We start from the raw sequence: 56,713 nt of genomic DNA, 5'->3' as shown, positions 1-56,713 counted from the left end.
AGGCGTGGAAGACGGCCTCGTCGCCTGGGGGCGCATCGCCCATTACCGCCAGCGCCGCGACGCGCTGCTCGCCCGTGGCGAAGCTGCCCTGGTGCCGCTCTGCCCGCAGGCGCTGGAAGGTGAAGGCCGGCTGCTGGACGAGTGGCAATCCAAGCAGGCACTGAAAGCCTTTGGCCTGCCGCTGCCGCGCGCAGCGTTGAGCACCCCGGCGCAAGCCCGCGAAGCGGCCGCCGATGTCGGCTTCCCATTGGCGCTGAAAGTGGTCAGCGCGCAACTGCCGCACAAGACCGAAGCCGGCGGCGTGGCGCTCCACCTGCGCAACGAGGCGGCGCTGGAAGCGGCGCTGTTCGACATGCGCGCGAGCATCGCCCGCCACGCGCCCGGCGTGCCCTTCGAACAGGTGCTGCTGGAGCGCATGGCCAACCCGCCGCTGGCCGAGCTGATCGTCGGCATCAAGCGCGAGAACGGCTTCGGCCTGGCGCTGGTGCTGGGGGCCGGCGGCATCCTCGTCGAGCTGCTCAAGGACAGCCTCAGCCTGCTGCTGCCCACCACCGATGCGGCGATCCGCGATGCCTTGCTCAGCCTGCGCAGTGCGCCGCTGCTCACCGGCTTTCGCGGGCGCCCGGCGGTGGACCTGGACGCACTGGTGGAGGCCATCCGCGCGGTGGCCGACTACGCCTGCGAACACGTGGACAGCCTGCTTGAGCTGGACGTGAACCCGCTGCTGGCGGACGCCGAAGGCGCCGTGGCGGTGGATGCACTGATCCGCCTTGCCGAATGACCGTCACGCTTCAGCCCTTGGGGAGACGACCCATGCAACAGACCACACCTCTCACCGGCGGCCAGGCCCTGGTCCGCCTGCTGGCCAACTACGGGGTCGACACCGTGTTCGGCATTCCCGGTGTACACACCCTGGAGCTGTACCGGGGCCTGCCCGGCAGCGGCATCCGCCACGTGCTGACCCGCCACGAGCAGGGTGCCGGCTTCATGGCCGACGGCTATGCGCGGGTCAGTGGCAAGCCGGGCGTGGCCTTCATCATCACCGGGCCGGGGGTGACCAACGCCGCCACCGCCATCGGCCAGGCCTACGCCGACTCGATCCCGCTGCTGGTGATCTCCAGCGTCAACCACACCGCCAGCCTCGGCAAAGGCTGGGGCTGCCTGCACGAGACCCAGGACCAGCGCGCGATGACCGCGCCGATCACCGCGTTTTCCGCCGTCGCCCTGAGTGCCGAGGATTTGCCCGAGCTGATCGCCCGCGCCTACGCCGTGTTCGACAGCGAGCGCCCGCGCCCGGTGCACATCTCCGTCCCGCTGGACGTGCTGGCCAACCCGGTCGCCCGCGACTGGACCCATGAGGTGGTGCGCCGTGCCGGCCGTGGCCAGCCCTGCGCCGCCGCGCTGCGGCAGGCTGTGGATAAACTCCAGGCCGCCCGGCGCCCGATGATCATCGCCGGCGGCGGTGCGCTGCAGGCCGCCGATGCCCTGGCCGCGATGAGCGAGCGCCTGGCCGCGCCGCTGTTCACCAGCGTCGCCGGCAAGGGCCTGCTGGCGCCGGAAGCGCCGCTCGCCGCTGGCGCCACCCTGTGCACCCAGGCCGGTTGGGACATGATCGCCGAGGCCGATGTGGTGCTGGCCATCGGCACCGAGATGGCCGACACCGATTACTGGCGCGAGCGCCTGCCGCTGTCCGGCGAGGTGATCCGCGTCGACGTCGACTCGCGCAAGTTCAACGACTTCTACCCGTGCGCCGTGGCGCTGCTGGGGGATGCGAGGGCCACCGCCGAGGCGTTGCTCGCCGCGCTGCCGGCTGCCGCCCGGGATGCGGCCAGCGCCCGCGCGCGCATCGGCCGGCTGCGTGAGCAACTGGAGGCCAGCCATGCCCCGTTGCAGCGCATCCACCAGGCGATCCTCGAACGCATCGCCCAGGCGCTGCCGGACACCGCCTTCATCGCCAGCGACATGACCCAGCTGGCCTACAGCGGCAACTACCTGTTCCCCAGCCGGGCGCCGCGCAGCTGGCTGCACCCCACCGGCTACGGCACCCTCGGCTACGGCGTACCGGCCGGCATCGGCGCCAAGTTCGGCGCGCCGGAGCGCCCCGGCCTGGTGCTGGTGGGCGACGGCGGCTTCCTCTACACCGCCCAGGAACTGGCCACCGCCACCGAGGAGCTGGACAGCCCGCTGGTGGTGGTGCTGTGGAACAACGATGCGCTGGGGCAGATCCGCGACGACATGCTCGACCTGGACATCGAGCCCATCGGCGTGCTGCCGCGCAACCCGGATTTCGCCCTGCTCGGCCGCGCCTACGGCTGCGAGGTGCGCCAGCCACAGAGCCTGGACGCACTGGAACAGGACCTGCGCGAGGGCTTCCGCCATCCAGGGGTGACCCTGATCGAGCTGAAACACGCCTGCGCCCAACAGGCCCGCTGACCCAAGGAGCTGCCCATGCGCTACTCGAACTTCACCCAACGCATCGCCGGCGACGGTGCCGCCGCCTGGGACATCCACTACCGCGCCCTGGCGCGTATGGAGCAGGGCGACGACATCCTGCTGCTGTCCGTTGGCGATCCGGACTTCGACACGCCGGTGCCCATCGTGCAGTCGGCCATCGACAGCCTGCTGGCCGGCAACACCCATTACGCCGACGTGCGCGGCAAGCGTTCGCTGCGCGAAGCCATCGCCCGTCGTCACAGCCAGCGCAGCGGCCAGGCCGTCACCGGCGATGACGTGGTGGTGCTGGCCGGCGCCCAGTGCGCGCTCTACGCCGTGGCGCAATGCGTGCTCAACCCCGGCGATGAAGTGATCGTCGCCGAGCCGATGTACGTCACCTACGAGGCGGTGTTCGGGGCCTGTGGCGCCACCGTCGTGCCGGTCCCGGTGCGCTCCGAGCACGGCTTCCGCGTGCAGGCCGAGGACGTGGCGGCGCGGATCACCCCGCGTACCCGCGCCCTGGCGATCAACAGCCCGCACAACCCCTCCGGCGCCAGCCTGCCGCGCACCACCTGGGAAGCACTCGCCAAGCTGTGCGTGCAGCACGACCTGTGGATGATCTCCGACGAGGTCTACAGCGAGCTGTTGTTCGAGGGCGAGCACATCAGCCCCGCCAGCCTGCCGGGCATGGCCGAGCGCACGGCGACTCTCAACAGCCTGTCGAAGTCCCACGCCATGACCGGCTGGCGCGTGGGCTGGGTGGTGGGGCCGCGGGCGCTCTGTGGGCACCTGGAGAACCTGGCCCTGTGCATGCTCTACGGCTCGCCGGACTTCATCCAGGACGCCGCCTGCACCGCGCTGGAGGCCCGCTTGCCGGAGCTGGAGGCCATGCGCGAGGCCTACCGCCAGCGCCGCGACCTGGTGCTCGACTGCCTGGCCGATTGCCCCGGCGTGCGTGCCCTGCGGCCCGACGGGGGCATGTTCGTGATGGTGGACATCCGCGCCACCGGGCTCTCCGCCCAGGCCTTCGCCGACCGCCTGCTGGACGGCCACGGGGTCTCGGTGCTGGCCGGCGAAGCCTTCGGCCCCAGTGCGGCCGGGCACATCCGCCTGGGCCTGGTGCTGGGCGCCGAGCCCCTGCGCGAGGCCTGTCGCCGCATCGCACGCTGCGCGGCCGAGGTGCTTGAGCAGGGTGCGTCCTCTTCCAATGACCCTGCGCGACGGGAGTTCGCATGAATGTATTGATCGTCCACGCTCACAACGAACCGCGCTCCTTCTGCGCCGCGCTGTGCCGGCTCGCCGAGCAGACGCTGCGGGAGCAGGGCCACGCGGTGAAGGTGTCGGACCTGTATGGGATGAACTGGAACCCCGTGGCCAGCGAGGCGGACTTCCTCGAACGGCGCAACCCGGACTATCTGGTGTACGCCCTGGAGCAGCGCGAGGCGGTAACGGCCCGGACCCTGGCCGCCGACATCCGCGAGGAGCTGGACAAGCTGCTGTGGGCGGACCTGGTGATCTTCAACTTCCCGGTCTACTGGTTCTCCGTGCCGGCCATCCTCAAGGGCTGGTTCGACCGGGTGCTGGTCTCCGGCATCTGCTACGGCGGCAAGCGCTTCTACGACCAGGGCGGGCTCGCGGGCAAGCGCGCCTTGCTGACCCTGACCCTGGGCGGGCGCGACCACATGTTCGGCCCGGGGGCGATCCACGGCCCGCTGGAGGACATGCTGCGACCGGTCCTGCGCGGCACGCTGGCTTACACCGGCATGACGGTGCTGCCGCCGTTCGTCGCCTGGCACGTGCCCTATGTGAGCGACGACGTGCGGGCCGGCTACCTGCAGGCGTACCAGGCGCGGCTCGCCGGGATCGAGCAGGACGCAGCGCTGGTCTTCCCCCGTCTCGACCAGTTCGACACGCGGCTGTACCCGTTGCCCGCAGAGGGCTGAACGGTCCAGGAACGAAAAAGCCCGGCATGTGCCGGGCTTTTTCATGGGGCCTGTCAGTCGGCCTTGTTGCGCAGGCTGGCTTCCGCCGCCTTGGCCAGGTCCGGGGGGAGGAAGTCCTTGTCCGGGTCGTAGTCCGCCTTGAGGAAGCCGGCCAGGGCTTCCAGGTCGGCCGGGCTGAGGGTGCCGGCGGCCTGCTTCAGGCGCAGGTTGTCGAGGATGTAGTCGTAGCGGGCGTTGTTGTAGTCGCGCACGGAGCTGTAAAGCTGGCGCTGGGCGTCCAGCACGTCGACGATGTTGCGGGTGCCGACCTGGTAGCCGATTTCAGTGGCTTCCAGGGCGCTCTGGTTGGAGATGATCGACTGCTTGCGGGCCTTCACCTGCTCGACGTCAGTGTTCACCGCGCGGTGGTAGTTGCGGGTGTTCTGCACCACCTGGCGGCGCAGGCTTTCGCGCTGCTGCTCGGTCTGGCTCAGACGCTGGTAGGACTCGCGCACCTGGGAGCTGGTCAGGCCGCCGCTGTAGATCGGGATGTTCAGTTGCAGGCCGATGGTGCGCTGCTCGACATCGCTGCCGTAGCGCACGGCGCTGTTGCCGCTGTTGGTGAAGCCGAGGCTGTCGTTGTCACCCTTCTGGTACTGGGCGACGGCATCCAGGGTCGGGGCGTGGCCGGACTTGCGCTGGCGCAGGGTTTCCTCGGCGGCGTCCACGGCGTGGTTGCTGGCCTGCAGGTTGAGGTTCTGCTGGGCGGCGGTGTCGACCCAGGCCTTGGCGTCGTTGGGGCTGGGCACCACCACCGGCAGGGTGTGCTGGATGCCTTCGAGGGCGGCGTATTCGCGGTTGGTCAGGGTGATGAGCGCCTGGAAGGCGTCCTCCACGTTGCGCTCGGCGATCATGCGGTTGGCGCGGGCGGTGTCGTAGCCGGCCTGGGCTTCGAGCACGTCGGTCTTGTCCGAGAGGCCCACGTCGAAGCGCTCGTTGGCCTGGTCGAGCTGGCGCTTGAAGGCGGCTTCCTCGGCCTTGGTGGAGGCGAGGTTGTCCTGGGCGCGGAGCACGGCGAAGTAGCCTTCGGCGGTCTGCAGGATCAGGTTCTGCTGGGTCGCCGAGAACTCCAGGGAGGCCTGCTCGGTGCTGGCTTCGGCAGCCTTGAGCTGGAACCAGCGATCAGCGCGGAAGATCGGCTGGCTGAGGCTGGCCTGGTAGACGATGCCGCTGCGCGAGCTGGTGGCCGAGGGCTCGTCCAGCTTGGTGCGGGTGTCGTTGGCGGTGGCGCCGCCACTGATCTGCGGCAGCAGGCCGGCACGTGCCTGGGGCACGGCCTCGCGCTGGGCTTCGAAGTTGGCGCGGGCGGCGGCGAGGTCGGCGTTGTTGTCGACCGCATCCTTGTACACGGTTACAAGGTCCGTCTTGGCTGACAGCGGGGCGTCGGCTGCCCAGGCGGTTCCGGCGAATGCGGAGGCCACGGCAACAGCCAGTGAGAGTCTGCGCAGCATGATCAATCCTGGATTCAGTGGGGTCGGGCAAGGCTACGGGTGCCATGGTACGCGGTCAAGACAACCGCCAGGCGGGCTGAGTGTAGTTTGCCGGACGTTATGTTGCCTGCCCGGAACAATGATGTTCCCGGCGGACTTCCTGACGCGCGGGTCATTTATTTACCGGCGCGGGCTTGGTTTGTGGCGGCGGGGTTGATTAGACTGCGCGAGTTCTTGTCGGGGTGCCTCGAATCGGAGGCTGAGATCGGAAAGTTCCGGATCCCGTTGAACCTGATCAGGTTAAGGCCTGCGTAGGGAACAAGATGTGCCTCTCCCGCCTTGCACTCCGGAGAGGTCCCTCTCGGCACCGGCCCCGGTGCACTCTGCCTTTCAGGTTCGCTCCGACATCACCCAGGAGCCTGCCGATGACCGCAAAACAACAACGAAACCTGAGCGAGAGCGCCCAGGTCGATCAGCAATCCGTCCAGCCGTTTCCCCGTTCCCACAAGGTCTATGTACAGGGCTCGCGCCCCGATATCCGCGTGCCCATGCGCGAGATCGCCCTGGACGTGACCCCTACCGCCTTCGGTGGCGAGATCAACGCGCCGGTGACCGTCTACGACACCTCCGGCCCCTACACCGATCCGACTGTCGCCATTGACGTGCGCAAGGGCCTTGCGGACATCCGCAGCCCCTGGATCGATGACCGCAACGACACCGAGCGCCTTCCGGGCCTGACCTCCGAGTTCGGCCAGCGCCGTCTGGCGGACGCCGAGCTGTCGGCCATGCGCTTCGCCCACGTGCGCAACCCGCGCCGGGCCAAGGCCGGGCACAACGTCACGCAGATGCACTACGCGAAGAAGGGCATCATCACGCCGGAGATGGAGTTCGTCGCCATCCGCGAGAACATGAAGCTGGCCGAGGCCCGCGAGGCTGGCCTGCTGAAGGAGCAGCACCCGGGGCACAGCTTCGGCGCCGCCATCCCGAAGGAGATCACCCCCGAGTTCGTCCGCGAGGAAGTCGCCCGCGGCCGCGCCATCATCCCCGCCAACATCAACCATGTGGAGCTGGAGCCGATGATCATCGGCCGCAACTTCCTGGTGAAGATCAACGGCAACATCGGCAACTCGGCCCTGGGCTCTTCCATCGAGGAAGAGGTGGCCAAGCTGACCTGGGGCATCCGCTGGGGCTCGGACACGGTGATGGACCTGTCCACCGGCAAGCACATCCACGAGACCCGTGAGTGGATCATCCGCAACTCGCCGGTGCCCATCGGCACCGTGCCGATCTACCAGGCCCTGGAGAAGGTCGGCGGCATCGCCGAGGACCTGACCTGGGAGCTGTTCCGCGACACCCTGATCGAGCAGGCGGAGCAGGGCGTGGACTATTTCACCATCCACGCCGGCGTGCTGCTGCGCTACGTGCCGCTGACCGCCAAGCGCGTCACCGGCATCGTCTCCCGTGGCGGTTCGATCATGGCCAAGTGGTGCCTGGCGCATCATCAGGAGAATTTCCTCTACACCCACTTCGAGGAAATCTGCGAAATCATGAAGGCCTACGACGTCAGCTTCTCGCTGGGCGATGGCCTGCGCCCCGGCTCCATCGCCGACGCCAACGACGCGGCGCAGTTCGGTGAGCTGGAGACCCTCGGCGAGCTGACCAAGGTGGCCTGGAAGCACGACGTGCAGACCATGATCGAGGGCCCCGGCCACGTGCCCATGCACCTGATCAAGGAGAACATGGACAAGCAGCTGGAATGCTGCGACGAGGCGCCGTTCTACACCCTCGGCCCGCTGACCACCGACATCGCCCCCGGCTATGACCACATCACCAGCGGCATCGGCGCCGCGATGATCGGCTGGTTCGGTTGCGCCATGCTTTGCTACGTCACGCCCAAGGAGCACCTGGGCCTGCCGAACAAGGATGACGTGAAGACCGGGATCATCACCTACAAGATCGCCGCCCACGCCGCCGACCTCGCCAAGGGCCATCCCGGTGCGCAGATCCGCGACAACGCGCTGAGCAAGGCACGCTTCGAGTTCCGCTGGGAGGACCAGTTCAACCTCGGCCTGGACCCGGACACCGCCCGTGCCTTCCACGACGAGACGCTGCCCAAGGAGTCGGCCAAGGTGGCGCACTTCTGCTCCATGTGCGGGCCGAAGTTCTGCTCCATGAAGATCACCCAGGAAGTGCGCGACTACGCCAAGGAGAACGGGCTGACCGATGAACAGAAGGCCATCCAGGCCGGGTTCGCCGAGCAGTCCGGGCGGTTCCGTGAAGAAGGCTCGGTGATCTACAAGCAGGTCTGACCGAGCCGGGCCCGGCGTGCCCCAGGCATCGCCGGCGCCCCGATCCCTCCTCTCTCGCAAGCCGGGCCTGATGCCCGGCTTCGCGCTTTGTGGGGTGAGTCTTGCCAACGTTCAACCGGGGCATCCGCCGCGTGAACAGCGCTCTGCGTGCAGTCGCCTTCAGGCGGGTCAGCCTCGGCCGGGGAAATACTCCGGCTTGAGGATGCCGTTGAGCTGCGGGTAGGGAATGGTCAGCTCCGGGTGCCCGCTGGCGTAGGGCGCGATGCTGTAGACGTCGTACTTCAGCAGCATCGCGCCACGGGCCAGGGTCACGTGCTCGGTGCGCTGAAAGGGCCAGGTGCTGGCGAAGTCGGCGTCCTGGTCCAGCTTGTTGGCCGCCAGCCAGCGCTGGTGCGCCGCTTCCGCCAGCTTCCAGAAGGCTTCTTCCTGGCCGGGCAGCAGCATGTCGCGCAGGGTCAGCACCTGCTCGCGCTTGCGGTCGTAGGTGATGAAGCCGCGTCCCGGCATGCCATGGGCGCCGCCGGTGGCCAGGTAGCTGGAGAGCTCGATGATCGTCAGTTGGTCATGCTGCTCGCGTACCTTGGCCTGCAGGTAGCTGGCCCAGCCGGGTTCGGCACGGGCGAGGAAGTCCCGCTCGTAGGAGGCCAGCGAGGCCGGTAGCGGCGTGCCGGGGGCGTCCTGGGTCATCTGCAGCAGGCGGCGGGTGACCAGGCTTTCCAGCGCCGGTGCGTCGGGGAAGTGCACCACGTCGATGTTCACCAGCGGGCAGCTCTCGCCCTGGCAACCAGGCTTGAGGTGTTCCCAGGCCTGGCGTTCGACCTTCAGGCCCGTGTCGGGCGCAAGGCTCTGGCAGGCGCCGAGCTGGAGGGTGAGGGCGATGAGCGCCAGTTTTTTGCGCAGGGAGAGGGAATCGGTCATCGGATCGGCTGTCTGCTGGACGGTGCGGTTTTCGACTGTTCCCGGTGTCATGAGTTCGCGGCGCCGGGCAAGAAGGGGCGCATGATCCCAGCCCATGGCCCGCCTGCAAAGAGGCTGCGCAAAGCTGAAACGGCAGAGTAGGATGCGCGGACGCAGGACCACCCGAAAGAGCGAGATGCAATGACAGACACCTTCAAACCCGGCCCCGATGCGATCGACGTGATTGAGCGCGAGGTGTGTTTCCGCGGCTTCTACCGCCTGGACCGCCTGCGCCTGCGGCATCGGCAGTTCTCCGGGCAGATGGGCCCCGAACTCAAGCGTGAGCTGTTCGTGCGCCATGATGCCGTCTGCGTGCTGCCCTACGATCCGCGCCGCGATGAGGTGGTGCTCATCGAGCAATTCCGTGTCGGCGCCATGGAGAAGAGCGAGAACCCCTGGATGCTCGAACTGGTGGCTGGCCTGATCGACAAGGCCGAGGAGCCGGAGGAAGTGGCCCGGCGCGAAGCCGTCGAGGAGGCTGATCTGACATTGACCTCCCTCTGGCCCATTACTGCCTACTATCCTTCACCCGGCGGCTCCGACGAATTCGTGCATTTGTACGTAGGCCGCTGCACCGCCGAAGGTGCCGGTGGCGTACACGGTCTGGCAGAGGAAGGTGAGGACATCCGTGTCCATGTGCTGTCCTTCGCCGATGCCCTGGCCGCCTTGCGCGAGGGGCGCATCATCAACGCTGCCGCCATCATTGCCCTTCAGTGGCTGGCGCTGAACCGCGACGAAGTACGGGGGATGTGGACGTGAACCTGTTGCGCGACCGCTACCGTGTGGACCTGGCCGGGCTGCAAGCCGCCTGCGAGGCCAACTACGCCCGGCTGATGCGGTTGCTGCCCCAGATGCGCGAGGCCCAGGCCTCGCGCCGCGTGGCCCTGAGCCAGGGCGAGCACCTGCTGGGGGTGCTGGCGCTGGACGTGGTGGAGGCGTGCCCCTACACCACCACGCTGAAGGTACGCCAGGAGCTGCCGCTGCCGTGGCTGCCGTCCCCGCAGCTGGAGGTTCGCGTGTACCACGACGCGCGCATGGCCGAGGTGGTCGCCGCCGAGAACGCACGGCGCCTGCGCAGCTTCTACCCCTACCCCAATGTCGACATGCACCAGCCGGACGAGAAGAGCCAGCTGAACCTCTTCCTGGGCGAGTGGCTGTCCCACTGCCTGGCCTGTGGTCACGAAGTCGAACCCGTCGTCCTGTAGGAAACTTCTTTCCGCCCATCTCCCGGGGCGCGCTAACTGTGAACCATTCCCGGTTCTCGGGTTTACCACGTCACGCCTGTGCCACCATAATTCGTGGCATTCACCCCCAGGAGACTGTCTTGTCCAGCGCGAACCGCCACGCCGCTGCTCCTTCGGTCCTGCTCGTGCAGTTGTCCGACAGCCACCTCTTCGCCGAAGAAGAAGGACGGCTGCTGGGCATGAATACGCACGACAGCCTGAGCCGCGTCATCGACCAGGTGCTGGAGGAGCAGCCCGCCATCGACCTGGTGCTGGCCACGGGTGACCTGTCCCAGGACGGCAGTCCCGAGTCCTATGTCCACTTCCGTGATCTCTGCGCCCGCATCCCTTCGCCGTGCCGCTGGTTTCCCGGCAATCACGACGAGGTCCAGGTAATGGAGCAGGTGTGCCGCGGCAGCGACCTGCTGCAGCCAGTGATCGACTTCCCCGCCTGGCGCGTGGTGCTGCTGGATTCCACCATCGGCGGCGCCGTGCCCGGGCATTTCCCGCCGGCCCAACTGGCCCTGCTGGAGCAGGCGCTGACCGAAGCCGGCGATCGCCATGTGCTGGTGAGCTTCCACCACCACCCGGTGCCCATCGGATGCCGCTGGATGGACCCCATCGGCGTCCTCAACCCGGACGCCCTGTTCGAGGTGCTGGCGCGTTTCAGCAATGTACGCGGCGTACTCTGGGGCCATGTGCACCAGGAGTTCGACCAGTTGCGTGACGGCGTGCGTCTGCTGGCCTCGCCCTCCACCTGCGTGCAGTTCGCGCCGGGGAGCGAGGAGTTCCAGGTCGGCGGCGAGGCCCCGGGCTACCGCTGGCTCAGGCTGCACGGTGATGGCCGCCTGGAGACCGGCGTGTCGCGGGTCACCGGAATCGATTTCGAAGTGGACTACAGCGTCAAAGGTTATTGACCTTGGCGCCGAGGCACGGCAAGAAGTACGACTGCCAGCCACACACCCCAGGACGCCACGTGCCCACCGCCGCCCCCGCCATTCTCTATATCCACGGCTTCAACAGCTCACCCGACTCCCGCAAGGCCCTCCAGCTCAGCGCCCTGATGCAGCGCATGGGGCTGGCCGAGCGGCTGCGCGTGCCGGCCCTGCACCATGACCCGCGCCAGGCCATCGAACAGCTGGAGGCGGCCCTCGCCGAGCTGGGCCGGCCGGTGCTGGTCGGCAGCTCACTGGGCGGCTACTATGCGACCCACCTTGCGGAGCGGCACGGGCTGAAGGCCATCCTGATCAATCCGGCGGTGAACCCGCACCGGCTGTTCGAGGGCCGCCTCGGGCCGCAGAAGAACTATTACAGCGGCGAGGAATGGGAGCTCACCCAGGCCCATGTCGACGCCCTGGCGGCACTGGAAGTGGCTCCCCCGCAGGACGCCAGCCGCTACCAGGTCTGGTTGCAGACCGCCGACGAAACCCTGGACTACCGCGAAGCCGAGCGCTTCTACCGTGCCTGCGCCCTGCGCATCGAGGCGGGCGGTGACCACGGGTTCCAGCGCTTCCCCGCCCATTTGCCGGCCCTGCTGGCGTATGCCGGTTTCCCCGTCCAGCAGTGGCGGGACATCGATTTTTCCGACCTTTGAACGAAAGGGAATCCATGGCCACTTACAACGCAGATGCCATTGAAGTCCTCTCCGGCCTGGACCCGGTGCGCAAGCGCCCGGGCATGTACACCGACACCAGCCGGCCCAACCACCTGGCCCAGGAAGTCATCGACAACAGCGTCGACGAAGCCCTGGCCGGCCATGCCAAGAGCGTCCAGGTGATCCTCCATGAGGACAACTCCCTGGAAGTGATCGACGACGGCCGCGGCATGCCCGTCGACATCCACCCCGAGGAAGGGGTGCCCGGCGTCGAGCTGATCCTCACCAAGCTCCATGCCGGCGGCAAGTTCAGCAACAAGAACTACCAGTTCTCCGGCGGCCTGCACGGCGTGGGCATCTCGGTGGTGAACGCCCTGTCCACCCGTGTGGAGGTGCGCGTCAAGCGCGAGGGCAACGAATACCGCATGGCCTTCGCCGACGGCTTCAAGGCCAGCGATCTGGAGGTCATCGGCAGCGTCGGCAAGCGCAACACCGGCACCAGCGTGCACTTCTGGCCGGACGCCAAGTACTTCGACTCCCACCGCTTCTCCGTCAGCCGGCTGAAGCACGTGCTCAAGGCCAAGGCGGTGCTCTGCCCGGGCCTGCTGGTCACCTTCGAGGACAAGGCCGCCGGCGAGCGCGTCGAATGGCACTACGAGGATGGCCTGCGTTCGTACCTGGTGGACGCCGTCAGCGAATACCTGCGTCTGCCCGACGAGCCCTTCGTCGGCAGCCTGGCCGGTGACAAGGAAGCGGTGGACTGGGCCCTGCTGTGGCTGCCCGAGGGCGGCGAGTCGCTGCAGGAGAGCTACGTCAACCTGATTCCCACGGCCCAGGGCGGCACCCACGTCAACGGCCTGCGCCAGGGCCTGCTGGACGCCATGCGCGAGTTCTGCGAATTCCGCAACCTGCTGCCGCGCGGGGTCAAGCTGGCACCCGAGGACATCTGGGAGCGCATCGCCTTCGTCCTCTCGATGAAGATGCAGGACCCGCAGTTCTCCGGTCAGACCAAGGAACGCCTGTCTTCCCGTGAAGCGGCGGCCTTCGTCTCCGGCGTCGCCAAGGACGCCTTCAGCCTCTGGCTCAACGCCCACCCCGAGCTGGGCCTGCAACTGGCCGAACTGGCCATCAGCAACGCCGGCCGCCGCCTCAAGGCGGGCAAGAAGGTCGAGCGCAAGAAGATCACCCAGGGCCCGGCGCTGCCCGGCAAGCTGGCCGACTGCGCCGGCCAGGACCCGATGCGCGCCGAGCTGTTCCTGGTGGAGGGTGACTCCGCCGGCGGCTCCGCCAAGCAGGCGCGGGACAAGGAGTTCCAGGCGATCATGCCGCTGCGCGGGAAGATCCTGAACACCTGGGAAGTCGACGGCGGCGAAGTGCTCGCCAGCCAGGAGGTCCACGACATTGCCGTGGCCATCGGCATCGACCCCGGTTCCAGTGACCTGTCCCAGTTGCGCTACGGCAAGGTCTGCATCCTCGCCGACGCCGACTCCGACGGCCTGCACATCGCCACGCTGCTCTGCGCCCTGTTCGTGCGTCATTTCCGCCCGCTGGTGGAAGCCGGCCATGTCTACGTCGCCATGCCGCCGCTGTACCGCATCGACCTGGGCAAGGAGGTCCACTACGCCCTCGACGACGCCGAGCGCGACGGCATCCTCGACCGCCTGGCGGCCGAGAAGAAGCGTGGCAAGCCGCAGGTCACCCGCTTCAAGGGCCTGGGCGAGATGAACCCGCTGCAGCTACGCGAAACCACCATGGACCCGAACACCCGGCGCCTGGTGCAACTGACCCTGGACGACGGCAGTCTGACCCACGAGATGATGGACATGCTGCTGGCGAAGAAACGCGCCAGCGATCGCAAGAGCTGGCTCGAATCCAAGGGCAACCTGGTCGAGGTCCAGGTGTGAGGGCGGGCCTGTTCCTCGCCCTGCTGCTGTCCACTCCGTCGCTGTGGGCTGCTGCCTCGGTGGAAGAGCTGCAGTTGGTGGCCGAGTACCCGGTGGCGGGTCTGGATGGCGGTAACCTCTCCGGCCTGGCGCTGTGCGGCAAGGTGCTGCAGAGCGTGTCCGACCGGGTCGATGACCGGCTGTTCGTGCTGGAACCGGTGGATGGTGTCCTGCAGGCGCGTGCGGAAGCCTTCGAGGCACCGCCGCCGCCGGCCAGCGGCCTGCCCTGGGGCGTGCGCACGCGCACCTGGTTCATGAACCTGTTCCGTGGCAATGAGCTGGACCTGGAAGGCATCGCCTGTGATGCCGCCGGCAACCGTTACCTGCTCAGCGAAGCCCATGCCGCCGTGCTGCAGGTTCGCCCGGACGGCACCGCCGACTGGCTGCGCCTGCCGGACAGCCTGGTCCGCCAGGCCCGCGCCAGCGGCATGCTGCTGCACTTCAATGCGCTGCTCGAAGGGATCGCCATCGACCTCGCCGGGGAGCGCCTGTGGCTGGCCGCCGAGCGCGAGCGTCGCGGGCTGATGGTGGTGCACCGCAAGCAGTCCACCTGGTCATGCTCCGGTGGCTGCGTGATCTTCAGCGAGTCCGGCGAGGACACTCCACCGCCGACCCTGGGGCGTGCAGTGCCGATGTCCAAGGACTTCTCCGACCTGTCGCTGTACAAGGGCAAGCTGTTCACCCTGGAACGCCATGCCCACAAGGTCTGCCGCCGCGATCCGGCCAAGGGCCTGGTGGAGCGTTGCTGGTCGTTCGCCGCCGAAGCCCTCACCGAGCCCCGTCGCTACGACGTGGACTGGGGCATGGCCGAGGCGCTGGTGGTCGACGCCGACGGCGCCTGGATCGGCGTCGACAACGGCTCCAGTGTGCGCGCCGATGGCGAGTCGCGCCCGATCGTCTGGCGCTTTGCCAAACCGACCGGAGGCTGGGAAGCGCCATGACCCAGCAGGCGCCGGGCAAGCGTGTGGGCCGGGTGATGCTGGTGCTCGCCTGGGGTATTGCCATGCTCCTGGCCACACATTTCCTCGGCCGCTGGGAAGACGGCAAGCGCAATCCCAACCAGGCGCCCACCTCCACCCATGGCAATGGCTATGTGGAAGTGCGCCTGGCCAGTGGCAGCCAGGGGCATTACCTCGCCAACGGCCGCATCGATGGGCAAGCGGTGACCTTCCTGCTGGACACCGGCGCCACCGCCGTTGCCGTGCCCGAAGCGCTGGCCCGGCGCCTGGCGCTCAAGCGTGGCGAGCCCATCACCCTGAGTACCGCGAATGGCCGCACCACCGGCCATCGCACCCATCTGGACGAGTTGCAACTGGGCGACATCCACCTTGCCCAGGTGCCCGCCATCATCGCCCCCGGCATGGATGGCGACGAGGTGCTGCTCGGCATGAGCGCCCTCAAGCAACTCGAATTCACACAGCGCGACGGCACCCTGGTGCTGCGCCAACACCTGACACCGTGAGGCACGCATGAGCGAATCCCTCGATCTCTCCCTGGAAGGCGTGGAACGCCGGTCCCTGGCCGAGTTCACCGAGCAGGCCTACCTGAACTACTCCATGTACGTGATCATGGACCGCGCCCTGCCACACATCGGCGACGGCCTGAAGCCCGTGCAGCGGCGCATCATCTACGCCATGAGCGAGCTGGGCCTGGATGCCGATTCCAAGCACAAGAAGTCCGCCCGTACCGTCGGCGACGTGCTCGGCAAGTACCACCCCCACGGCGACTCCGCCTGCTACGAGGCCATGGTGCTGATGGCCCAGCCCTTCAGCTACCGCTACACGCTGGTGGACGGCCAGGGTAACTGGGGTGCGCCGGACGATCCCAAGTCCTTCGCCGCCATGCGCTACACCGAAGCGCGGCTGTCCCGCTATGCCGAGGTGCTGCTCTCCGAGCTGGGCCAGGGCACCGTGGACTGGGGCCCCAACTTCGACGGCACGATGCAGGAGCCCCTGACCCTGCCGGCGCGCCTGCCCAACCTGCTGCTCAACGGCACCACCGGTATCGCCGTGGGCATGGCCACCGACGTGCCGCCGCACAACCTGCGGGAAGTGGCCAGTGCCTGCGTGCACCTGCTGGACGAGCCCTCGGCCACGGTCGAGCAGCTCTGCGAACACGTGCTCGGCCCGGACTTCCCCACCGAGGCGGAGGTCATCACCCTGCGTGCCGACCTGCTGAAGATCTACGAAACGGGCCGTGGCTCGGTGCGCATGCGCGCCGTGTACCGCGTCGAGGACGGCGACATCGTCGTCACCGCGCTGCCCCACCAGGTTTCCGGTGCCAAGGTGCTGGAGCAGATCGCCGCGCAGATGCAGGCCAAGAAGCTGCCCATGGTGGCCGACCTGCGCGACGAGTCGGACCATGAGAACCCCACGCGCATCGTCATCATCCCGCGCTCCAACCGCGTGGACGCCGACGAGCTGATGCAGCACCTGTTCGCCACCACCGACCTGGAGTCCAGCTACCGGGTCAACATGAACGTCATCGGCCTCGACGGGCGTCCCCAGGTCAAGGACCTGCGCACCCTGCTCACCGAGTGGCTGACCTACCGCGTCGGCACCGTGCGCCGCCGCCTGCAGTTCCGCCTGGACAAGGTGGAGAAGCGCCTGCACCTGTTGGATGGCTTGCTGATCGCCTTCCTCAACCTCGACGAGGTGATCCACATCATCCGCACCGAGGACCAGCCCAAGCCGGTGCTGATGGAGCGCTTCCAGCTCAGCGAAGCCCAGGCCGATTACATCCTCGACACCCGCCTGCGCCAACTGGCCCGCCTGGAAGAGATGAAGATCCGTGGCGAGCAGGACGAGCTGCTGAAGGAACAGAAGAAGCTGCTGGCCCTGCTGGGCAGCGACGCCAAGCTGAAGAAGCTGGTGCGTGAGGAGCTGATCAAGGACGCCGAGACCTATGGCGATGCGCGTCGCTCGCCGATCGTCGCCCGCGCCGAAGCCCGCGCCCTGTCGGAAACTGAGCTGATGCCCACCGAGCCGGTCACCGTGGTGCTCTCGGAGAAGGGCTGGGTGCGCTGCGCCAAGGGCCACGACATCGACGCCACCGGGCTTTCCTACAAGGCGGGCGACGGCTTCAAAGCCTCTGCGCCGGGCCGCTCCAACCAGTTCGCGGTGTTCATCGACTCCACCGGCCGCAGCTACTCCCTGGCGGCCCATTCGCTGCCGTCCGCCCGTGGCCAGGGCGAGCCGCTCACCGGCCGCCTGACGCCGCCGCCGGGGGCCACCTTCGAATGCGTGCTGCTGCCGGACGACGATGCGCTCTACGTGATCGCTTCGGACGCGGGCTACGGCTTCGTGGTCAAGGGTGCCGACCTGCAGGCCAAGAACAAGGCCGGCAAGGCGCTGGTCAGCCTGCCAGAAGGTTCGCGGGTGATGGCGCCGCGTCCCCTCGGCAGTCTGGAAGAGGACTGCCTTGCCGCCGTGACCACCGAAGGGCGCCTGCTGCTGTTCAAGGTCGCGGACCTGCCGCAGCTGGCCAAGGGCAAGGGCAACAAGATCATCGGCATTCCCGGCGAGCGGGTCGCCAGTCGCGAGGAGTACCTGGCCGACCTGGCCGTGCTGCCCGCCGGCGCCACCCTGGTGCTGCAGGCTGGCAAACGCACGCTGTCGCTCAAGGCCGACGACCTGGAGCACTACAAGGGCGAGCGTGGGCGGCGTGGCAACAAGCTGCCCCGTGGCTTCCAGCGGGTCGATGCATTGCAGGTGGAACTGCCGGGCTGACCGCCCGGCGGCGCCCTGGCGCCTGCCATTCGACGCGCGAAGCTGGAGTCGTCCGCCGCATTGGCGGATGATAGTGCCCCCTGACGGCCCCGCCATGGCGGGCGTCCCGAGATGAATTGGAACAGGGCCGCCACAAGCGGCCCGGAAGAGCAGACAGATGAACGTCGTACGACTTCCACTCCTGGCGCTGCTGGCCAGCCTCCTGGGGCTGGTGGGTTGCGTCCACGCCCCACCCGCGCCGCTCTACCAACTGGAGACCGGCAGTTCCGAGCTGCCGTCCCAGACCGCCGGCATGGCCGTGTTGCTGGGCCCGGTTTCCGTGGCGGACTATCTCCAGCGCGAAACCCTCCTGCAACGCCAGCTCGACGGCAGCCTGACCGCCTCCACCGAAGGGCGCTGGGCCGGTAGCCTGGCCGGCGACATCGACCAGCTCCTGCTGCGGCAGTTGGCCTGGCGCCTCGACAGCCAGCGCCTGGTGCTGGCGCCTGCCAATCCGGGATTCACCCCGGAGGCTCAGGTGCTGCTGAGCATCAACCGTCTGGATTCCGGCCCCCAGCGCCCGGCGGTGCTGGAAGCCCAATGGCGTGTGCTGGACAAGGGCGGCCAGTTGCGTGACAGCCGACTGGTGCGCCTGGAGCACCCCCATGATGGTTCGGCAGGCGATCAGGTTCGCGCCCAGAGCCAGTTGCTGCAGCAACTCGCCGAGCAGTTGGCGGGTGCCGTGAAACCCCTGGAGGGCCAGGCCTCCGCGCCGGCTGCCGGGGAGACGCGCAAGCCCAGCCCCGCCCCCGCACGCAACAGCCGGGAGCCGGCTCAGCCGAAAATCCCGATGGCGGCTCCGGTGCGTACCGATGTGGAAGTGTTCCGCTTCTAGCGGTGTGCTGTTCCACCTGTGAAAACGCCGCGCATCCCAAGGGAGCGCGGCGTTTTTCATTTCAGCCGGGCGTTCAGGCGTGGTCGCGTTGCGGCGAGCGCAGCAGCAGATGGCGCAGGGTGAAGCCGGACAGCGCGACGGCCAGGCAGGGCAGCCAGACCCAGCGGGCTTCCGAAGCCAGCACGGCCAGGCCGCGGGCGCTGAAGAAGCCCTTGATGAAGGGCGATACCTCGATGGGGCGCCAGGGCAGGAAGTGGCGCTCCTGGCTCCACGGCCAGAACCAGGCGACACCCAGGCCGCCGTTGGTGAGCGCGTCCAGGGCGCTGTGGCTGAGGGCCGTCAGGCCGACGAACAGGCCCGCTCTCAGCGGTCCGCAGCGCAGCGGGCGACAGAGCAGGGCTGCCACTACGGCACAGAGCGCGGCGAACAGCAGCGAGTGGCTGAACCCCCGGTGGCCGAAGGCATCGGCATAGGCGATGCCCAGCTTGAAGGCGAGCACGTCGGCGTCCGGCAGGCACGCGGCAACGAGGCCGGCCAGTAGCAGGCGCGGGGGAATGACACGGCTGCCGAGGGCGATGCCCACGGCCAGCACAGGCAGGGGATGGGTGATCAGTGTGGTCATGTTGCCGTTCCGTGGCGCCCGGCTCAGTGCCGGGCTTCGTGCATGCGCGCCAGCTGGCGTTCCAGCAGCGAGGGATAGGGTTCCAGCAGGCGCTCGACGCAGCAGGCGCCTTCGGGGCTGGCGATGGCACGCACGCGCGCACGCTGGCGCACCAGTGGGTCATCGGCGATGGCGCGGTCCACCAGCAGCAGGTTGCGGCTGTGCTGGCTGAGAGCGAGAGCGGCCTGGGTCACGTCGTCCAGCAGCAGGTCGCCCTGGCTCATGCCGGCCAGGCTGTTGCCAAGGGTCAGGCCCAGCTGCAGTTGGAGGGTGATGCCGCTGTCGGCCACCTCGATCTGCAGGGCGTGGCCCAGGGCACGCAGCAGCTCGCCGCAGCACAGCGCATGGGTGAGGTGGTCCTCGCCGCTGTCGAGGCTGTGGAACAGCATCAGGCTGCTGCCGTCGTTGAGGGTGTGCAGCTCGCCCTGGTAGAGGGTGGCAGCCTGGTCCAGGCAGTCGCGGTAGCGTTGCAGCAGGTCCAGCAGGCGCGAGCGCGGCAGGCGGCGCAGTTGGTCCTGGGCGCCCAGTTGCACGGCGAGCACGGCGCTGCGCTGGGGCACGCTGGGTTGCACTGGCGCTGACGGCTCGACGGCCGGTGCGCGGGACGGCTCTTCCGCCGGACGCAGCTCGGCGAAGGGGTCGTCATCGTCCGGGGTGAACAGGCGGCTGGGCAGCTCGTCCTCCACGTCGTAGCGGGTGTCGCTCAGGTCGCGGACCTCGAAGCCGTCTTCTTCGTTTTCCAGGCCCGGCTCGGGCTGGAGGTCTTCGTCTTCGATTTCCGGGTAGTCCGGTTCGGGCTCGGGTTCCGGCTCGGGCTTCTCCGGTACCAGGCGGGCCTGGAGCTGGCGGGCGAGGTCGCCCAGCTCGTCCTGACGGCCGGCGCCGGGAGCGGGATCGTCCGGGTCACGCAGCCACACCCGCAGTTGCAGCAGCGGCGTGGACAGGTGGCGACCCAGGCGCAGGCTGAGGGACAGCGTCAGGGCCAGCAGGATGAGGCTCAACAGGCCCATGCTCTGCAGGCTGATGGTCATCGGCTGCTGGAACTGTTGCATGTCCAGGCTCAGGCGCAGGTGCCCGGCGATGACTTCCTGGAAGGTGATGGGGGTGGAGTACAGCCCGGTGGTCTCTCCCAGCAGGCTCTGTTTGGGCCGGGAGCCGGCCTCGGCGAGGATGCGGTTGTCCACGCTGTAGATGGCGGCGTGGGCCACCAGCGGGTTCTTCACCAGATTGTTGAGCAGGACGTTGAGGCTGAGGATGTCGTTGGACACCAGCAGCTCGGTGGCAGAGGCAGCGGTCTGCGCGGTGAGACTCTGGCCGAGAGCGTCGGCCTGCTGCTGCATGGCCTGGCGGAACTGCATGCCCATCACCCAGGCGTAGATCACCAGCGCCAGGGCTACCAGGAGCAGGCTGTGGCTGGCGATACGCAAGGCGATCGGCACACGGCGCTGGCGCAGGGCGTTGAAGATCAGCAGGAAGAAGTTGTCGGGTTTGACGGACGTGGGCCGGTTCACAGAGCTCGGCTCTTCTCGGACGGAATTGGCGCGCAGTATAGCGAGCGCCCCCCGCAGGGCAAAGCCGCCGGCATGCTCGCCGGGCCGGGAAAGTGGGTAGAATGTGCGCCTTTTCCACTGCAGGAGGTGCGCCTTGCGCGAAATAGTCCTGATCAACATCACCGGTGAGGATCGGCCTGGTCTGACCGCGGCGATCACCGGGGTCCTGGCGCAGGGCGGCGTCAACATCCTCGACATCGGCCAGGCCGTCATCCACGACACCCTGTCGTTCGGCATCCTGGTGGAGATCCCCGATACCGAGCAGGCTTCGTCGGTGTTGAAGGATGTACTGTTCACCGCTTACAAGCTGGACCAGCAGGTGCGCTTCACGCCGGTGTCGGAAACCGACTACCAGACCTGGGTGGGCGGCCAGGGCAAGGCCCGCCACATCGTTACCCTGCTGACCCGCAAGGTCACCGCCGAGCAGTTGCAGCGGGTGAGTGCCATCACCGCGAAGTACGGCCTGAACATCGATCACATCGACCGCCTCTCAGGGCGCATGCCGCTGGACATGCCCGACAGCCAGGGCAAGGGCTGCATCGAGTTCTCCGTGCGCGGTGAGCCGGCCGACCCGGCAGAGCTGCGGGCCGAGTTCCTCAGCGTGGCCCAGGAGCTGAACGTCGACATCGCCTTCCAGCGCGATTCGGTGTTCCGCCGCAACCGCCGCCTGGCCGTGTTCGACATGGACTCGACGCTGATCGAGGCCGAGGTCATCGACGAACTGGCCAAGGCGGCCGGGGTGGGCGATCAGGTGGCTGAGATCACCGAGCGTGCGATGCGCGGCGAGCTGGATTTCCGTGCCAGCTTCAAGGAGCGCCTGGGGCTGCTCAAGGGGCTCTCGGAGGAGGTGCTGGAAGAAATCGGTGCTTCCCTGCGCCTGACCGAGGGTGCCGAGACGCTGTTCGCCGAGCTCAAGCGTCTGGGCTACAAGACGGCGATCCTTTCCGGGGGCTTCACCTATTTCGCCAAGCAGCTGCAGGCCAAGCTGGGCATTGATTACGTGTTTGCCAACGAGCTGCAGATCGTCGACGGCAAGCTGACCGGCGTGGCGGTGGAACCCATCGTCGATGCCCAGCGCAAGGCTGATCTGCTGCGTGAGCTGGCCGAGCGCGAGGGGTTGCGCCTGGAGCAGACCATCGCCGTGGGCGACGGCGCCAACGACCTGCCGATGCTGGGCCTGGCCGGTCTGGGCGTGGCTTTCCGTGCCAAGCCGCTGGTCAAGCAGTCCGCCAAGCAGGCGATCTCCACCCTGGGGCTGGACGGCATCCTCTACCTGCTGGGGTTCCGCGACCGCGACGGCCAGGACTGAGCCTGGCCAACCAGCTACGAAAAAGCCGCCCTCGGGCGGCTTTTTCGTGTGCGGCTGAAGGGGCTCACTCGTCTCCGGAGGAGAAGTCGTAGTCCATCGATTGGCTGGGACCCTGCAGGTAGTAGCCCTGAATGTAGTTGACCCCAGCCTGCCAGAGGGTGGCCAGCACGCTGGCGCTCTCGACGAAGGGCACGACGGTCAGCTTGGCCTGGGCGTGCAGGCTCGCTAGCAGGGTTTTCAGGGCTTCCTGGTTCTCGGCCTTGCCCAGATCCTGGGTGAAGGAGCCGTCGACCTTCACGAAGTCGATGTTCAGGTGCTTGAGGGTGTTGAAGGGGTTCAGCGCGCAGCCGAACTGGCTCAGTGCCACTTTGCAGTGCAGTTCCGTCAGACCCTGGGTGAGTGCTTTGGCCTGCTTCAGATAGGCGATGGCGTCGGGCTCGCCGATCTGGAAGATCAACGCGTCGGAAGGCAGGCGTGCGGCCTTGAGGGCGACGCTCAACCAGGGCAGCAAGGTCTGGTCCTGCAGGCTGGAGCCGGACAGGTGCACGAAGAGGCGGGTGCTGTGGCCCTTGGCACGGTGTTCGGAGAGCAACTTGACCGAGTTGAGGATCACCCAGCGGTCGATCTTCTCTGCCAGTCCGGCTTCGCGCGCGGCGCCCAGGAACTCCACAGGAGGCACTTCCTCGCCCTGGGGGCTGAGGAGGCGGAGGAGGACTTCATAGTGTTCGTGGCTGTCGCCGCGCAGGCTGATGATGGGCTGGAACAGCAGGCGGAAACTGTTGGTTTCCAGTGCCTGCTGGACCATGGCCACCAGGTTGCCGCGGTTGGCGGCAGCGGCCAGCTCGCTGGCGGGGTCATACAGGCGGACGTCGTTGCCGTCGGTGATTTCGTCGGCACAGCGATGGGCGCGGTCGATGACTTCTTCTGCCCGTGGTGTGGTCTCGTTGAGACCGGCAACACCGATGGACAGGGTCAACTGGGCAGTGCGGCCGCTGACGTCGAACAGGTGACCTTCGACTTTCTTGCGTAGGGCCTGGAGGCCGTCGCGGGCCTGCTCCGGGCTGAGGCCGGGTTGCAGCACGCTGAAGACGTCGTCGCTGAAGCGGGCGAGCTGCGCCTCGGCGGGGAAGTGGGTGCGGAGCAGGTTGGCCAGGTCGGTCAGCACCAGGTCGCTGCCGCCGATGCCGATGTCGGCCTGCAGGGCGGAATAGCGATCAACGCGGATGTAGGCAAGGCTCGCGGGCTGCCCAGCGTTGACCGCGCGTTCAGTGGCGGCATCCATCAGCTCGGTGAAGTGGTTGCGGTTGAACAGGCCGGTGACCAGATCCTGGCTGCTGATCTCGCGCAGTTTTTCTTCCAGCTCGGCGCTGGCCACTTCGGCACGGATCACCACCTGGATGCAGGGTTCTCCATCGTAGGTGGCGGGGGAGAAGCTCATGCGGGCCTGGAACGCCTGTCCGTCGACCTTGCAGCCGGAGCAGGTGAGTTCGCTTTGGCCTTCGCCGTCTCGGTAGTTCTTGAGGAAGTCTTTGAACGCAGCCTGGTCGTCGCCGCTGATCAGGTCGATCATCGGCATGCCTTCGAGTTCGTCGGCATCTTCATAGCCGAACATTTCAACGTAGGCGCGGTTGGCGTAGATGTGCATGCCGTCGTGGACGTAGGTGATGGCGTCCACGGAGCTGTCCAGCAGTAACTGGCAGCGTTTCTCGGCTTCGCGCAGGCTCACTTCGGCGGCGCGACGGGCGCGGCGTTCCTCGAGGTTGGCCAGTTCGCGATTGGCCACCAGCACCAGGCGTTCGTCCTCGCCCTGGGGCACCGCATCCTGAGCGCCGAGGGCCAGGGCTTCGGTGACGAGGTCAGGGTCGTTGTCCTTCACCAGTTGGATGAAGGGGATGTCCTTGGACTGGCGGCGGATAGCGCCGAGCGCTTCGCCGGGGGAGAGATTCTCGCTCTCTGGGGCTGCGATGAGCAGGTCCCAGGTTTGCTGGAGTGCTTCAGCGAGGTCTTCGCTGGACACCAGACGATGGACGCGGGTGGCACGTCCTGCGTTGCGGAAAAGGCTGACCAGGCGCTCGGCTTCGTTCTGCGAGTCTTCCAGGATCAGCAGACGGATGGTTTTCTTCTCGATTGCCATGGCGTGTGCTTAGACCGCGCCGAACGGGCGCTAAATGGCGACAAATGGGAGTGGCTGGGGAATCTACAGCGACTTCCAGAGCGAGTCAAAGTCTTCGTCCCCACCCGATCCGCGCTCTCCCGAAGCTGTGACAGGCTTCCCGTGCTGCTCCGTCGCCTGCTCGAACGGACGGTATTCGAACTGGCTGAAGCTACCCGTCGAGGTCTGCCGGCTGGTGAGGACGGCACGGCGTTCGTCGCCGTGAATGTTGATCTGCACCTTGTTGCCTTCCTGGAAGGGGAGGCGTGGCGTGATGAGAGTCGCCGGGCGGGAGATGGCCGAGATTTCCGGAAGCAGCAGCGCGCGCAGATACTGGCTGTGCTGGTCGGCCTTGCGCAGCAGCTGCAGGCCGCACGGTTGGGCATGGGGGGCGATCAGTTCGATGCCCATCTGGGTGCCGCCGCCGCGTACCTGGCGGATCCAGCGCACCACGGCGACGCTCCAGCCCTGGCTGGGGGCGTCCTGCACGCCAAGCAGTTCGCCGGCCTGGAGCTGGCTGGGGACTTCCTTGGGCCAGCTGAGGCAGTAGCCACCGGGGCTGTGGTTGACGATGGCCAGTTCGAAGGTCGGGTAGTCCTCGCCGCTGGCCGAGGGCTCCGGTTGGGCACTGGTGTCGCCTGGAGTGACCGGTTTGCTGTACTGGATTTCCTCGTAGGGCAGGCCTTCGTCCCAGTTCTGTGGCTGGGCGTCGAAGGCGGTGCTCCAGACGTCGCCTTCGTCCTTGTTGATCGGCTTGAAAACTGCCTGGCCGGCTTCCTTGATCTTCAGGATCGCGCCGAACGGCTGCTTGCCGGAGAGGAAGAAGTGCAGGGCGCTCATGCCGATGCAGAGGGTGAGTGCGCCGCGCCCGGGGGTGCGCTGGAAGGTGCGCTCGGAGATGTCGCCCCAGGCGGAGCCGAGGTGCTGCAGGAGGTCGAGGCTGATGCCTTCCGGTACCAGCAAGCGCGCTTGGGCACGCTCCTCGGTGGCCAGCGTGAGGTAGTGCTTGATGGCGTCCACCAGCGGCAGCGGGTCGATGCCCAGCAGACCAGCCATTTCGCTGGCCTGGAACAGCGATTTGTAGCGGGGCGGGCCGTCGACCTGCGGTGCGACGGCGAACAGGCTGGAGACCAGCTCGGCGCCTTGCAGGCGTACCAGTGCGCTCCAGGGCTCCAGCACTTCGGCGAGCCGGGCGATGTTGTTCTGGCGCATCTGGTTGCAGCGGGCGCAGCCCAGCAGCAGCGCGACCAGGTAGGTCTGCTCGACGCTCAGGCCTTCGGTGTGACGGGCCAGGTCGTCGCGCACGACGACACGGTGTGCTTGCCGGCTGGTGGCCAACTGGTAGAGCTGGTGCAGCTCCAGCCACAGGCCCTCCGGAACCGGGCAGTAGAGTTGGCTGGCGCGGATGAGGGCGGAGTTGAGGCTATGCATGGCGCGCTGCAGCGCGATGGTCAGCAGTTGCTGGCCGTCACGGGCCTGGCGCTGGGCTTCCTGCACGACGATCTGCTTGTAGCCGATGGCCAAATGGTTTTGCAGGGCCTGGCACAGGTTGGCCACCTTGCGCGGGCGTTCGTCGAGGACGATGGCCTGGTTGAGGAAGTGGCGTTCGAGGTGCTGGCAGACGAAGTACACCTCAGGGCGGATCAGCTCCAGCAGGTGCAGGCGGTTGTCGCTGGGGGTGATGAGCTGGTTCAGCTCCACCAGCGCCTGGTAGAGCTGGCGGGCGGTCTCGCCGATGTTGGCCTTGGGCAGCAGGGAGATCCAGCGTTTGATATCGCGGGGCGTGGCTTCACAGAGGGACAGGCTCTGCTTGCTCGGAGTCGGAACACGCAATAACAGGTGGGGACTCTGCTTGTCCATGTAACTCGGGTACTCCAACAGCAACGGGCCAGGCGTGTGAGAACGTTCTTTCGCACTCTAGCAGCATCATCGTGCCGCCGCAGCCTAACGAGAGGCCGGTGGCGGTATCGCGCGGACAGGCGTGGTCGAGCAGGCGTGTGGGACGTTGGACCGGGTCGGGCGGCCCTGCGTTCAACGTCCCAGGGCCTGGCGGTCAGGCTTCCTTTGGCAGTGCCAGGAGCTGGCCCATGCTGACCGCGCTGCCGGCGGCCAGGCCCTCGGCCCAGCGAATCTGCTCGGGGCCGAAGAGCACAATGGCGGTGGAGCCGAGCTTGAAGCGGCCCAGTTCGGCGCCCTTTTCCAGGCTGATCGGCGCTCGCGCGGCTTCGTCGTAGCGGAAGGTCTTCAACTCGCGCTTGGGTGGCGTCACCAGGCCGGCCCAGACGGTTTCGATGGAGGCGACGATCATCGCACCCACCAGTACCACAGCCATCGGGCCTCGCTCGGTGTCGAACAGGCAGACCACGCGCTCGTTGCGTGCGAACAGTTCCGGCACGTTCTCGGCGGTGCACTGGTTCACGGAGAACAGGCGTCCTGGTACGTAGACCATCTCGCGCAGGGTGCCGCCCAGCGGGGCATGCACGCGGTGGTAGTCGCGGGGCGACAGATAAATGGTGGCGAAATCGCCACCCATGAAGGGCGCTGCACGTTCAGCGTCACCGCCCAGCAGTTCCAGCACGCTGAAGCTGTGGCCCTTGGCCTGGAAGATGCGGCCGTGCTCGATCGGACCGAGCTGGCTGACCGCACCGTCGGCGGGGCAGAGAATCGCGCCGGGGGTGCTGTCCAGCGGACGAGCACCCTCCTTGAGGGCGCGGGTGAAGAAGGCGTTGAAGTGTTCGTAGGCGGTGAGGTCCTCTACCAGCGCTTCGCTCATGTTCACCTGGTAGCGGCGGGCGAACCAGGCGGTGAAGGCGTTCTTGAACCAGCGAATGCGGCATTCGGCCACGCACCCGGCCAGGCGTGAGAGCAGGTGATGGGGGAGCAGGTGCTGGCTGATGATGAACAGGCGTTCTTTCATGGGATTTCCTTGCGGTTCCGGGGCCTCAGGCCTCGACGGGCGTGTCCGGGTGGTTGCCCCACTCCGACCAGGAGCCGGCGTAACCCTTTACGCGAGGGTAGCCGAGCGCCTTGGCCACCAGGTAGGTGAAGCCGGAGCGGTGGTGAGTCTGGCAGTGGGTGATCACTTCCTTGTCGGGCGTGATCCCCAGCCGGTTGAGGATTTCAGGCATGTCGTGGCGAATGCGCAGCGCGCGTGACGGGTCCATGCCGGCAGTCCATTCGAAGTTGACCGCGCCGGGGATGTGCCCGCCCTTGGCAGCCAGCACTTTGGTGCCGTTGTACTCGGCGGGGTTGCGGGCATCCCAGATCGCCAGATCGGCTGCGCCGAGGCGGCTCTGCAGGTATTCGCGGGTAGCGGTCGGGGCGTCGTTCAGCACCAGGGGCAGCGGGCCGCCGGCGTGCTTTGGAGTATCGGTGGAAGTGGCTTGGCCGTCGGCTAGCCAGGCGTGCAGGCCGCCGTCGACGTAGTGGTAGCGTGGGTGGCCGATTACGTCCAGCAGCCAGATGAAGCGTCCGGCCCAGCCGCCGCCTTCGTCGTCGTAGACCACGTAGACCGCGCCGGGGCGATGGCCCAGTTCGCCGAACAGCGCCTCGAGGTCAGCCTTGGCCGGCAGCAGTCCGGGCGCAGGTGGCTGGCCCCACTGGGTGCGTTTGGGGTCGACGAAACGGGCACCCGGGATGTGCCCCTCGGCATAGCGGGCAGCGCTGGTGAGGTCGACCAGAATCAGCTCGGGGGCATCCAGGCGTGCGGCCAGGTCGGCGGGTTCGATGACCAGTGGCAGGCCGGCAAAGGCGGGCATGTCGGGCTCCGTTAGGGGCGGAAAGCGGGAGATTGTAGCGGAAAGGTCAGCGTCCGCGACTGGCGAAGCCATGCAGGGCGCGCTCGATGCATTGCATGGTCTTTCCGAAGGCCTGCAGGCCGATGTCGGAGAACGGCTGCCCGCCCTGGTCGGCGATCACCAGCAGGACGACCCGCCCATTGGCTGCCACGGAGCGCAGCAGCAGGTGGTCGGCGGGGAAAAGCGCTTTGAGGTTGCCAGGGATAAAAGCGGAGTACTGGGCCGCGTTCTCTGGGCTCAGGCGAAGCTGGCCCGGTTGAGCGAGGAGGCGTTTGAGAACCTGGCTCTGAGATGGGGCCAGTTGAAGGCTGACGGCCTCCTTGGGCAGTCCGTCACTCTGCTGGACCATCAGGCGGGTCTGGGTCTTGTCCGCCAGTAACAGCAGGCTGCGACGCATGCCGCAGGCGGCAAGCGCATCGCGGGCGCAGGCAGTGAGCTGGACGATGTTGGCGAAGGGCGTTGGTTCTTGAAGCAACTGGGTGCACAGCGTGCGCCATTCCTGCAGGGCTGCCGGTGGCGGCGGCGCGGGCTTGGCTACCTCCACTGGCCAGCGGCTGGTTCCCCACGGCCAGATCAAAGCCTGTGCCGGGTGCCAGAGATCGGGCGTGGCGTGGTGGCGTGCGCTTTCGGCTGCTTGTTGGTGAACGAGTTGCTGCACGTCGCCCAGCGGCAGCTGCATGTAGAGTCCGGTCAGGCGCTGCCAGCGCAGGCTGTGGTCGCAGGTCCATGAGTTGTGCGCGGAGATCGCCAGTCCGTTGGCCAATAGCACGGTGTTGGCGGGTTGGGTCAGCCAGCGGCGCAGGTCGTTGTCGGCGTCCAGCAGGTGTTGCTGGTGCAGGGGGTGTTCGTTGTCCCGGGCGATGTGCAGGGCCTTGACCAGCATGCGCTGCTGAGCATTCAGCAGGCGATAACCGTCGGTGATCCACTCTGGCAGTCGCCAATGCTCTGCAAGGGCCTGGCAAAGGCGCAGCAGGGGGACCCCGAGCAGTTCGCGCTCGACTCTGCGGGCAGGCTCGCCGCGTACCAGTACGCGCTTTTCCCAGGACTCCAGGAGGTCGGGATGGAGTGCCAGCAAGGGCCAGATCGGTGACAGGAAGAGCAGGCTGTTCCAGTGGATCTCCTGCCACAACCTGGCCAGGCGGGCGGCGAAAAGGCCATTCGCCTGCTGGGATGCATGCAGGCTGATCAACTGGATCTGGCGGAGGGGCAACGGGATATCGTTCTCGGCCACGGCAGGCAGGCGGTTGAGCAACTCTTCAGAGCGCTTCAGGCCGAGGCGGGTAAGTGCAACTTCCAGGCTTTCTGCCGGGCCACCCAAGGTGGTCACAGTGCGATTGGCCTCGCGCATCAGGCTCAGTGCGAGGGCGGGGCTGTCTTGGATCATGTCGGCGATTTCGCGCAGCGAACGCCGGCTGTCTCCCATGGCCCGTCGTACCCGTTCATGGCTAGTGGCAGGGATAGGCAGGCGAACTCCGTCGAGTTGCTTGATCCACCCTTCAAGGCTTGTAGGGACGGGCTTTGAGGTCTTCATGGGGTTTGAGCCGAACTGGCTTTTCGCCTTAACTGGCTATAGTCTGGCGAGCAAGCTTCAGCAATTTCGGGGCGTCAATTCAAGCCCCCCTTACCAATCTCTAAATAAACGAATCCGTGTATGGCAAAGATTATCGGAATAGTTGTTGTTCTTGCGTGCGTTTTTGGCGGTTTCGTTTTGTCGGGCGGGAAGCTGATGGCGCTGGTCCACCCCTTTGAAGTGCTGATCATTGGTGGCGCCGCATTGGGTGGCTTTCTGCAGGCCAACCCGGGAAGCATGTTCATGACGGTCTTCAAAAAGTCATTGACCATGTTCGGTACGCGTTTTACCCATAGTTTCTATTTGGATGTCCTAAAGTTGCTCTACGAGATTCTCAACAAGAGCCGCCGTGAGGGGATGATGGCGATCGAGGCAGATCTCGAAGATCCCAACGCCAGTCCGATATTCAGCAAGTATCCGACTGTGCTTAAAGACCCGCGGATGACCTCCTTCATTTGTGATTACTTGCGGATCATGTCGTCCGGGAACATGGCCCCTCATGAACTAGAGGGCTTGTTCGACCTGGAACTGGCCAGTGTGAAGGAGGAACTGGAACACCCTTCTCATGCGGTTGCGAAAATCGCGGATGGTCTGCCGGCAATGGGTATCGTGGCTGCCGTACTGGGTATCGTTATCACGATGTCCATTCTGGCCGAGGCCACCAACGCACAGATCGGTGAAAAGGTCGCGACAGCGTTGGTGGGGACGTTCCTGGGCATCCTGGCGTCCTACGGTTTCTTTGGCCCTCTCTCCACTGCCTTGGAGCATGACGCCAAGGAGGAACTGAACCTCTATGAAGCGATCAAGGCCACGCTGGTGGCTTCCGCCTCGGGGATGCCGCCCTCCCTGGCTGTCGAATTTGGTCGCAAGGTCCTGTTCCCGGCGCACCGCCCGAGCTTCAGCGAGCTCGAGCAGGCTGTTCGTGGCAGCTGATTGAAGGTCGAGCATGGACAACAATCAGCCGATCATCGTCAAGCGCGTCAAGAAGAGCGCAGCCGGTCACCATGGGGGCGCCTGGAAGATCGCCTTTGCCGACTTTGCCACAGCGATGATGGCGTTCTTCCTGGTGATGTGGCTTATGTCGTCGGCGACGCCTGAGCAGAAGAAAGCGATCTCTGGCTACTTCCAGGATCCGATCGGCTTCACTGAGAGCGCCAGTCCATACGTCATCGATCTGGGCGGTACGCCTACCCCAGCGCCCGACCGGACCTTGAACCCCGAGTTGAAGGATGCCCCTGATGCCCAGGAACAGTCCGTCGACTCTTCCAGCAACGAGGAGATCCAGGCTCGCCAGGTCGATCCGGCCCAGGCCCAGAACCTGGCCGAGCAGGTAGAGCGCGAGCGCCTCGAGCTGCTGTTGCAGGAGCTGCAGAACAAGGTCGAGGAGAACCCCGAGCTGCGCAAGTTCAAGGATCAGATCCTCTTCGAGATCACCCAGGATGGCCTGCGCATCCAGATCATGGATGCTGCCAACCGGCCGATGTTCGATCTGGGCAGCGCGCGTCTGCAGCCGTACTTCGAAGACATCCTGTTGATCATGGCCGAGACCATCAAGGCGGTGCCGAACAAGATCAGCGTCAGCGGCCATACCGACGCCAAGCCATTTGCCGGCAGCGGCGAGTTTGGCAACTGGGAATTGTCAGCCAACCGCGCCAACGCCGCGCGCCGCACTCTGGTGGCTGGCGGGTATCCGGATGATCAGGTGGCGCGCGTGGTGGGCTATGCCTCGTCGGCCCTGTTCGACCGTGATGATCCGCTCAACCCGGTGAACCGTCGCATCGACATCATCGTCCTGACCAAGCGTGCCCAGCGCGACATCGAGGACGAGCCCCAGCAAGGCAAGGACGGCGCGCCCGCCAATACTCCGGCATCAGCGCCTGGCATCGCACCTGCCGGAGGGCAGTCGGCTTCCGGAACGGAGCCGCTGCAGCCTGGTGAGCTGCAGCAGAAGCTGAACATCTTCGAAGATGGGGTGCTGAAGATGGACCCGCAAAAGCAGCCCTGAACCTGGCTTGCCGCACAAACCGGAAAGGCCAGGCATTGCGTGGCCTTTCTGCATCAGTAGTCCGGTTCTGGGAGGCTGGCGATGATGTGCCGGTAGCTGCCCATTCGCTGTGGATGAATACGGCCTTCTTCCAGGGCCTGGAGTAGAGCGCAGCCCGGTTCGCGGTCGTGCTTGCAGTCACGGAAGCGGCAGTGGCCAAGCAGGTCGCGGAATTCGATGAAGCCGGCTTCCACGTCATCACGGCTGACATGGCCGAGACCGAACTCGCGGATGCCGGGGGAGTCGATCAGGTTGCCGCCCCCGGGGAAGTGGAACAGCCGAGCGGTGGTGGTGGTGTGGGTGCCCTTTCCGGTGAGTTCCGACAGTGCGCCGACACGGGTATCCACGCCGGGTAGCAGGCTGTTCACCAGGGACGATTTGCCTACGCCGGACTGACCGACGAAGACGCTGGTGTGGCCATCCAGGCGTGCACGCAGGTCATCCATGCCACCTCCGCCATGTGCCGAGACCTCCAGCAGCGGGTAGCCCAGTTGCCGATAGGCCTCCAGCAGGCTGTCGAGCATTGCACCGTTCTGGTCGTCCACCAGGTCGCACTTGTTCAGCAGCAGCAGCGGTTGGATACCCGCGTGTTCAGCGGCCACCAGATAGCGGTCGATCAGGTTGGCGTGGGGCGTGGGCAGTGGCGCGAAGACGATGACGATCAGGTCGACGTTGGCCGCCACCGGTTTGAGCAGGCCGCGCATGTCCGGTCGGCACAGCTCGCTGGTGCGCGGCAGTTGCGCGACGATCACGCCGCTGCCCTGGTTGCCGGGGCGCCAGACCACGCGGTCGCCGGTTACCAGGGCGGGCAGGTTGGCGCGCAGGTGGCAGCGGACGACCTGGCCGGCGAGTTCGCCTTCCAGTGCTTCGACTTCCACCTGGACGCCGAAGTGGGCGATGACCAATCCGGTCTGCTCGGGGCCGAGGTCGCCGCCTTCCAATTCATCGACCAGGCGCGATTCGCGCTTGGCAGCGCGGGCGGCGCGTTCTTCCTGGATTTTTTCGATGCGCCAGCTTTGACGGCGGCTGAGGTGGCGTTTGGCCATGGGCTTCCGGGTCGGTAGAGTTTCGTGCGGGTTGGGCGCGGCGAGTCTAGCATGGGCGGCTGCTGAACACGGTTGGGAGAGGTGGATGAAGACAGGGTTTGGCCTGTTCGGCCGGCCGTTGGGGCGCGCGCTTATGGCGCACGGGGCGGCGGTCGTGCTGCTGGCAGTGCTGGTGTATGCGCTCGCCTGGCTACTGGGGCAGCGGCTGCCTTTATGGGCGCTGGCGCTGCTGGAGGGTGGCCTGGCGGCGGGTATTGGCCAATGGCTCGGGTTGTCTCGCTGGTGGAGGTGGATCAATCTGGCGTTCCTGCCCGCGCTGTTGCTGGTCCAGCACCTGGCGCTACCGCCCGGGTTGTTCCTGCTCGGTTTCGCTCTGGTTGCGCTGGTGAACTGGAACAGCGTGTTCGAGCGTGTACCGCTCTATCTCAGCGGTGATCGGGCCGTTCAGTTGCTGGGGGACTGGCTGGATGAGCAGCCACAGGTGCTGCGCTTTGTCGATCTGGGCTGTGGCACTGGTGGTCCGTTGGTACGCCTGGCGCGGCGCTTCCCGGGGCGGCACTTTGTCGGTGTGGAGACCGCGCCACTGCTGTTTCTGTTTGCCTGGCTGCGCTGCTTGCCGCTGTGCAATTGCAGCGTGCGTTACCAGAGCCTCTGGCGCACTGACCTGGAGGCGTTCGACCTGGCCTACTGCTTTCTCTCGCCGGAGCCCATGCCGCGTCTGTGGGAAAAGGCCGTTGGGGAAATGCGTGGCGGCAGTTGGCTGGTCAGCAACACTTTCGGGGTGTCGGGCGTGGCGCCGCAGCATTCCCTGCCCGTGATGGTCGGTCGCCAGACGGCACTGCTTTTCTGGCCGATGGGGCGTGCGTAATCCGCTAGAATTGCGCTCTGTCCCTAGAGAGCATTTCCGACATGCAGAACCCTCAGAACCTCATCTGGATCGACCTGGAAATGACCGGGCTGGATCCGGACAACGACGTCATCATCGAAATGGCCACCATCGTCACCGACAGCCACCTCAATGTGCTGGCCGAGGGGCCGGTACTGGCCATTCACCAGAGCGACGAGATTCTTGCCGGCATGGACGAGTGGAACACCCGCCAGCACGGCCAGAGCGGCCTGACCCAGCGGGTTCGCGAGAGCCGCATCAGCACCGCCGAGGCGGAGGCGCAGACCCTGGCCTTCCTCGAACACTGGGTGCCCAAGGGCAAGTCGCCGATCTGCGGCAACAGCATCTGCCAGGACCGTCGCTTCCTCTATCGGCAGATGCCGAGCCTGGAGGCCTACTTCCACTACCGCAACCTCGACGTCTCCACCCTCAAAGAGCTGGCTGCCCGTTGGGCGCCCCACGTTCGTGATGGGGTGAAGAAGAGCAGCAGCCACCTGGCTCTGGACGATATCCGCGACTCCATCGCGGAGCTGCGTCACTACCGCGATCACTTCATCAAGCTTTGATCCGTCAGGCCTCGCTCGCACCATGGCGGGCGAGGGCCCACCGCACGTGCTCGCGCACCAGCTCGGACGGGTGATCCCGCCGGGCGCGCAACGCCTCTAGGACCGGCACGGTGCTCGGGGCATTGCCCAGGCCCACGGCCAGGTTGCGCAGCCAGCGCTCGTAGCCGGCCCGGCGTAGCGGGGAGCCTTCCGTACGGCTGAGGAACTCCTCTTCGGTCCAGGCGAACAGGCTGGCCAGTTCGGTGTTGTCCAGGTTGTGTCGCGGCTGGAAGTCGCCCTGGTCGCTGGGGCGGGCGAAGCGGTTCCAGGGGCAGACAATCTGGCAGTCGTCGCAGCCGAACACGCGGTTGCCGATCAGCGGGCGTAACGCTTCCGGGATGGAGCCTTTCAGTTCGATGGTCAGGTAGGAGATGCAGCGGCGTGCGTCCAGTTGGTAGGGCGCGACGAAGGCGGCGGTGGGGCAGATGTCCATGCAGGCCGTGCAGCGCCCGCAATGCTCGCTGCCATGAGGCGCGTCCACGGGCAGCGGCAGGTCGACGAACAGTTCGCCGAGAAAGAAGTAGCTGCCGGCCTTGCGGTTGAGCACCAGGGTGTTCTTGCCGATCCAGCCGAGGCCCGCCTTCTCGGCGATGGCTTTCTCCAGCACGGGGGCGCTGTCGACGAAGGCGCGATGGCCGAAGGGGCCGATGGCCGCCTGGATGCGGTCGGCCAGTTGCTGCAGGCGCTTGCGGATCAGCTTGTGGTAGTCCCGGCCCAGGGCATAGCGGGAGACGTAGGCCTTCTCGGGCTCGCCCAGCACCTGCGCCATGCGCGTGTCGCCGGGCAGGTAGTCCATGCGCAACGACACCACCCGCAAGGTGCCAGGCACCAGCTCGTCCGGGTGCGAGCGCTTGCTGCCGTGGGCGGCCATGTACTCCATCTCGCCGTGGTGGCCTGCCTCCAGCCAGCGTTGCAGGTGCGCCTCGTGCTCGCCGAGGTCGACATCGCTGATGCCCACTTGCTGGAAGCCGAGTTCGCGCCCCCATGTCTTGATGGAGTCGGCCAGTTCGTCGAGTTGCTGCGGGGAAAGGGGCATCGGAGAGAGGGAAACGGTGGCGAGGTGCGTATAATTCTGCCAGACCCCTGCCTGAACTACCGAATCGCATGTCCGATCCTGCCGATGATCTGCCGCTGTCGCTCTATTCCGCCGAGCAGGTGCGTGCACTCGATGCCCGCCTGATCGCCGCGGGTACCCCCGGCTTCGAACTGATGCAGCGGGCAGCCCATGCCGCCTGGCGGGCCCTGCGTCGCCGTTGGCCAGAGGCTGGCGAAGTGACGGTGCTGGCCGGTCGCGGCAACAACGCCGGGGATGGCTACCTGATAGCGGCCCTGGCAGCTCGTGCGGGCTGGCAGGTGCGCGTCCTGGCGGTTGGGGAGCCCCAGGCGCTGGCGGGTGATGCGGCGCTGGCCCGGGACGAGGCGCAGGCAGCAGGTGCGCCGATCATTGCCTGGCGCACCGGTGAACCCCTGCGCGGCGTGCTGGTCGATGCGTTGCTCGGCACCGGCCTCTCCGGACCCGTGCGCGCCCCCTATGAAGCGGCTATCCGCCAGATCAATGACGGCGGTTTGCCGGTGCTGGCTGTCGACATACCCTCGGGGCTCAGTGCGGACACCGGCCAGGTGTTGGGTGCGGCGGTGGTCGCGACGATGACGGTGAGCTTCATCGGTCTCAAGCTCGGCCTGTTTACCGGCCAGGCCCCTGATCATGTTGGGGCGTTGGTATTTGATGATCTCAAGGCCGATCCGGAGGTGATCGCCGATCACCCCGTCCTGGCCCGCAGGTTGGCACCGGGTGGCCTCCCATCCCTGCTGCCGAGGCCGCGCGCGGCCCACAAGGGGCGCTATGGGCAGGTTTTGGTCGTGGGTGGCGAGCGTGGCACCGGCGGCGCAGCGCTGTTGAGTGCCGAGAGTGCGCTGCGCAGTGGGGCGGGGATGGTCTCCCTGGCGACCCGGGGCGAGCACTTGGCCGCTGCCTTGGCGCGGATGCCGGAAGTGATGAGCGTGGCCGTTGAGTCGGCAGGGACGCTGCAGCCATTGTTGGAGCGCGCCGATGTGTTGGTAGTGGGGCCTGGGCTTGGGCAGGGCCCATGGGGGCGGGCTTTGCTGAGCGTTGCGTCGGCCGCCGTACTTCCCCAGGTCTGGGATGCCGATGCACTGAATCTGCTGGCTGCGGGCGCAATTCAATTACCACCCGATTGCGTGATCACGCCCCATCCCGGCGAGGCAGCACGCCTGCTGGGTGTGGATGTGGCCAGGGTCCAGGCTGACCGGCCCGCCACTGCTGTGGCGCTGGCCCAGCGCTACGGCGCCGTGGTGGTGCTCAAGGGGGCCGGCAGTCTCGTGGCCGCGCCCGATGGCCGACTGGCGCTTTGTGATCGGGGGCACCCTGCCATGGCCACTGCCGGGCTCGGGGATGTGCTGGCAGGGCTGATCGGAGCCTTGCTGGCGCAGCACCTCTCACCATTCGAGGCCGCTACCCTGGGCACCTGGCTGCATGCTGTCGCCGGGGAACGCCAGGGCCTCAAAGGTCGCGGCCTGGCGGCCAGCGATCTGATACCTACCATTCGTCAGTTGATCGAGGAGTATTCGCCGTGCCTGAGCTGAAGCTGTTCGCCCAGGGAGAAGACGCCATGACCGTCCTTGGGGCCCGGTTGGGGCATGTCAGCGGTGGGCAAGGGGTGATCTACCTTCATGGCAACCTGGGGGCGGGCAAGACGACACTTTCGCGGGGCCTGCTGCGGGGCCTTGGGCACGCCGGTGCGGTCAAGAGCCCGACCTTCACCCTGGTGGAGCCTTACGAGATCGGCGGGGTCGCGGTCTACCACTTCGACCTGTACCGCCTGGTCGACCCCGAGGAGCTGGAATTCCTTGGTATCCGCGATTATTTCGAGGGCGATGCCTTGTGCCTGATCGAGTGGCCTGAGCGGGGTCGGGGCGTTTTGCCAAAGGCGGACCTTGACATTACCATTAGCGCCCATGCAGGCGGCCGCTCGCTGCATTTCTCGCCGCACACTGCGCGCGGCGAAGCCTGGTGTGCCGCCTTGGCCACGGGAGAATGAAGACGAGTATGGGGTGGAGTATGCGCTCGCGCGCACTGTTTGCCGGGATCGGTCTGCTGCTCGCAGCCTTTGCCACCAATATCCTGGCTGCCACCGAGGTCCGCAGTGTGCGGCTCTGGCGTGCTCCCGACAACACCCGCCTGGTCTTCGACCTGTCCGGCCCCGTGCAGCACAGCGTGTTCACGTTGACCGCACCCGATCGCATCGTCATCGATATCAACGGCGCCCAACTGGCGACCCAGCTGGACAAGCTGTCGATCACCAACACGCCGATCAAGAGCGTCCGTTCGGCCCAGCGTTCGCCGACCGACCTGCGGGTGGTAATCGATGTGGCGCCCGGTGTCACACCCAAGAGTTTCACCCTCGCGCCCAACCAGCAGTACGGTAACCGCCTGGTCGTCGATCTTTACGACCAGCCTTCCGCTGCCGAAGAGGCTAGCGCACCTCAAATCGCGACGGCGCCCAGCAAACCGCAGCCACCCGTTTCCCCCACTCGGCCGTCCTCGGGCAAGCTGCCACCGGTTTCCGGCGGCAAGCGCGACATCATCGTTGCCATCGACGCCGGCCACGGTGGTGAGGACCCGGGGGCTCTCGGGCCCAAGGGGCAGCATGAAAAGGATGTGACACTGGCCATCGCCAAGGAGCTGCAGCGGCAGATCAACCAGGAGCGGGGCTTCCGCGCCGAACTGGTGCGTACCGGCGACTATTTCATCCCGTTGCGCAAACGCACCGAGATTGCACGCAAGAAGGGCGCTGACCTGTTCGTCTCGATCCACGCGGACGCGGCGCCGAGCCGGAGCGCGTTCGGTGCTTCCGTATTCGCTTTGTCTGACCGAGGCGCCACGTCCGAGACGGCTCGATGGCTGGCGGACAACGAGAACCGCTCCGACCTCATCGGTGGTGTGGGCAGCGTCAGCCTGGATGACAAGGACCGCATGCTGGCCGGTGTGCTGCTGGACCTGTCGATGACGGCCACGCTGTCATCCAGCCTGAACGTCGGGCACAAGGTGCTGACCAACATCGGGCGTGTCACGCCGCTGCACAAGCGCCGGGTCGAGCAGGCGGGCTTCATGGTGCTGAAGTCCCCGGACATTCCGTCGATCTTGGTGGAGACCGGCTTCATCTCCAACCACCAGGAATCCCAGAAGCTGGCCTCCGCCGGGCATCAGCAGGCGCTTGCTCGCTCCATCCAGAGCGGCATCAAGCAGTTCTTCGTGCAGAACCCGCCGCCGGGGACCTACATCGCCTCCCTGCGTGACGCGGGCAAGATCGCGGCTGGCCCGCGCGAGCATATCGTCACGTCCGGGGAAAGCCTTGCGCTCATTGCCCAGCGCTACCAGGTCAGCCTGGTGGCGTTGCGTAACGCCAACGGTTTGAAGAGCGACACCATTAAGGTCGGCCAGACCCTGAGCATCCCGGCCACCACGGCTCTGGCGGTGCAGCCATGAGCGACATGGCAGAGCTGCGTCGTATCCACCTGCTCAGCCCACGCCTGGCCAACCAGATCGCAGCGGGCGAGGTGGTCGAGCGTCCGGCCTCGGTGATCAAGGAACTGCTGGAAAACAGTCTGGATGCCGGTGCACGCCGGATCGACGTGGAGGTCGAGCAGGGCGGTGTGAAGCTGCTTCGGGTCCGCGATGACGGTTGCGGCATCCCCTCCGACGACCTTCCCCTGGCCCTGGCGCGCCATGCCACCAGCAAGATCCGTGATCTGGATGACCTGGAACGGGTCATGAGCCTCGGCTTCCGGGGCGAAGCACTGGCCTCCATCAGCTCTGTGGCGCGGTTGACCATGACCTCGCGCACAGCGGATGCCGACCAGGCCTGGCAGGTAGAGACCGAGGGACGCGACATGGAGGCCCGTGTGCAGCCTGCGGCTCACCCGGTGGGGACCTCGGTGGAGGTGCGCGACCTGTTCTTCAATACGCCGGCGCGGCGCAAGTTCCTGCGGGCCGAGAAGACCGAGTTCGAGCATCTCCAGGAGGTGATCCGACGTCTCGCACTGGCGCGCTTCGATGTGGCCTTCCATCTGCGCCACAACGGCAAGACGGTATTTGCGTTGCATGAAGCCCGTGACGAGGTTTCCCGCGCACGGCGCGTCGCCAGCGTATGCGGCTCGGCTTTTCTGGAGCAGGCACTGCCCATCCAGGTAGAGCGCAATGGCTTGCACCTGTGGGGATGGGTCGGTCTGCCGACGTTCTCCCGTAGTCAGGCAGACCTCCAGTATTTCTACGTGAACGGTCGGATGGTGCGGGACAAACTGGTGGTGCATGCGGTGCGCCAGGCGTATCGCGATGTGCTGTACAACGGCCGTCATCCGACCTTCGTGCTGTTCCTGGAACTGGACCCGGCGGCGGTGGATGTGAACGTACACCCCACCAAGCACGAGGTGCGTTTCCGCGAGGGACGCACCGTTCATGACTTCCTTTACGGAACCCTGCACCGTGCACTAGGCGAGGTGCGCCCCGAAGACCAACTCGCTGCGCCGGCCGCGGTCGCGACCGTTGTTCGTCCTACGGGACTGGAAGCAGGGGAGTTTGGGCCCCAGGGTGAGATGAGCCTGGCCGCCAATGTGCTGGAACGCCCTGCAGCAGATCCGGCCTGGCGCCCGATAGCTTCGTCTGGCGGATACGTGCCGTCGTCACGGCCCGCCGGCCCTGTGGGAACCGCCGAAGCCCAGGCAGCCTACCGTGAGTATTTCGCGCCGTTGCCCGACTCAGCGCCGGTGAGCCTGCCGGAAAGCCAGGGCGATGTTCCGCCGCTGGGTTATGCGCTGGCGCAGCTCAAGGGCATCTACATCCTTGCAGAGAACGCCCAGGGCCTGGTGTTGGTCGACATGCACGCGGCTCACGAGCGCATTACCTATGAACGCCTGAAGGTCGCCATGGCCAGCGAGGGGCTCAAGGGGCAGCCGCTGCTGGTGCCGGAGTCCCTGGCGGTGAGCCAGCGCGAGGCGGATTGTGCCGAAGAGCATGCGGCCTGGTTCCTGCGACTCGGCTTCGAACTGCAGCGACTAGGGCCGGAGACTCTGGCGATCCGCCAGACTCCGGCATTGCTGAAGCAGGCCGAGGCCTCGCAACTGGTGCGGGATGTGTTGTCGGATCTGCTCGAGTACGGGACCAGTGACCGCATTCAGGCGCATCTGAACGAGTTGCTGGCAACCATGGCCTGTCACGGTGCGGTGCGCGCAAATCGTCGGCTTACAGTGCCGGAGATGAACGGCCTGCTCCGTGATATGGAGCAGACCGAACGTAGTGGTCAGTGCAACCATGGGCGCCCTACCTGGACTCAGTTGGGCATGGATGACCTCGACAAGCTCTTCCTGAGAGGGCGTTGAGGTGGGGGAGCGTCTACCGCCCGCCATCTTCTTGATGGGGCCGACTGCTGCAGGGAAAACCGACCTGGCCATCGAGCTGGCTCAAGCATTGCCCTGTGAGCTGATCAGTGTCGACTCCGCTTTGGTCTATCGGGGAATGGACATCGGCACCGCCAAGCCGGATCGCGCCACGCTGGAAGCCTATCCGCACCAACTGATCGATATCCTCGATCCGTCCGAACCATACTCAGCTGCCGATTTTCGCGCGGATGCGCTGGCTGCCATGACGGCAGCCACGGCCCGTGGCCGCATACCGCTCTTGGTTGGCGGCACGATGCTTTATTACAAGGCGTTGCTGGAGGGGTTGGCAGACATGCCCAGTGCCGATCCGGCCATACGCGCCGAATTGGAGGCCCGCGCTGCATGCGAGGGATGGGACGTCTTGCATCGGGAATTGGCGGTGGTCGACCCCGAGTCGGCAGCACGAATCCACCCCAATGACCCTCAGCGACTGACCCGAGCGCTCGAGGTGTACCTCTCTGGTGGAGTTTCCATGAGCGAGTTGCGGCGTCGACAGGCGTCGCAAAATCACGACATCGGCCCCGTTGGGACGGGGCATTTGCCTTATACTGTCGCGCAGCTGGCGATCGCTCCTGCGAGTCGCCAGGTTTTGCATGCGCGAATCGCGCAACGCTTTCGTCTGATGCTGGAACAGGGATTCGTCCAAGAGGTCGAAAACCTGCGCGAACGACGTGACTTGCACGCAGGATTGCCGTCTATAAGGGCTGTGGGTTACCGCCAGGTATGGGAGTACCTCGAGGGTAATCTCACCCGGGCCGAAATGGAGGAGCGAGGCATCATTGCTACGCGCCAGTTGGCCAAGCGACAGTTCACCTGGTTACGCAGTTGGGCCGATTTGCACTGGTTCGACAGCCTGGCTTGCGACAATCTGCCGCGCGCCTTGAAATACCTGGAGTCGGTCTCCATATTGGGCTAAGACCTCGCCAGTTACCGTCTATCCTTGGGGGTAGGGCGGCCAACTTTCTCGTCATTTGACAACTCATACGAATTAGATCCCTACAGGAGTGCGGCACATGTCAAAAGGGCATTCGCTACAAGACCCTTACCTGAATACCTTGCGTAAGGAACGCGTACCGGTTTCCATCTACCTGGTCAACGGTATCAAGCTGCAAGGCCAGATCGAGTCCTTCGACCAGTTCGTCATCCTGCTGAAGAACACCGTCAGCCAGATGGTCTACAAACACGCCATTTCCACTGTTGTACCGAGCCGCCCCGTCCGCCTGCCCAGCGCCAGCGAACAAGAGCAACCTGAGCCCGGTAACGCCTGATAGGAGCCTGCTTTGTTTTTCGAGCGCCCAGGTGGTGGTGAACGTGCCGTCCTTGTTCACTTGGAAGGTCATGATCCTGAGTCGCGAGAAGACCCGCAGGAATTCCAGGAGCTGGCTCGCTCGGCTGGTGCGGACACGGTGGCTTTTGTCTCCGTTTCCCGCCACCAGCCGACTGCCAAGTACTTGATCGGCAGCGGCAAGGTCGAAGAGCTCCACGATCTTGTCAAGACCGAGCAGGCTGAGCTTGTCATCTTCAATCACACCCTCACGCCCAGCCAGGAGCGCAACCTTGAGCGCGCCTTCGAATGCCGGGTGCTGGATCGTACCGGTCTGATCCTCGATATCTTCGCCCAGCGTGCCAGGACCCATGAAGGCAAGTTGCAGGTGGAGCTGGCGCAGCTCGAACACATGAGTACCCGCCTGGTTCGTGGCTGGACGCACCTAGAACGTCAGAAGGGCGGTATTGGCCTGCGTGGCCCTGGTGAAACCCAGCTGGAAACGGACCGTCGTCTCCTTCGTGTACGCATCCGCCAGATCAAACAACGTCTCGAAAAGGTCCGCAGCCAGCGTGAGCAGGCGCGGCGTGGCCGCAAGCGTGCAGATATCCCGTCCGTGTCCCTTGTGGGTTACACCAACGCAGGCAAATCCACGCTTTTCAACGCCCTGACCACATCAGAGGTTTATGCGGCCGATCAGTTGTTCGCCACGCTGGATCCCACATTGCGCAGGCTCGACTTGGCTGACCTGGGGCCGATCGTATTGGCTGACACAGTAGGTTTCATCCGTCATCTCCCGCACAAGCTCGTCGAGGCTTTCCGGGCTACCCTTGAAGAGTCGAGCAACTCCGACCTGCTTCTGCATGTGATTGATGCCCATGAGCCTGAGCGTATGGCGCAGATCGAACAGGTTTTGGCGGTGCTGGGGGAAATCGGTGCCGATGGATTGCCGATGCTGGAGGTCTACAACAAGATCGACCTGTTGGAGGCCATGGAGCCGCAGATTCAGCGAAACGAGCATGGAAAGCCCGAGCGTGTCTGGTTGTCTGCCAGAGAGGGAAAAGGCCTGGGGTTGCTCGAGCAGGCGATTGCGGAGTTGTTAGGGGAGGACCTCTTCGTGGGCACCCTCAAGCTGCCACAGCGACTCGGTCGTCTGCGAGCACAGTTTTTCGAGTTGGGGGCCGTGCAGAGCGAGCAGCATGACGACGCTGGCGATACGTTGCTGGCGGTCAGATTGCCGCGTGTCGAGCTGAACCGGCTTGTGAGTCGCGAAGGCTGGAAACCCCAGGCGTTCATCGAGCAACACACTTTGCAATAAGGCCGCAGAATGGCTTTTTGCCGCAGGTGGCGGGCTTTCGGTAGCATTGGCGGACGTGCTTTGGGCGCGTCTTTGCTTTATCAGTATGGAGAGCGCTATGGCTTGGAACGAGCCGGGTGGCAATTCGAACAATCAGGATCCCTGGGGTGGCCGCCGTGGTGGCGATCGCAAGGGGCCGCCGGATCTGGACGAAGCCTTCCGCAAGCTGCAGGACAGCCTTAACGGCCTGTTTGGAGGCGGCAAGAAACGAGGCGGTGATGAAAACCGGGGCGGTGGCTTTGGTTTGCTGGGTATCGCCCTGTTCATCCTTGCACTGGGCTGGCTCTACAGCGCGGTGTATGTGGTTGATGAGCAGGAGCAGGCTGTGGTGCTTCGCTTCGGCAAGTACTACGACACCGTAGGGCCCGGCCTGAACATCTACTTCCCGCCGATCGATCGCAAGTTCCAGGAGAACGTCACCCGGGAGCGCGCCTATAGCAAGCAAGGACAGATGCTTACCGAGGACGAGAACATCGTCGAGGTGCCGCTCACTGTTCAGTACAAGATCAGTGATCTGCAGAAGTTCGTGCTGAACGTCGATCAGCCTGAAGTGAGCTTGCAGCACGCCACCGAGAGCGCCCTCCGTCATGTGGTGGGCTCGACCGAGATGGACCAGGTCCTGACCGAAGGGCGCGAACTCATGGCCAGCGAGATCAAGGAGCGCCTGCAGCGCTTCCTCGATACCTATGGCACCGGCATCACCGTCACCCAGGTCAACGTCCAGAGTGCGGCTGCTCCTCGTGAAGTCCAGGAAGCGTTCGACGATGTGATTCGTGCTCGGGAGGATGAGCAGCGTGCCAGGAACCAGGCCGAGGCTTACGCCAATGGCGTGATCCCTGAAGCCCGGGGCCAGGCTCAGCGCATCATCGAAGAGGCCAACGGTTACCGTGAGGAGGTCATCTCCCGTGCCAAGGGTGAGGCTGATCGCTTCACCAAGCTCGTGGCTGAATACCGCAAGGCGCCCGAGGTCACGCGCCAGCGCCTCTACCTCGATACCATGCAGGAAGTCTTCAGCAATACCAGCAAGGTCCTCGTGACTGGTGACAAGGGGCAGAACAACCTCCTCTACCTGCCGTTGGACAAGATGATCGACAATCGTGGTGGTGCCAGTGCGGCAATGCCGGCCCCGGCCTCCTCGAGTGGCGCGGCCAGCGACCTGGGTTCGCGTGTCACCACAGATCTGCAGCAGCGCGATCTGCGTTCTAGGGAGAGTCGCTGATGGGTAACAAGTCGCTGATCGCCCTGATCGGGGCTGTCGTGCTCGGGCTGGTGGCCTGGAGCAGCTTCTACATCGTGGCCCAGACCGAGCGGGCAGTTCTCCTGCAGTTCGGCCGTATCGTCGAAGCGGATGTTCAGCCGGGCCTCCATGTAAAGATTCCCTATGTCAACCAGGTGCGTAAGTTCGATGCGCGTCTGCTGACCTTGGATACGCCCACCCAGCGCTTCCTGACTCAGGAGAAAAAGGCGGTGATGGTGGATGCCTATGCCAAGTGGCGGGTATCCGATGCCGAGCGCTTCTATACGGCAACGTCCGGTCTCAAGCAGATTGCGGATGAGCGCCTTTCTCGGCGTCTTGAGGCTGGTCTGCGTGACCAATTCGGCAAGCGCACGCTGCACGAAGTGGTATCAGGTGAGCGTGATGGCCTCATGGCTGATATCACGCGCTTGTTGAACGCCATGGCCAATAAGGAGTTGGGTATTGAGGTGATTGACGTCCGCGTCAAGGCCATCGACCTGCCGCGCGAAGTCAACCGCAGTGTATTCGAGCGGATGAGCACCGAGCGTGAGCGTGAAGCGCGCGAGCATCGTGCCAAAGGCAGTGAGCTGGCAGAGGGTATCCGTGCCGATGCCGATCGTCAGCGCCGTGTGTTGCTGGCAGAGGCTTATCGTGAGTCGGAAGAGCTCCGCGGCGATGGCGATGCCCAAGCAGCGGCCATCTATGCCAAGGCCTACAGCCAGGAGCCGGAGTTCTATTCCTTCTATCGGAGCCTGCAGGCCTACCGCGAAAGCTTCGCCAAGAAGAGTGATGTGATGGTTCTGGATCCGAACAGTGAGTTCTTTCAGTTTCTCAACAAGGCCAAATAAGGATACCCCCGGCGGTCGGATCTGACCGCCGGGGTGACCCTCCGGGAAAACGTGTTATGATGGGCCAGCCGGGAAATCCCGGCTTTTTTGCGTCCGCGGGAATCATGTGGCAGGAAATTGGCATAGCGATCTGTTTTGTGCTGGTGCTGGAAGGCATCCTGCCCTTCCTCTATCCGCGCCGTTGGCGCGCCGCGGTGCTTGGGTTGGCGAGCCTGAAGGATCGCCATCTCCGCCTCATGGGCCTCGCCAGCATGTTGCTGGGGACCGGCCTCCTGTATCTGCTTCACTGAAGGCTTGCCGCCCGGCTAAGAGGGGAGTGGCGAAATGGCAACGGTAGATCGCTGGCTGCTGCCAGATGGAATCGAAGAAGTACTGCCGCCCGACGCGGCGCGTATCGAAGCAGCTCGCCGCCAGGTGCTGGACCTGTTCCAGCGCTGGGGCTATGACTTCGTGGTAACCCCGCACATCGAATTTCTCGAATCCCTGCTCACAGGTGCTGGGCAGGATCTCGAGCTGCGCACGTTCAAGGTCACCGATCCGCAATCGGGGCGGCAGATGGGCTTTCGCGCCGACATCACGCCCCAGGTCGCGCGTCTGGACGCTCATACCCTGCGTCGTGAAGGGCCCAACCGGCTGTGCTATGCGGGCAGTGTCCTGCATGCCAAGCCGCGCGCACTTTCCACCTCCCGCAGCCCGATCCAATTGGGCGCCGAACTGTATGGTGATGCCAGTCCGGCCAGTGATGTCGAAGTCATCAGCCTGATGCTGGAAATGCTCGAGCTGGCCGATGTCCCGGACGTGCACATGGATCTCGGCCATGTCGGTATTTACCGTGGCCTTGCCCGTGCTGCCGAGTTGTCTGGCCAGGCCGAGCAGCGTCTCTTTGATGCCCTGCAGCGCAAGGCGGTCGATGAGGTGGCCGAGCTGACTGAAAGCCTCCCTGCACATCTCGCCGGCATGCTTCGCTCCCTCGTCGAGCTCTGTGGTGATCGCCAGGTCCTGGAGCTTGCCCAGGGCGTCCTGGTGGATGCGCCCGAAGAAGTCCATGTTGCGCTCGATGAACTGGTCGCCATTGCTGATGAGCTGGAGCTGCGTTATCCGGAACTTCCTCTGTACTTCGACCTGGGCGAGTTGCGCGGCTACCACTACCACACGGGGGTGGTCTTCGCGGCATTCGTGCCGGGTGAAGGGCAGTCCATTGCCCAGGGTGGTCGCTACGACGATATCGGCGCCGACTTTGGGCGTGCGCGTCCGGCGACTGGCTTCTCCACCGACCTGAAGACCCTGGTTACGCTGGGGCGTATGCAGCTGGACGATGCACCTGCCGGAATCTGGGCGCCGGATGTCCATGACGTTTACCTCTGGCAGGCGATCAAGCGCTTGCGTGTGGAAGGCCAGCGAGTCGTTCAGGCGCTGCCGGGCCAGGATGTGGGCAGTGCGCAGGAAGTGGCCTGTGATCGCCAGTTGATCCTGCAGGATGGGCGCTGGCAGGTTGCGCCCCTGGTTTAAGGTTTTCCCGCCGGCGCGCGCCGGCATCGAGCTTCCGAAGAGGACAAGTGTTATGGGTAAGAATGTCGTGGTCCTGGGCACCCAGTGGGGTGATGAGGGCAAAGGCAAGATCGTCGACCTGCTGACCGACCAGGCAGCAGCCGTCGTGCGCTACCAGGGCGGCCACAACGCGGGTCACACCCTTGTGATCGATGGCGAGAAGACCGTCCTGCACCTGATTCCGTCCGGCATCCTGCGCGAGAACGTGCAGTGCATGATCGGCAACGGCGTGGTCGTGGCGCCGGACGCGCTGATGCGCGAGATAACCAAGCTCGAGGAGAAAGGCGTACCGGTTCGTGAGCGCCTGCGCATCAGCCCTTCCTGCACCCTGATCCTCCCGTACCACGTGGCCCTCGACCAGGCGCGTGAGAAAGCGCGCGGCGACGCCAAGATCGGTACCACCGGTCGCGGCATCGGTCCGGCCTACGAGGACAAGGTTGCTCGTCGCGGCCTGCGTATCGGCGACCTGTTCCACCGCGAGCGTTTTGCAGCCAAGTTGGGCGAGTTGCTGGACTATCACAACTTCGTCCTGCAGAACTACTACAAGGAGCCGGCCGTCGACTTCCAGAAGACCCTCGACGAAGCCCTGGGCTACGCCGAGCTGCTGAAGCCGATGATCACCGACGTTGCCGCCCGTCTGCACGAACTGCGCAAGCAGGGTGCCTACATCATGTTCGAGGGCGCCCAGGGCTCCCTGCTGGACATCGACCACGGCACCTATCCCTACGTGACCAGCTCCAGCACCACGGCTGGCGGTACCGCCACCGGTTCCGGCTTCGGCCCGTTGTACCTGGACTACATCCTCGGTATCACCAAGGCCTACACCACCCGTGTCGGCTCCGGCCCGTTCCCCACCGAGCTGTTCGATGATACCGGCGCTTACCTGGCCAAGCGTGGCCACGAGTTTGGTTCCACCACCGGTCGTGCCCGTCGTTGTGGTTGGTTCGATGCCGTCATCCTGCGTCGCGCCATCGAGATCAACAGCATCTCCGGCCTGTGCCTGACCAAGCTGGATGTGCTGGATGGCCTCGAAACCATCCGCATCTGCACCGGCTACAAGGATCAGAGCGGCAACCTGCTGGACGATGCGCCCACCGATGCCGACAGCTACATCGGACTGCAGCCCGTGTACGAGGAACTGCCGGGCTGGACCGAGTCCACAGTCGGAGCCAAGTCCCTCGAAGAGCTGCCTGCCAACGCCCGCGCCTACATCAAGCGCGTGGAGGAGCTGGTGGGGGCGCCCATCGACATCATCTCCACCGGCCCGGATCGCAACGAGACCATCGTCTTGCGCCATCCTTACGCCTGAGTGCGATGAACGAAAAAGGGCCGCTGATGCGGCCCTTTTTCTTTATGCGGCAGCGACCGTTCGTCGATCCTTTCTCCCATCCCGCCGCGCTCCCGCCCCGTCACGGCCACACTTCATAGGCCGGAAATGCAAAAAATTTGCGGCATACCCCTTGCCGAGGACCTATATAAATCCCGGAAGTCGCCGTTAAACCAGAACGGTCGTTGAGGAGTAATCGTCGTGTCCGCCATCCTGTCCCTCCTGCAGAGCCGTCTGTTGCGGCCTGTATTCATCGCCCTCGGAATCGCCCTGCTGGTGCAGGTGGTGGTGGCTGTTGTGCTGACCCGGGGCACGGTCGACGCCTTGGTCACGGATCTTGGCAAGCGCCTGGGTGCTGACACTCAGCGCTTGTCTGGCGAGCTCGCGCAGGCAGGGCAGGAGGTGTCAGGTAGTCTGTCCAGTCTTTCCGCGCAGACCCGTGAGCGCCTGAGTGCTTCCCTGTCGGAGCGATTGAAGGCCGAGCAGGGGCAATTGCGCGAAACCCTCGAGCAGAGCTTGAAGGCGTCCGCCAATGACCTGGCCCAACTGCTGGCGGCTGTCGCGCCTCGCGCCATGTGGGACAGCGATATTCCCACTCTTTCGGAGTTTGCCCGCCGCGCCCAGCGCAACCCCAACGTGCTGTTCGTGGTTTATGACGATGCCCAGGGGCAGCACCTGACCCGTTACCTCAATCGTGAAAACGAAGTCATCAAGGCTCTGTTGGAGAAAGGGCAGGGCGCGCGGGCGCTGGACAAGGTGTTGAATGCTGCGGCCAATGATCCTTCCGTCTACATGGTCGAGGCCTCCATCAGCCCCAACGGGGTGGAGATTGGCAAGGTCCGCCTCGGCGTCTCCACTGCCTCTGTCGAAGCCCAGTTGAAAGCGTTGGACAGTCGCTTCAGCGCCCTCATAGCCAGTAGTGGTGATCTGGTGGCTCAGAGCCTTGCGGGCGCAGCTTCCGGTAGCACTGCCGTTCTCACGGCGCGTTTGAAGTCTGCCCAGGATGCAGCCAGCAGCATGAGCACCGGAACCCAGAGCACCGTGGAGGGGGCGGCCCACGAACTGCGCTGGCGCATCGGTCTGGCGCTCGTGCTGGTCGGTCTCGGTGTGTTGCTGGTGCTGGCAGTGGTGTTGGGTCATCGTGTGGTCAACCGCCTGCGGTTGCTGATTTCCGCCTTGAACGACCTGGCAGCGGGCGAGGGCGACCTGACTCGGCGTGTGCAGATCGACAGCCGTGACGAGGTGGGAGAGATGGCAGGCGCGGTGAATCGCTTCATCGACAAGCTCCAGCCGATCGTCCGTGAAGCGGGCGAGGTGGCGGTGCGCACCGGTTCGGAGATCCGCTCCCTGGCGGAACGCAGCCGGGCGGCTGAGGCTGCCGCTGATCGACAGCGCAACGAAGTCGCCGGCAGCCTGGAGGCTCTGGGTCAGATGGCGGCCGAGGCCCAGGCCGAGAGCCATGCCATGCAGACCGCGCTCCAGCAGGTCGGCGAGATTCGCCAAGCCACCCAAGACAGTGCAGCGATCGCCCGCAAGGTAGGTGGGCTGATCGAGACCCTGGAGGAGCGGGTCCAGAACGGTTCCGAAGTCATCGAGCGCCTGGCGCGGCAAAGCGAGCAGATCGAAGTCGTGCTCTCGGTGATCCATGGTATTGCCGAGCAGACCAACCTGCTCGCGCTCAACGCCGCGATCGAGGCGGCGCGTGCGGGAGAAAGTGGGCGCGGGTTCGCAGTTGTTGCTGATGAGGTGCGCGCGCTGGCCAGCAAGACCCAGCAATCCACCGGTGACATCCAGGCTCATATCGGTGCACTGCAGAAAGGTGCGCAGGAAGCGGTGGCGGCGATATCCCAGGCCCGTGCGCGTGCTGCCGAAGGGATCGATGCCCTGCGGGACAGCGAGCGCCTGCAGCAGAGCGTCCAGCAGGCGGTTGAAGGTGTGCACGAGGCGGTACAGACGGCGGCGCGCGCGGCAGAGCATCAGGCCGAAGGGGCGGGCGCTGTGCGCGGGCGGGTCGATGTCATCCATGCCGAGGCGCGCCTGGCCGCCGAAGCGGTTGCGGCTACAGCCAGCAGCGGACGTGTGCTGGATGGGCTTGCAGCTCAGCTCAAATCCAGCCTGGGGCAGTTCAAGGCGTGATGGAGAAGTGTCAGAAAGCACAAAGCCGAGCATTGCTCGGCTTTGTCTTGAAAGGTGGTGCCCAGGAGAAGACTCGAACTTCCACGGTGTTGCCACCGCTAGGACCTGAACCTAGTGCGTCTACCAATTCCGCCACCTGGGCACATTGCGATGATTGCTCATCGACTTTTGCTGCACTTGATCGACTGTGTCGACAGGGTGTGCTGCTTCCCTATTTTGAAACTCGGCGCGTTGCCGTGTTTCTGAAGAGTGGTGCCCAGGAGAAGACTCGAACTTCCACGGTGTTGCCACCGCTAGGACCTGAACCTAGTGCGTCTACCAATTCCGCCACCTGGGCACTGCGTGCGATGATTGCTCACCGTCTTCACACTACAACGTCAGCGACGTTGTGGGCGCGAACTATACGGTTCGGGTTTTTGCTTGTAAACCCCTGACCCCGAAAAAAATTATTCTCTGGCGAAAGCTGACCGACGATCGGATTTCGCGCTTCAATAGCTACATGACAAGCCGACCTATGAATGAAAAGGTGATTCCCAACTGATGGCCGATTGGCAAAACCTCGATCCCGAGGCCGCACGCGAAGCGGAAAAATACGACAACCCCATTCCCAGCCGTGAACTCATCCTGCAGCGCCTCGACGAACGTGGCGCGCCCGCCAGCCGCGAGCAACTGGTGGAAGAGTTCGGTCTGACCACGGACGACGAGCTGGAAGCCCTGCGGCGCCGGCTGCGTGCCATGGAGCGTGATGGCCAGCTTATCTATACGCGCCGTGGTGCCTATGCACCGGTGGACAAGCTCGACCTCATATGCGGCCGCATCAGCGGCCACCGGGACGGCTTCGGCTTCCTGATCCCCGACGACGGCAGCGACGACCTCTTCCTCAGCCCCGCCCAGATGCGCCTGGTGTTCGACGGTGACCGCGCCCTCGCGCGCGTTTCCGGTCACGACCGCCGTGGCCGCCGTGAAGGTGCGCTGGTGGAGGTCATCGAGCGCGCCCACGAGACCCTGGTAGGCCGCTTCTTCGAAGAGAGCGGTATCGGCCGCGTGGTCGCCGACAACCCCAAGATCCAGCAGGAAGTGCTGGTCGCCCCCGATAAGCGAGGCGGTGCGAGCCACGGGCAGTTCGTCCAGGTGCGCATCGAGCAGTGGCCAAGCGCCTTCCGCCTGGCACAGGGCGAGGTGGTGGACGTACTGGGTGACTACATGGCGCCTGGCATGGAGATTGAAGTCGCCCTCCGCAGTTACGACATCCCTCACGAGTGGCCCGAGGCCGTCGAGAAGGAGGCCGCCAAGCTCAAGCCCGAAGTAGCCGAGAAGGACAAGCAGAAGCGCGTCGACCTGCGCGACCTGCCCCTGGTCACCATCGACGGTGAGGACGCCCGCGACTTCGACGATGCGGTCTACGCCGAGGCTCGCAAGGGCGGCGGCTGGCGCCTGTTCGTCGCCATTGCCGACGTTTCTCACTATGTGAAGGTCGGTTCGGCACTGGATGAAGAAGCCGCCAAGCGCGGCAACTCCGTCTACTTCCCCGAGAAGGTCGTACCGATGCTGCCGGAGGTTCTCTCCAACGGCCTCTGCTCGCTGAATCCCCAGGTCGACCGACTGGCCATGGTTTGCGAGGTCACCCTGTCCCGGGCCGGCAAGATGACCGGCTACGAGTTCTACGAGGCCGTCATCCACTCCCACGCGCGGCTCACCTACACCAAGGTCAGCCAGTTGCTGGAGACGCCCGACTCCCCCGAGGGGCAGCAACTCGCCGAGCAGATGCCGCACCTGGTCCCGCACCTGCAGCAGCTCTACAAGTTGTACAAGGTGCTCCTGGCCGCCCGTCACAAACGCGGCGCCATCGACTTCGAAACCCAGGAAACGCGCATCGTCTTCGGTGCCGACCGCAAGATCGCCGAGATCCGTCCGACCCAGCGCAATGATGCCCACAAGCTCATCGAGGAATGCATGCTCTGCGCGAACGTCGCCACCGCGCGCTTCATGCAGGACCATGACATTCCCTCGCTCTACCGTGTGCACGACGGCCCGCCGGCCGAGCGCCTGGAGAAGCTGCGCCTGTTCCTCGGCGAACTGGGCCTGAGCCTCAACAAAGGCAAGGGCGAACCGACGCCGAGCGACTACCAGGCGCTGCTGGAGACCATCCGTGATCGCCCGGACTACCACCTGATCCAGACGGTGATGTTGCGCTCCCTCAGCCAGGCGGTGTACAGCGCCGACAACCAGGGCCACTTCGGCCTCAACTACGACGCCTACACCCACTTCACTTCGCCGATCCGTCGTTACCCGGACTTGCTGGTGCACCGTGCCATCCGCAGTGTGATCCGCTCCAAGCGCGAGACCGAGCACGTCCGCCGTGCTGGCGCCGCCGCCATGCCCAAGGCGCGTATCTACCCCTACGACGAAGCGGCCCTCGAACGCCTTGGCGAACAGTGCTCCATGACCGAGCGCCGGGCCGATGAAGCCACCCGCGATGTGACCAACTGGCTGAAGTGCGAGTACATGCGCGAGCGGGTGGGCGAGACCTTCCCCGGTGTCGTTTCTGCCGTCACCGGCTTCGGCCTGTTCGTCGAACTCACCGACATCTATGTAGAAGGTTTGGTGCACGTCACCGCACTGCCTGGCGACTACTACCACTTCGACGCGATCCACCACCGCCTCGCCGGTGAGCGCAGTGGCCGCAGTTTCCGCCTGGGGGACCAGGTGGAAGTGGTCATCGCCCGGGTTGACCTTGACGAGCGCAAGATCGATTTCGAGCTCTCCGAGAACGTGCTGACAGCGCCGGTCGGCCGTAAGAAGCGCGGTACCGACAAGGCCGCGCCGGTTGCTGAACCTCGCACTGCCAAAGGCCCCAAGACCCGTAGTCGCGGGAGTAAGCCCTCTGCCCAGGCGAAGAAGGCCGCGCGAGCGCCCCAGCCCGAGCAGATGGCGCCCGGCGTCGCCGTGGCACCCCGTCGTGCCAAGGCCGGCAAGGTCCAGGCGTTGCCACCGGTGGCACCCGAGATCCTTGCCCAGGCTGAGGAAATGCTCGGCAACACCGACGTCAAACGCAGCCGCGCCCTGAAGCAGGCATTGCTCAGCGAAGCCCGGCAGGGCGGCGAGAAACCGCGTGAAGGCAAGGGCAAGGCCGGCAAGGGCTCGTCCCGCGCCGCGCCCTTCGGCGCCGACGGCCAGGACCCGGCCGGCAAGGCCCGGCCTGCCAAGGCGGGGGGTGACAAGTCGAAGAAGGCCAAGCCCGCCGCCAAGGCGAGCAAGCCAGGCAAGCATCGCAAGGGGCCGCCCAAGCCCAAGGCCGCCGGTAGCGGCAAGAACAAGGTCAAGTCATGAGTGAGTTGGAAAAGGTCTACGGCGTGCACGCCGTGGAAGCGTTGTTGCGTCACCACCCCAAGCGCGTGAAGCAGTTGTGGCTGGCCGAGAGCCGGCAGGACCCGCGCATCCAGGCCCTGCTGGGCCTGGCCGGGCAGGCCCGCGTACCGGTCGGTAACAAGGACCGGCGCGAGCTGGACGAGTGGGCAGAGGGGGTCCACCAGGGCGTCGTCGCCGAGGTCAGTCCCAGTCAGGTGTGGGGCGAGAACATGCTCGACGAGCTGCTGGAGCGCAGCGAGGGCCCGCCCTTGCTGCTGGTACTGGACGGCGTCACCGACCCCCACAACCTGGGTGCTTGCCTGCGCACCGCCGACGCCGCCGGCGTGCAGGCGGTCATCGTTCCGAAGGACAAGTCCGCCACCCTCAACGCCACCGTGCGCAAGGTCGCCTGCGGTGCGGCGGAGGTGGTGCCCCTGGTGGCCGTCACCAACCTGGCCCGTACCCTGGAGAAACTGCAGAAGAAGGGCCTGTGGACGGTCGGCACTGCCGGCGAGGCCGAACAGGTCATCTACCAACAGGACCTCACCGGCCCCACCGTGCTGATCATGGGGGCCGAAGGCAAGGGCATGCGCCGCCTGACCCGCGAGCATTGCGACTACCTCGTCAAGCTGCCCATGGGCGGCAGCGTCAGCAGCCTCAACGTCTCCGTCGCCACCGGCATCTGCCTGTTCGAGGCGGTACGCCAGCGCACCACCGGCAAGCCCTCCGCCGCCAGCGAGCGCTAGCGAGCAGCGACGGGGCGCGCCACTTCGGCCGTCCCGTCGCGCCCTTATCGGCTGTTCAAATATTCACCAGTTTTTCTTGCGTGGTCCTGCGCCCTTCTCTAGAATGGCGCCCCTTGCCGCGACGGCAGGCGTTCGTACGCCCGATGCGCAGCAAGCCAAAACGAAACATTCACTCCTTGCCTGACCACGATGTTGGCAGGCTACAACCCGTAAGGAGCATTTATGCGTCATTACGAAATCATCTTCCTGGTTCACCCGGACCAGAGCGAGCAGGTTGGTGGCATGGTCGAGCGCTACACCAAGCTGATCGAAGAAGACGGCGGCAAGATCCACCGTCTGGAAGATTGGGGCCGTCGTCAACTGGCCTACGCCATCAACAACGTTCACAAGGCTCACTACGTGATGCTGAACGTCGAGTGCAGCGGCAAGGCCCTGGCCGAGCTGGAAGACAACTTCCGCTACAACGACGCCGTCCTGCGCAACCTGGTCATCCGTCGCGATGAAGCCGTTACCGGCCAGTCCGAGATGCTCAAGGCCGAGGAAAACCGCAACGAGCGCCGTGAGCGTCGTGAGCGCGTTGAGACTGAAAGCGCCGCTGAAGGCGATGACAGCGACAACGACAGCGACAACGCTGACGAGTAATCCCCGGACCTTATTGAGGAGCCAAGTTCATGGCACGTTTCTTCCGTCGTCGTAAGTTCTGCCGTTTCACCGCTGAAGGCGTGAAAGAGATCGACTTCAAGGATCTCAACACCCTGAAGGCCTACATCTCCGAAACCGGCAAGATCGTTCCCAGTCGTATCACCGGTACCAAGGCCAAGTACCAGCGTCAGCTGGCCACCGCTATCAAGCGCGCCCGCTACCTGGCCCTGCTGCCCTACACCGACAGCCACGGCCGTTGATCCCGGACTGCCGGCAAGCTGAGAGATAGATCGCATGCGCGCACTGGCCGAATTCACCATGCGGGGCCGCATGCAGGCGACACTGGCCGTAGCCGGTTCCGCCGCTGTTCCACTGTTGTTCTGGCTGAGTGCAGCCGCCGGTGGCCTCGTGCTGCTGCGGCGTGGCTTCAGCGATGCCTTCGGCATCCTGGCCTGGGCGGTTCTACCGGCGTTCTGCTGGTGGTACCTGGGCGAACCGAGCACCCTTCTGGTCCTGCTCGGAACGCTGGTGCTGGCGCAGATTCTGCGCGCCACCACCTCCTGGAACCATGTGCTGCTGGGCAGCCTGTTGATCGGGGTGGTGTTCGCCCTGGTGCTGGGCCATACCCATGGCGAATTGATCAGCGCTCTCTCGACCGAGATTTCCAAGGTTATGGCGCAGTTCAAGAGTGGCAGTCCCGCGTCGGGCGAAGAGGCCGACGCGCTGCAGGCGATGATGTTGCCGCTCCTCACCGGGGTGATGGCGTCCTCCCTGCAGATGACCAGCCTGCTCTGCCTGGTGCTTGCGCGTTACTGGCAGGCGGCGCTGTACAACCCGGGCGGTTTCGGCCGCGAGTTCCGGAGTCTGCGCCTGTCGCCCGTCGTCGCGGTGCTGCTGTTGCTGGGTGCCATGCTGGCACCGCAACTGTCGCCCGAGGCGGCGATGTTCGGCCCGCTGTGCAGCGTGCCGCTGCTGGTCGCCGGTATCGCATTGGGGCATGGCCTGATCGCCCAGAAACAGCTGTCGGGCGGTTGGCTGGTGGTGTTGTACGCCGCCGTGCTGATGCTCGGGAACTTGATCTGTCTGTTGGCTGTGATCGACAGCCTGTTTGATTTTCGCGGCCGCCTCGCGCGCAAGAACGGCGACGGCCCCGCGAACGGTGAAGGTTAAAAGTTAAGAGGTTAATGCCAAATGGAAGTCATCCTGCTGGAAAAAATCGCCAACCTGGGCAACCTGGGCGACAAGGTGAACGTAAAGTCCGGTTACGGCCGTAACTACCTGCTGCCGCAGGGCAAGGCCACCGCTGCTACCGCCGAGAACGTTGCTGCGTTCGAAGCCCGCCGCGCTGAACTGGAAAAACTGGCTGCCGACAAGAAGGCTTCTGCTGAAGCCCGCGCTGCCCAACTGTCCGAGCTGGAAGTGACCATCACTGCCACCGCTGGTGACGAAGGCAAGCTGTTCGGTTCCATCGGTACCCACGACATCGCTGACGCCCTGACCGCCGCTGGCGTTCCGGTTGCCAAGGCCGAAGTCCGCCTGCCGAACGGCACCATCCGCCAGACCGGCGAATACGACGTGGCCGTGCACCTGCACACCGACGTCGAAGCCGCGGTCAAGCTGATCGTCGTAGCCGCCTAAGCGACGCGCCCGGTGGGTCCTCGCTTGAGGGCCGTCCAGGCGGAGCAGGCTTGCACTCCGGTGCGGCCGGCTC

The 56,713-nt window shown here is 65.5% G+C and carries 49 protein-coding genes, 2 tRNA genes, 1 pseudogene and 1 riboswitch (1 of these 53 running past the window's edge); of the genes and pseudogenes, 39 read left to right on the top strand and 13 right to left on the bottom strand.

Annotated features, from left to right (window positions below; all coding sequences use genetic code 11):
- The 4 genes in view from A9G05_RS08975 to A9G05_RS08960 are tightly spaced (at most 32 nt apart) and all read left to right on the top strand, a layout consistent with a single transcriptional unit that may run on beyond the window.
- Positions 1–781, top strand: partial view of an acetate--CoA ligase family protein gene (locus A9G05_RS08975; protein WP_069560636.1) — the 3' portion only. 1,307 nt of this gene lie to the left of the window's left edge; the window shows 781 of its 2,088 coding nt (coding positions 1,308–2,088); its start codon lies beyond the left edge, outside the window; its stop codon occupies positions 779–781.
- A 32-nt stretch (positions 782–813) separates the two neighbouring features.
- A complete protein-coding gene (locus tag A9G05_RS08970) occupies positions 814–2,433 on the top strand; it encodes a 5-guanidino-2-oxopentanoate decarboxylase (RefSeq protein WP_069560635.1) in 1,620 nt (539 codons plus the stop codon).
- 15 nt (positions 2,434–2,448) lie between these two features.
- Entirely contained in the window at positions 2,449–3,669 is a 1,221-nt protein-coding gene (locus tag A9G05_RS08965) for a pyridoxal phosphate-dependent aminotransferase (protein WP_069560634.1), read from the top strand.
- Positions 3,666–4,376: an NAD(P)H-dependent oxidoreductase gene (locus tag A9G05_RS08960; RefSeq protein WP_069560633.1), complete on the top strand. Its 711-nt coding sequence runs from the start codon at positions 3,666–3,668 to the stop codon at positions 4,374–4,376. The genes A9G05_RS08965 and A9G05_RS08960 overlap by 4 nt, the downstream gene beginning before the upstream one ends.
- A gap of 53 nt (positions 4,377–4,429) precedes the next feature.
- Here the strand turns inward: A9G05_RS08960 and A9G05_RS08955 are convergent, their stop codons facing one another.
- Positions 4,430–5,866, bottom strand: a complete 1,437-nt coding sequence (locus A9G05_RS08955) for a TolC family outer membrane protein (RefSeq protein WP_069560632.1) — start codon at positions 5,864–5,866, stop codon at positions 4,430–4,432.
- Positions 5,867–6,073: 207 nt separating this feature from the next.
- Positions 6,074–6,180: riboswitch (TPP riboswitch) on the top strand.
- Positions 6,181–6,270: 90 nt separating this feature from the next.
- On the opposite strand from A9G05_RS08955, the gene thiC reads away from it, so the two are divergent.
- Positions 6,271–8,154 (top strand): phosphomethylpyrimidine synthase ThiC, encoded by a 1,884-nt coding sequence (thiC, locus tag A9G05_RS08950; protein ID WP_069560631.1) that lies wholly within the window; start codon positions 6,271–6,273, stop codon positions 8,152–8,154.
- A 168-nt stretch (positions 8,155–8,322) separates the two neighbouring features.
- Here the strand turns inward: thiC and A9G05_RS08945 are convergent, their stop codons facing one another.
- Positions 8,323–9,072 carry an RsiV family protein gene (locus tag A9G05_RS08945; RefSeq protein ID WP_069560630.1) on the bottom strand — a complete coding sequence of 250 codons (750 nt, stop codon included), beginning with the start codon at positions 9,070–9,072 and terminating at the stop codon, positions 8,323–8,325.
- 180 nt (positions 9,073–9,252) lie between these two features.
- Here A9G05_RS08945 and A9G05_RS08940 point away from each other — a divergent pair, with 180 nt between their 5' ends.
- From A9G05_RS08940 to A9G05_RS08900, 9 genes are all read left to right on the top strand, one after another.
- Positions 9,253–9,870 (top strand): NUDIX domain-containing protein, encoded by a 618-nt coding sequence (locus A9G05_RS08940; protein ID WP_069560629.1) that lies wholly within the window; start codon positions 9,253–9,255, stop codon positions 9,868–9,870.
- Positions 9,861–10,316 (top strand): DUF1249 domain-containing protein, encoded by a 456-nt coding sequence (locus A9G05_RS08935; RefSeq protein ID WP_069560628.1) that lies wholly within the window; start codon positions 9,861–9,863, stop codon positions 10,314–10,316. The genes A9G05_RS08940 and A9G05_RS08935 overlap by 10 nt, the downstream gene beginning before the upstream one ends.
- 119 nt (positions 10,317–10,435) lie before the next feature.
- Entirely contained in the window at positions 10,436–11,251 is an 816-nt protein-coding gene (gene cpdA, locus A9G05_RS08930; protein WP_069560627.1) for a 3',5'-cyclic-AMP phosphodiesterase, read from the top strand.
- Positions 11,252–11,310: 59 nt separating this feature from the next.
- Positions 11,311–11,928, top strand: coding sequence for a YqiA/YcfP family alpha/beta fold hydrolase (locus A9G05_RS08925; RefSeq protein ID WP_069560626.1), 618 nt, complete (start codon positions 11,311–11,313; stop codon positions 11,926–11,928).
- Positions 11,929–11,942: 14 nt separating this feature from the next.
- Positions 11,943–13,832 (top strand): DNA topoisomerase IV subunit B, encoded by a 1,890-nt coding sequence (parE, locus tag A9G05_RS08920; RefSeq protein ID WP_069560625.1) that lies wholly within the window; start codon positions 11,943–11,945, stop codon positions 13,830–13,832.
- The gene (locus A9G05_RS08915; RefSeq protein WP_069560624.1) at positions 13,829–14,812 is read left to right on the top strand and encodes an esterase-like activity of phytase family protein; all 984 of its coding nucleotides are present in this window, start codon (positions 13,829–13,831) and stop codon (positions 14,810–14,812) included. The genes parE and A9G05_RS08915 overlap by 4 nt, the downstream gene beginning before the upstream one ends.
- The gene (locus A9G05_RS08910) at positions 14,809–15,333 is read left to right on the top strand and encodes a TIGR02281 family clan AA aspartic protease (RefSeq protein WP_069560623.1); all 525 of its coding nucleotides are present in this window, start codon (positions 14,809–14,811) and stop codon (positions 15,331–15,333) included. Before A9G05_RS08915 ends, A9G05_RS08910 begins: the two co-directional genes overlap by 4 nt.
- Before the next feature lie 7 nt (positions 15,334–15,340).
- A complete protein-coding gene (gene parC / locus A9G05_RS08905; protein ID WP_069560622.1) occupies positions 15,341–17,599 on the top strand; it encodes a DNA topoisomerase IV subunit A in 2,259 nt (752 codons plus the stop codon).
- 157 nt (positions 17,600–17,756) lie between these two features.
- Positions 17,757–18,473, top strand: coding sequence for a membrane integrity-associated transporter subunit PqiC (locus tag A9G05_RS08900; RefSeq protein ID WP_069560621.1), 717 nt, complete (start codon positions 17,757–17,759; stop codon positions 18,471–18,473).
- Positions 18,474–18,546: 73 nt separating this feature from the next.
- On the opposite strand, the gene A9G05_RS08895 is transcribed toward A9G05_RS08900, so the two are convergent.
- Together A9G05_RS08895 and A9G05_RS08890 are read right to left on the bottom strand one after the other, a co-directional pair.
- The gene (locus tag A9G05_RS08895) at positions 18,547–19,095 is read right to left on the bottom strand and encodes a metal-dependent hydrolase (RefSeq protein WP_069560620.1); all 549 of its coding nucleotides are present in this window, start codon (positions 19,093–19,095) and stop codon (positions 18,547–18,549) included.
- Positions 19,096–19,118: 23 nt separating this feature from the next.
- A complete protein-coding gene (locus tag A9G05_RS08890) occupies positions 19,119–20,645 on the bottom strand; it encodes an AhpA/YtjB family protein (RefSeq protein WP_069560619.1) in 1,527 nt (508 codons plus the stop codon).
- A gap of 133 nt (positions 20,646–20,778) precedes the next feature.
- On the opposite strand from A9G05_RS08890, the gene serB reads away from it, so the two are divergent.
- Positions 20,779–21,993, top strand: coding sequence for a phosphoserine phosphatase SerB (gene serB / locus A9G05_RS08885; protein ID WP_069560618.1), 1,215 nt, complete (start codon positions 20,779–20,781; stop codon positions 21,991–21,993).
- 64 nt (positions 21,994–22,057) lie between these two features.
- On the opposite strand, the gene A9G05_RS08880 is transcribed toward serB, so the two are convergent.
- From A9G05_RS08880 to A9G05_RS08860, 5 genes are all read right to left on the bottom strand, one after another.
- Positions 22,058–24,127 (bottom strand): EAL domain-containing protein, encoded by a 2,070-nt coding sequence (locus A9G05_RS08880; RefSeq protein WP_069560617.1) that lies wholly within the window; start codon positions 24,125–24,127, stop codon positions 22,058–22,060.
- A 63-nt stretch (positions 24,128–24,190) separates the two neighbouring features.
- Entirely contained in the window at positions 24,191–26,005 is a 1,815-nt protein-coding gene (locus A9G05_RS08875; RefSeq protein ID WP_069560616.1) for a molecular chaperone, read from the bottom strand.
- Positions 26,006–26,198: 193 nt separating this feature from the next.
- A complete protein-coding gene (asd, locus tag A9G05_RS08870; protein WP_069560615.1) occupies positions 26,199–27,062 on the bottom strand; it encodes an archaetidylserine decarboxylase in 864 nt (287 codons plus the stop codon).
- Positions 27,063–27,087: 25 nt separating this feature from the next.
- Positions 27,088–27,903 carry a thiosulfate sulfurtransferase gene (gene rhdA, locus A9G05_RS08865; RefSeq protein ID WP_069560614.1) on the bottom strand — a complete coding sequence of 272 codons (816 nt, stop codon included), beginning with the start codon at positions 27,901–27,903 and terminating at the stop codon, positions 27,088–27,090.
- Between the two features lie 46 nt (positions 27,904–27,949).
- Positions 27,950–29,473 carry an HDOD domain-containing protein gene (locus tag A9G05_RS08860; RefSeq protein ID WP_069560613.1) on the bottom strand — a complete coding sequence of 508 codons (1,524 nt, stop codon included), beginning with the start codon at positions 29,471–29,473 and terminating at the stop codon, positions 27,950–27,952.
- 120 nt (positions 29,474–29,593) lie between these two features.
- On the opposite strand from A9G05_RS08860, the gene motA reads away from it, so the two are divergent.
- Positions 29,594–30,445 (top strand): flagellar motor stator protein MotA, encoded by an 852-nt coding sequence (gene motA, locus A9G05_RS08855; protein ID WP_069560612.1) that lies wholly within the window; start codon positions 29,594–29,596, stop codon positions 30,443–30,445.
- A 13-nt stretch (positions 30,446–30,458) separates the two neighbouring features.
- Entirely contained in the window at positions 30,459–31,517 is a 1,059-nt protein-coding gene (gene motB, locus A9G05_RS08850; protein WP_069560611.1) for a flagellar motor protein MotB, read from the top strand.
- 53 nt (positions 31,518–31,570) lie between these two features.
- Here motB and rsgA read toward each other — a convergent pair whose 3' ends face one another.
- Positions 31,571–32,602 (bottom strand): small ribosomal subunit biogenesis GTPase RsgA, encoded by a 1,032-nt coding sequence (gene rsgA, locus A9G05_RS08845; protein ID WP_069560610.1) that lies wholly within the window; start codon positions 32,600–32,602, stop codon positions 31,571–31,573.
- 85 nt (positions 32,603–32,687) lie between these two features.
- Here rsgA and A9G05_RS08840 point away from each other — a divergent pair, with 85 nt between their 5' ends.
- Entirely contained in the window at positions 32,688–33,470 is a 783-nt protein-coding gene (locus tag A9G05_RS08840; protein WP_069560609.1) for a class I SAM-dependent methyltransferase, read from the top strand.
- Positions 33,471–33,511: 41 nt separating this feature from the next.
- Positions 33,512–34,054, top strand: a complete 543-nt coding sequence (orn, locus tag A9G05_RS08835; RefSeq protein ID WP_044401136.1) for an oligoribonuclease — start codon at positions 33,512–33,514, stop codon at positions 34,052–34,054.
- A gap of 4 nt (positions 34,055–34,058) precedes the next feature.
- On the opposite strand, the gene queG is transcribed toward orn, so the two are convergent.
- Positions 34,059–35,129, bottom strand: coding sequence for a tRNA epoxyqueuosine(34) reductase QueG (gene queG, locus A9G05_RS08830; RefSeq protein ID WP_069560608.1), 1,071 nt, complete (start codon positions 35,127–35,129; stop codon positions 34,059–34,061).
- Positions 35,130–35,197: 68 nt separating this feature from the next.
- On the opposite strand from queG, the gene A9G05_RS08825 reads away from it, so the two are divergent.
- The 14 genes and pseudogenes from A9G05_RS08825 (at position 35,198) to A9G05_RS28395 (ending at position 50,266) form a co-directional block, all read left to right on the top strand.
- The gene (locus tag A9G05_RS08825) at positions 35,198–36,697 is read left to right on the top strand and encodes a bifunctional ADP-dependent NAD(P)H-hydrate dehydratase/NAD(P)H-hydrate epimerase (RefSeq protein ID WP_069560607.1); all 1,500 of its coding nucleotides are present in this window, start codon (positions 35,198–35,200) and stop codon (positions 36,695–36,697) included.
- Between the two features lie 26 nt (positions 36,698–36,723).
- Entirely contained in the window at positions 36,724–37,152 is a 429-nt protein-coding gene (tsaE, locus tag A9G05_RS08820) for a tRNA (adenosine(37)-N6)-threonylcarbamoyltransferase complex ATPase subunit type 1 TsaE (protein WP_371850557.1), read from the top strand.
- Positions 37,153–37,160: 8 nt separating this feature from the next.
- Positions 37,161–38,600, top strand: a complete 1,440-nt coding sequence (locus A9G05_RS08815) for an N-acetylmuramoyl-L-alanine amidase (protein WP_165667528.1) — start codon at positions 37,161–37,163, stop codon at positions 38,598–38,600.
- A 5-nt stretch (positions 38,601–38,605) separates the two neighbouring features.
- Complete coding sequence (gene mutL, locus A9G05_RS08810; RefSeq protein ID WP_069560641.1) at positions 38,606–40,489, top strand: DNA mismatch repair endonuclease MutL; 1,884 nt, start codon at positions 38,606–38,608, stop codon at positions 40,487–40,489.
- 34 nt (positions 40,490–40,523) lie between these two features.
- Positions 40,524–41,465 (top strand): tRNA (adenosine(37)-N6)-dimethylallyltransferase MiaA, encoded by a 942-nt coding sequence (gene miaA, locus A9G05_RS08805; protein ID WP_069560640.1) that lies wholly within the window; start codon positions 40,524–40,526, stop codon positions 41,463–41,465.
- A gap of 97 nt (positions 41,466–41,562) precedes the next feature.
- On the top strand, positions 41,563–41,817 hold the full coding sequence (hfq, locus tag A9G05_RS08800) for an RNA chaperone Hfq (protein ID WP_003453015.1): 255 nt from the start codon (positions 41,563–41,565) through the stop codon (positions 41,815–41,817).
- Between the two features lie 12 nt (positions 41,818–41,829).
- Positions 41,830–43,131, top strand: a complete 1,302-nt coding sequence (hflX, locus tag A9G05_RS08795) for a ribosome rescue GTPase HflX (RefSeq protein ID WP_069560604.1) — start codon at positions 41,830–41,832, stop codon at positions 43,129–43,131.
- A gap of 97 nt (positions 43,132–43,228) precedes the next feature.
- Entirely contained in the window at positions 43,229–44,389 is a 1,161-nt protein-coding gene (gene hflK / locus A9G05_RS08790; protein WP_069560603.1) for an FtsH protease activity modulator HflK, read from the top strand.
- Complete coding sequence (gene hflC / locus A9G05_RS08785; RefSeq protein WP_069560602.1) at positions 44,389–45,255, top strand: protease modulator HflC; 867 nt, start codon at positions 44,389–44,391, stop codon at positions 45,253–45,255. The genes hflK and hflC overlap by 1 nt, the downstream gene beginning before the upstream one ends.
- A 104-nt stretch (positions 45,256–45,359) precedes the next feature.
- Positions 45,360–45,545 (top strand): DUF2065 family protein, encoded by a 186-nt coding sequence (locus A9G05_RS08780; protein WP_044401399.1) that lies wholly within the window; start codon positions 45,360–45,362, stop codon positions 45,543–45,545.
- A 34-nt stretch (positions 45,546–45,579) separates the two neighbouring features.
- Positions 45,580–46,764 (top strand): ATP phosphoribosyltransferase regulatory subunit, encoded by a 1,185-nt coding sequence (locus A9G05_RS08775; RefSeq protein ID WP_069560601.1) that lies wholly within the window; start codon positions 45,580–45,582, stop codon positions 46,762–46,764.
- A gap of 52 nt (positions 46,765–46,816) precedes the next feature.
- Positions 46,817–48,112 (top strand): adenylosuccinate synthase, encoded by a 1,296-nt coding sequence (locus A9G05_RS08770; RefSeq protein ID WP_069560600.1) that lies wholly within the window; start codon positions 46,817–46,819, stop codon positions 48,110–48,112.
- Between the two features lie 591 nt (positions 48,113–48,703).
- Positions 48,704–49,408, top strand: a pseudogene (locus A9G05_RS28400) (HAMP domain-containing protein); the annotation flags it as partial.
- Positions 49,382–50,266: a methyl-accepting chemotaxis protein gene (locus A9G05_RS28395; RefSeq protein WP_371850556.1), complete on the top strand. Its 885-nt coding sequence runs from the start codon at positions 49,382–49,384 to the stop codon at positions 50,264–50,266. The pseudogene A9G05_RS28400 and the gene A9G05_RS28395, both read left to right, overlap by 27 nt.
- 55 nt (positions 50,267–50,321) lie before the next feature.
- On the opposite strand, the gene A9G05_RS08760 is transcribed toward A9G05_RS28395, so the two are convergent.
- Together A9G05_RS08760 and A9G05_RS08755 are read right to left on the bottom strand one after the other, a co-directional pair.
- A tRNA-Leu gene (locus A9G05_RS08760) sits at positions 50,322–50,408 on the bottom strand.
- A gap of 108 nt (positions 50,409–50,516) precedes the next feature.
- A tRNA-Leu gene (locus A9G05_RS08755) sits at positions 50,517–50,603 on the bottom strand.
- A gap of 203 nt (positions 50,604–50,806) precedes the next feature.
- Between A9G05_RS08755 and rnr the strand changes: the two genes are divergently transcribed.
- From rnr to rplI, 6 genes are all read left to right on the top strand, one after another.
- On the top strand, positions 50,807–53,596 hold the full coding sequence (gene rnr / locus A9G05_RS08750) for a ribonuclease R (protein ID WP_069560598.1): 2,790 nt from the start codon (positions 50,807–50,809) through the stop codon (positions 53,594–53,596).
- Positions 53,593–54,360, top strand: a complete 768-nt coding sequence (rlmB, locus tag A9G05_RS08745; protein WP_069560597.1) for a 23S rRNA (guanosine(2251)-2'-O)-methyltransferase RlmB — start codon at positions 53,593–53,595, stop codon at positions 54,358–54,360. The genes rnr and rlmB overlap by 4 nt, the downstream gene beginning before the upstream one ends.
- A 222-nt stretch (positions 54,361–54,582) precedes the next feature.
- Positions 54,583–55,002, top strand: a complete 420-nt coding sequence (gene rpsF, locus A9G05_RS08740) for a 30S ribosomal protein S6 (protein WP_044401190.1) — start codon at positions 54,583–54,585, stop codon at positions 55,000–55,002.
- Positions 55,003–55,031: 29 nt separating this feature from the next.
- Positions 55,032–55,262 carry a 30S ribosomal protein S18 gene (gene rpsR, locus A9G05_RS08735; RefSeq protein WP_003452992.1) on the top strand — a complete coding sequence of 77 codons (231 nt, stop codon included), beginning with the start codon at positions 55,032–55,034 and terminating at the stop codon, positions 55,260–55,262.
- A 34-nt stretch (positions 55,263–55,296) separates the two neighbouring features.
- A complete protein-coding gene (locus tag A9G05_RS08730; RefSeq protein WP_069560596.1) occupies positions 55,297–56,172 on the top strand; it encodes a hypothetical protein in 876 nt (291 codons plus the stop codon).
- Positions 56,173–56,193: 21 nt separating this feature from the next.
- The gene (gene rplI, locus A9G05_RS08725) at positions 56,194–56,640 is read left to right on the top strand and encodes a 50S ribosomal protein L9 (RefSeq protein ID WP_044401193.1); all 447 of its coding nucleotides are present in this window, start codon (positions 56,194–56,196) and stop codon (positions 56,638–56,640) included.
- Positions 56,641–56,713: the final 73 nt, after the last annotated feature.

The organism is Pseudomonas sp. ENNP23 (genome assembly GCF_001728945.1).
Lineage (GTDB): Bacteria > Pseudomonadota > Gammaproteobacteria > Pseudomonadales > Pseudomonadaceae > Metapseudomonas > Metapseudomonas otitidis.
The sequence above is the reverse complement of the archived record's forward strand: the minus strand, read 5'-3'. Positions and strand labels throughout refer to the sequence as shown.

What these genes read in the sequence shown, in the direction of transcription:
- parC (WP_069560622.1), top strand. Translation starts at nt 15,341, where the DNA reads ATGAGCGAATCCCTCGATCTCTCCCTGGAAGGCGTGGAACGCCGGTCC.
- rpsR (WP_003452992.1), top strand. Translation starts at nt 55,032, where the DNA reads ATGGCACGTTTCTTCCGTCGTCGTAAGTTCTGCCGTTTCACCGCTGAA.
- orn (WP_044401136.1), top strand. Translation starts at nt 33,512, where the DNA reads ATGCAGAACCCTCAGAACCTCATCTGGATCGACCTGGAAATGACCGGG.
- rpsF (WP_044401190.1), top strand. Translation starts at nt 54,583, where the DNA reads ATGCGTCATTACGAAATCATCTTCCTGGTTCACCCGGACCAGAGCGAG.
- rsgA (WP_069560610.1), bottom strand. Translation starts at nt 32,602, where the DNA reads ATGGCCAAACGCCACCTCAGCCGCCGTCAAAGCTGGCGCATCGAAAAA.
- A9G05_RS08960 (WP_069560633.1), top strand. Translation starts at nt 3,666, where the DNA reads ATGAATGTATTGATCGTCCACGCTCACAACGAACCGCGCTCCTTCTGC.
- A9G05_RS08940 (WP_069560629.1), top strand. Translation starts at nt 9,253, where the DNA reads ATGACAGACACCTTCAAACCCGGCCCCGATGCGATCGACGTGATTGAG.
- A9G05_RS08910 (WP_069560623.1), top strand. Translation starts at nt 14,809, where the DNA reads ATGACCCAGCAGGCGCCGGGCAAGCGTGTGGGCCGGGTGATGCTGGTG.
- rnr (WP_069560598.1), top strand. Translation starts at nt 50,807, where the DNA reads ATGGCCGATTGGCAAAACCTCGATCCCGAGGCCGCACGCGAAGCGGAA.
- motA (WP_069560612.1), top strand. Translation starts at nt 29,594, where the DNA reads ATGGCAAAGATTATCGGAATAGTTGTTGTTCTTGCGTGCGTTTTTGGC.
- parE (WP_069560625.1), top strand. Translation starts at nt 11,943, where the DNA reads ATGGCCACTTACAACGCAGATGCCATTGAAGTCCTCTCCGGCCTGGAC.
- A9G05_RS08860 (WP_069560613.1), bottom strand. Translation starts at nt 29,473, where the DNA reads ATGAAGACCTCAAAGCCCGTCCCTACAAGCCTTGAAGGGTGGATCAAG.
- A9G05_RS08770 (WP_069560600.1), top strand. Translation starts at nt 46,817, where the DNA reads ATGGGTAAGAATGTCGTGGTCCTGGGCACCCAGTGGGGTGATGAGGGC.
- mutL (WP_069560641.1), top strand. Translation starts at nt 38,606, where the DNA reads ATGGCAGAGCTGCGTCGTATCCACCTGCTCAGCCCACGCCTGGCCAAC.
- asd (WP_069560615.1), bottom strand. Translation starts at nt 27,062, where the DNA reads ATGAAAGAACGCCTGTTCATCATCAGCCAGCACCTGCTCCCCCATCAC.
- A9G05_RS08900 (WP_069560621.1), top strand. Translation starts at nt 17,757, where the DNA reads ATGAACGTCGTACGACTTCCACTCCTGGCGCTGCTGGCCAGCCTCCTG.
- A9G05_RS08880 (WP_069560617.1), bottom strand. Translation starts at nt 24,127, where the DNA reads ATGGCAATCGAGAAGAAAACCATCCGTCTGCTGATCCTGGAAGACTCG.
- A9G05_RS08875 (WP_069560616.1), bottom strand. Translation starts at nt 26,005, where the DNA reads ATGGACAAGCAGAGTCCCCACCTGTTATTGCGTGTTCCGACTCCGAGC.
- rplI (WP_044401193.1), top strand. Translation starts at nt 56,194, where the DNA reads ATGGAAGTCATCCTGCTGGAAAAAATCGCCAACCTGGGCAACCTGGGC.
- A9G05_RS08825 (WP_069560607.1), top strand. Translation starts at nt 35,198, where the DNA reads ATGTCCGATCCTGCCGATGATCTGCCGCTGTCGCTCTATTCCGCCGAG.
- A9G05_RS08840 (WP_069560609.1), top strand. Translation starts at nt 32,688, where the DNA reads ATGAAGACAGGGTTTGGCCTGTTCGGCCGGCCGTTGGGGCGCGCGCTT.
- A9G05_RS08955 (WP_069560632.1), bottom strand. Translation starts at nt 5,866, where the DNA reads ATGCTGCGCAGACTCTCACTGGCTGTTGCCGTGGCCTCCGCATTCGCC.
- A9G05_RS08775 (WP_069560601.1), top strand. Translation starts at nt 45,580, where the DNA reads ATGGCAACGGTAGATCGCTGGCTGCTGCCAGATGGAATCGAAGAAGTA.
- A9G05_RS08780 (WP_044401399.1), top strand. Translation starts at nt 45,360, where the DNA reads ATGTGGCAGGAAATTGGCATAGCGATCTGTTTTGTGCTGGTGCTGGAA.
- A9G05_RS08895 (WP_069560620.1), bottom strand. Translation starts at nt 19,095, where the DNA reads ATGACCACACTGATCACCCATCCCCTGCCTGTGCTGGCCGTGGGCATC.
- A9G05_RS08945 (WP_069560630.1), bottom strand. Translation starts at nt 9,072, where the DNA reads ATGACCGATTCCCTCTCCCTGCGCAAAAAACTGGCGCTCATCGCCCTC.
- hflK (WP_069560603.1), top strand. Translation starts at nt 43,229, where the DNA reads ATGGCTTGGAACGAGCCGGGTGGCAATTCGAACAATCAGGATCCCTGG.
- tsaE (WP_371850557.1), top strand. Translation starts at nt 36,724, where the DNA reads ATGACCGTCCTTGGGGCCCGGTTGGGGCATGTCAGCGGTGGGCAAGGG.
- rhdA (WP_069560614.1), bottom strand. Translation starts at nt 27,903, where the DNA reads ATGCCCGCCTTTGCCGGCCTGCCACTGGTCATCGAACCCGCCGACCTG.
- A9G05_RS08730 (WP_069560596.1), top strand. Translation starts at nt 55,297, where the DNA reads ATGCGCGCACTGGCCGAATTCACCATGCGGGGCCGCATGCAGGCGACA.
- A9G05_RS08970 (WP_069560635.1), top strand. Translation starts at nt 814, where the DNA reads ATGCAACAGACCACACCTCTCACCGGCGGCCAGGCCCTGGTCCGCCTG.
- motB (WP_069560611.1), top strand. Translation starts at nt 30,459, where the DNA reads ATGGACAACAATCAGCCGATCATCGTCAAGCGCGTCAAGAAGAGCGCA.
- miaA (WP_069560640.1), top strand. Translation starts at nt 40,524, where the DNA reads ATGGGGCCGACTGCTGCAGGGAAAACCGACCTGGCCATCGAGCTGGCT.
- hfq (WP_003453015.1), top strand. Translation starts at nt 41,563, where the DNA reads ATGTCAAAAGGGCATTCGCTACAAGACCCTTACCTGAATACCTTGCGT.
- A9G05_RS28395 (WP_371850556.1), top strand. Translation starts at nt 49,382, where the DNA reads ATGGCAGGCGCGGTGAATCGCTTCATCGACAAGCTCCAGCCGATCGTC.
- A9G05_RS08815 (WP_165667528.1), top strand. Translation starts at nt 37,161, where the DNA reads ATGGGGTGGAGTATGCGCTCGCGCGCACTGTTTGCCGGGATCGGTCTG.
- rlmB (WP_069560597.1), top strand. Translation starts at nt 53,593, where the DNA reads ATGAGTGAGTTGGAAAAGGTCTACGGCGTGCACGCCGTGGAAGCGTTG.
- thiC (WP_069560631.1), top strand. Translation starts at nt 6,271, where the DNA reads ATGACCGCAAAACAACAACGAAACCTGAGCGAGAGCGCCCAGGTCGAT.
- A9G05_RS08965 (WP_069560634.1), top strand. Translation starts at nt 2,449, where the DNA reads ATGCGCTACTCGAACTTCACCCAACGCATCGCCGGCGACGGTGCCGCC.
- queG (WP_069560608.1), bottom strand. Translation starts at nt 35,129, where the DNA reads ATGCCCCTTTCCCCGCAGCAACTCGACGAACTGGCCGACTCCATCAAG.
- hflC (WP_069560602.1), top strand. Translation starts at nt 44,389, where the DNA reads ATGGGTAACAAGTCGCTGATCGCCCTGATCGGGGCTGTCGTGCTCGGG.